Here is a 42643-nt window from a genome sequence, read left to right as displayed (position 1 = left end):
AATCGTTCTAATTTACCTTAAACCTAATAACTAAAAACCTAAATCTATTACTACTAACCTAAACAATCTATTAACCTTTTGACGTTGCAAAGGTATGAGGTTTTGTTTGTTTGCGAAAACAATAATGGCAAGTTTTCACATTTTTATGCGTTTTATTGATATGGAACAAGTGGAGACATGTTTATTATGCGCTTTTTTTTGATTAATTTTGTATTGCAAACTGAAAGCATCGTTGTATGCTACATAAAAAGATGAAAACAGATAACATAATAATCAAATAAATGTATGCTCAGATCTACTTTTCGCAAACATCATAAGTGGTTCGGCATAGTCATGGGATTTTTCCTTATTGTGTTCTGCGTATCAGGCATTTTGCTCAACCATCGTCACGCTATAAGTGGCATAGACGTTAGCAGGGGCATGCTGCCGTCGCGATATGAGATTAAGCAATGGAACAGCGGACTGCTGCGTGGCACTTGCCGAATGGACGACGGAAGGGTGGCGGTGTATGGTTCGGCGGGTGTTTTCCTTACCGATACCGTGGCATCGTCGTTTGTAAGTATGAATGAAGGACTGCCACAAGGGGCTGATATGCGCCAGATGCGTGGCATGGCAGGAGTGAGTTATGGGGCAGGGCAGAAATCCTCGCATGAGTTTTTTGCCGTGTCGCAATATGGTCTTTACCGTACGGACGGGCGTCATCGTTGGCATCACGTGGCGTTGCCGACTGGAGAAGAGGAGCGTCTGACTGACGTTACTTCACGTGGCGACACTCTTGTGGTGCTTAGCCGGTCGTACGTTTACGTGGCTACGGCTCCTTACAGGACGTTCCGGAGGGTGGAGATACCTGCGCCATCGGGCTATGATGGCAAGGTGTCGCTGTTTCGTACGGTGTGGCTGCTTCATAGTGGCGAGTTGTTTGGAACGGTAGGTGTAATAATCGTAGACGTTATCTCCGTTATCCTTATTATAATATGTGTTACGGGTCTGGCGTTCTGGCTGACAGCCAAGATTTCGGTAAGGCAGAGTCTGAAGCGTCTGAAAGGACGGGCGCTGAAGACGCTTCTGTCCTGGCATGACATAATAGGAAGAAAGACCATCGTCCTTACATTGTTAATATGTGTGACAGGATGGATGCTTCGTCCGCCAATGATGATACCGCTTGCGCTCAGCCGTGTGCCAGCCGTACCCGGCACCATACAGCATAGCTGCAATGCCTGGAACGACCGTCTGCGCATGGTGCGCTATGATGAAGCGGCGGGAGACTGGATGGTTTCTACATCAGAAGGATTCTTCTCGCTGGGCAAGGACATACAGCATCCGGTTCCGCAGCGTATCTCCGATGCACCGCCTGTGAGCGTTATGGGGCTGAATGTGTTGCAGAGAGAGAAGGAGGGCGGCAAGTGGTTGTGCGGTTCGTTCAGCGGTATGTTTGTATGGGACCGTCAGACATCTACGTCAACCGATTATTTCACGCATCAGCCTGCACCCAAGTCTGCCGGTGCGCCGTTCGGCAAGACGGCAGTATCGGGATTTACTGACGACATCATTGTCGGAGGTAGGCATGACGGCATTGTCGTGGAATATGATAAGGGTACATCCTTGCTTCAGCAGCCATCGTGGATGAACAGGCTACCGATGTCGTTATGGAATGTGGCATTGGAGGCCCATAGCGGACGACTGTTTATCGGCAACATTGCCACGTATGTCTTCGTGCTCGTGATGGGAATGGCTGCTGTATGGAGTCTGATAACCGGACTCAAAATCAGAAGAAAACCTAACAAGAACAGTAAACGTAAATAATAAAACTTATTTATATAATAATAAATACCTTAAACAATGAATATAATGCAGAAACTGTGTCTGTCCGGTGCTATCGGAATGTCCGTAGCTATGACCGCAATGGCGGACGACAATACTCGTGGCATTGGACGCTATCCGGGAAATCCAGCTGAGAATTTCGCTCCAATGCTGCGTGAGACGGATGTCGTTACGAATCTGGCGTTGCGCCGTCCAGTGCGTGCGTCATCATCGTTCGACTTCTGTCTGACTCCTCAACTCGTTACTGACGGCATTGTCAGCCGTTCTGCCGTGCCGACGCTTTTCGTCAGTACGCCTGACGGACTGTTGCCGCGTCGTGAGCGTGAGTGGGCGATTGACGGAGGAATGTATTCGCGCAATACTGTTTATGGCGCTGATACATATCTTAATTATGAGTGGACGGGTGCTTTGTTCCGAGCCGATAGTGTGCGCGTAAGACTTAACGTGGCTTACGACCCTAAGCTGGCGGACGGCAATTATGCCATTCGTGTATTGGCTTCGGACGGAACTGGCAAGGAGAGAAAGTGGCATGCAGTGGCAACCATGGAAGGTCAGTCGCTGCCCGGCAAGCAATCGCATTATGTGGAGCATTCGGATCCTAATAAGCAGACGGAACGCGAGATGCTTCCCACGCGTGATGTCGTGGTGACTTTGCCGGTGGACGGTGGCTTTAGTTTTAGTGGACTTCGCCTTCAGTTGACGATGAAAGGTGCAGCCCACTGGACGGTGTTCGAGTTTATGCCCTGCCTTGAGGGACGCTCGCTTACCTCGCAACTTCTCACTGCAGCCTGTTTCGGTAGCGCATGGATGAGTGACGGAGGAGGCAATCAATGGGTGGAGGTAGACCTCGGACGTACGCAACCCGTGGAAAGAGTGGAGCTGAACTGGATAGAGAAAGCGTTGGAAGGACGTGTGGAGATGAGCGACGACGGTAAGAACTGGACGGTTGTGGCTGCTCTGCCTGGTGGAAAGAACGCCGTGGACAAGATAAAGACAAAGGGAGCCAATGGACGTTATGTGCGTATAGGTATGACGCGTCCTACGTCTTCTGGCAGATATGTCCTTAGCGAGATCAACGTGATAGGACGTGGCGGATATGAGGTGGTGCCCCATGTGGCTGCAGGAATGGACGGCAACAGGCTGCCGCTTCATGGTGGCGACTGGCTTCTTAAACGTGCCGAAGCAACGGACAAGGGAGAGAATATATCTTCTTCCAAGACGGACGGCAACGGATGGATTACGGCAACAGTACCGGGAACGGCACTTATGAGCTATGTGAACATCGGCGCTTTGCCCGACCCGAATGTGGCTGACAACCTGGAGAACGCCTCTGAATCATTCTTTAACAGCAACTTCTGGTATCGTCGTACGTTCTCCGTGCCCGAAAAGATGAAAGACAAGCATGTCTTCTTGTGTTTTGATGGAATAAACTGGAAGGCTAATGTCTTCCTCAATGGCAAGCGCATTAACCGCATAGAGGGTGCTTTCATGCGATCACGCACCGACATTACGGACATGCTTCGTGAGGGAACCAATGTATTGGCGGTGGAGGTAATCAAGCCGGACAATATCGGAGGAACAAAGGAGAAGACGTATGCCACTACAGATATTAACGGAGGAATGCTTGGTGCAGACAATCCGACGTTCCACGCAAGTATAGGATGGGACTGGATTTCCTCTGTACGTGGTCGTGAAACTGGTATATGGAACGATGTATTTCTTTCTGCTGAGGGACTGGTAACGATTTCGGATCCGCTCGTTTCTACGTCATTGGCTTTGCCCGATACGGCAGCTACCATCACTCCGCGTGTCATTCTTATGAATAATGAGGCGCGTGCTGTATCTGGAAAACTGCGTGGCTGGATTGGCGATATAGCGTTTGAGAAACGTGTGGATATGGCACAGGGCGAGGAAAAGGAAGTGGTGTTCGCTCCTGAAGAATACGCCCAATTGCGTGAACAGCGCATGCGCCTTTGGTGGCCGAACGGTTATGGCGAGCCGTATATGTATGATGCAGGCTATGAGTTTGTGCCTGATGGCGGCGAAAAGGTCAGAACAGATTATCGTGCAGGTATCAGACAGATGACTTATGAGGGCGCTGACAAGAAACTGCAGATGTGGATAAACGGTAAGCGATTCGTGCCGCTTGGAGGCAACTGGGGCTTCAGCGAGCATAATCTTCTCTATCGTAAGCGCGAGTATGACATAACTGTAGGATATCACAGGCAGATGAACTTCAATATGATACGCAACTGGGTGGGTCAGATTGGAGACGAGGAATTTTATGATGCCTGCGACCGTAACGGCATAATGGTATGGCAGGACTTCTGGCTTGCCAATCCTTGCGACGGACCCGATCCTGACGATAACGCCCTGTTTATGCATAATGCGTCAGACTTTACTCGTCGTATGCGTCGCCATCCCAGCATCGCTCTCTACTGTGGACGAAACGAGGGATATCCTCCTGCTGCACTGAATGCGTCGCTGAAGAGTCTTGTGGACGATGCTAATCCTGGCATGCTCTACATCCCAAGTTCTGCTGACGAGGGAGTCAGCGGTCACGGTCCTTATTGGGCTGAACCGGCTAAGACTTACTTCTCCAAGCAGACCGGAAAGCTCCATACCGAGCGTGGCATGCCCAATGTGATGACATACGAGGGATTGGCGCGTACTTTCTCGCCTGAAGCTTTGTGGCCGCAGTCGGAAGAGTGGGGACGACACGACTTCACACAGCGTGGAGCACAGCGTGGTGCTACGTTTAATGCCATGATGGAGCGTGCATTTGGCAAGCCGGCTGATGCACGTGAGTTTGGCAGCTTGGCACAATGGATAAATTACGACGGCTATCGTGCCATGTTCGAGTCAAGCTCGACGTGTCGTCAGGGATTGCTTATCTGGATGAGTCATTCGTGCTGGCCTTCGCAGGTTTGGCAGTGTTACGACTACTGGATGGAGCCAACAGCAGCCTTCTTCGCTTGTCGTAAGGCTTGCGAACCGCTTCATATTCAGTGGAATGCGCTTACGCGTGATGTGGAGGTAGTGAACATTACGGCTGAGGCTCATAAGGAAATGAAGGCTCGTCGTGACATTCTCGATGTCCTTGGACGTGTAGTTTCGTCTGTTGAGGCTTCGCTTTGCTGTGACGCTGACACAACGCTGACGCTTCCTTCGCTCCACGTTGACAGTCTGGCAGGTGGACAGCCGACTGACGTACGCTTCATAAGACTTGTGCTCGATGATGCTGAAGGTCGTCGTGTCTCTGACAATTTCTATGTTATTGGAAACGAGGAGGGCAATCTTATGCAGCTTCGCTCTCTGCCAAAGGTAAGTCTTAAGACTGATGTGGTGCGTGACGGAAACCGTTGTGACGTAACCATCGCCAACGAAACCGACACTCCTGCAATGATGATACGTCTGAATCTTAAGGCGAAAGACGGCGAGCAAGTACTGCCCGTGTCGTACGAGGACAATTATTTCCATCTCATGCCGGGCGAAACGCGCACGGTAAGAGTGGAATGGAGTCCGGCAGACACCCGTTCCTTGCCCACGTATGTGGAAATAACAGGATTTAATGTAAAATGATTGAGAGTTGAAAGTTTAGGGTTGAGAGTTATGATTACCTATATAACATATCATAACTCTCAACCCTAAACTTTCAACTCTCAACTAAAAAACGGCGAGCTGCACTTTTTACGGTGTCACGAAAACAAGAACCATATCAAGATCGAGAACCGCACGCACACCTTTTCAAAAACAAAATCATGCTCAGCCCGTCAAGGCTTCATAGCTGTCTTTTATATGTGCGGTGCCGCGTGCGAAATTTTTTGATTAAATTCTCAGTTTTCTTGAACCCTTATTTATATATATTTCATTTGAGGAGACACCGTGTATGGTGCATACGCCGAAGTTTCCCGACAAGCGTTCAGTCTTCGGTTACCCGCCGCCGTATGTTTGTTAAGGACTGGCTTTATCCTTATTCTTCTTCCTTTCCAAGACCAGCCACAGTCTCGTAAATCTCGCGCAAGTCGTTGGGAATGACAATCTTGAGGCGTGAGATGCGCTTCTGTTCCGTATCTTTATATACGGTGAAGTCTTTCTCAAGCTTCGCCATTTCCACGAGATAGTCGGCGTTCTTTATGTTATACTCACCACGCTTACGCTCCTCGTCTTCACGTAGAGCCTCGTCAATGGAGTGGTTATATCCGTTAAGCTCTGCCTGAGCCTTGCGATATTCGCTTTGCAGAGCGAAGAAACAACCCTCCAAGTCTTTCAGTTCCACGCTTGGTTCATGGCGATAAAGCAAGGTGTCGCGTCCGCTACCGTCTATCTCAGCCTCCTGACACATTATCTTCATATATTCCTTGCGTGCCTCAGAGAGGTGACCGTCAGGATGTATGAACTTGCCGAAAGCAGCTGCCTTGGCTTCCAAAGAGAGGATGCGTGCACGGTCTTTCACGGAAAGCGTAGCTATCTGCTCCTCGCGTGTCATCAGCGTTTCCATAGAAGGCTGTTCCGGCATATCTATTTTCTTCTCCTTGCAGTAGTCTTCCATTTCCATATCATGGAGGTCGGATAGCATCTTTGAGCGAAGTTTTATAGCCTCACGCAGCCATGCTATGAGCGAGTTGGTGAGTGAGATGCTGCGCAGTCTGTCTGCTATACCCTGCATCTGCTCTTTGTCCCATCCGTGCTGCACGCGTTGCTCCTTGTCGGAACCGATGATGGTGAGGTAGCTATTGAAGAACTCCACGTTCTCCAACTCTTGTGTTTGTGCCTGCACATACTCCTTGGCGAGGTTAGCAATGTGATTGGCGGACGTAGATGTCAGTCCGTTAGTGTCGAAAAAAGTCAAATCCTGTTCCATATCGAAAAGTGTATTTGATGTGAATGTTTATCTTTGTTTAGGCTTTCTTTTTCATTCTCTCCTTGTCCAGCTCATGCGCCATAGCACGCTGCACTTCGAAGAATCCGCTAAGCATAGCCGTCATGTAGTTGTCGAGATTTGGAATCTCTGGTGTCAGCAATATCTGTCGCTTCGTATGCACCACCATACGGTTGTTGTCCGTGTCCATAGTGTAGAACAGAGTATGACCGCCGTATTGGAAGTTGATTTCGTTTATTATCTTTCTCAACCGTGACACCTCATCAATGTCGTCCAGTTCTACGCTGCCCCACGAGAAGTCGTAGATGGTGGCAAGCAGGCAATCGTCCGAAACGATGATGCAGAAAGTCTCTCCCTGAAACTTGAATGCCAAGCGGTCGCTGCCTTCCTCCTCATCCTCTTCTGTCTTGCAGTTAAGGTCGTGTAAGATGGCTTTGCATAGCTCACGAGGCTTCATTCCTGCATAAGCTGCTGACGAGTTGTCAGCGTCTGATGTGTCGGTCTTGTTCGTACTATTGGTTATGTTGGCTGTCTTTAGCTTGTTCTTGTGTTGGAGTGAAAAATAGATAATTGCGATAGTTATAAGTACCGCTATTGCTGTTATTGTTATGTTGTATCCCATAGCTTCTGATTCATTAGAATGGTTCTGCTAATATATTGCAAATATAATGCTGATAATGCAAAGATACAAGTAAATATGAATAAGGACAAATATTTTTATGATATTTTAATGTATTGTCTTGATTGTTCAGAAACAAAGTAATAACTTTGCACAAAATAAATATCATGAACATACTACTTATTGACAATTACGACTCATTCACATACAACCTTTCTCAATATCTCGAAGAGGAGGGCGGGGAAGATGTGGAAGTTACTGTTTGGCGAAACGACCAGTTCGATATTGACGACGTGGAGCGTTTCGACAAGATAGTGCTGTCTCCTGGTCCCGGTGTTCCCGATGAGGCTGGGCTTCTCAAAGCTGTCATCCGACGATATGCACCGACGAAGCCAATCCTTGGTGTTTGCTTGGGCGAACAGGCGATAGGTGAAGTGTTTGGAGCAGAAATATATAATCTGAATACAGTTTTCCATGGCATACAGTCGAGCGTCCGAATAGTAGCTTCTGACTATATCTTTGACAATCTGTCAGACAGCATTAAGGTGGGGCGTTACCATTCATGGGTGGTAGGTAAAGAGGGCTTTCCTGCCGAGCTGGAGGTGACAGCTGTTAGCGATGAGGGACAGGTTATGGCACTGAAGCATCGCCGTTATGATGTGCACGGCATACAGTTCCATCCTGAATCGATCCTTACCCCGGAGGGAAGGACCATCATCAGGAATTTCATAAACGGATGTTGCTGAGATTGAACTTATAAGCAGATGTTGTTTATGGCAATCTCTCGCTCACCCAACTCAATCATTGCATTTATCAGACTCACTTTCTCGGCTTTCATGAGTTGCTCCAAAGTTATGTCTGCCTCTTTCAGCTTTCCTTCCCCAAGCAACTGTGCACGTTTGGTGCCCATAAGCAATGGTTGTTTGGGCGTTAACCATACATCGCCGTCGTATACGGCGATGTTGGTGAACGAGGTGTCGGTCACCAGACCGTTCTTCACGATGATTATCTCGTCGCTGTCACCTTTCATACTGACCAGTCGGTTGAGGTCTGTTCGGTCGGTGCTCTTGAATGAATAATCCACCGTGTCGTCCCTTACCACCTTTAATGACTTGATAGTGCGCATTGTGTAAGGAGCGTACTGCACATCCTCTATGCCTCCTTTGCCGTATACCACTCTCGCTTTATAGAAGTGCATATCAGCTGTGGGCGAAAGTATGTCATTGAGGTTCGGGACTGCTTGTCCTTTAAAGAAATGACTGACGGTCCGTTCCATCCTTGCCTGATGACAGGAAAGGTTCATGGCCTTTCCGTCTTTTATCTTTATGGTTTCAACAAATTGCTGCGACATAATATATATATAATGTGTATTGTTGCTATGTAATCGGACATTTATTCCGTAATGGGAAGATAAACCTTCTGCAGCACTTCCTCATACTCCTTTCTGCATTGGCTTTGTGAGGTTATGCCGCCTCCTGCCTTGAATGCCATACCGTCCTTTTCCTGTTCCACGAAGCGTATCATCACGGCGGAATTGAGCGTTCCGTTCTCGTATATTCCCATCACGCCGGTATAGAATCCGCGCTTATAGGTTTCTGCCTCGTCAATAATCTGACATGTCTTCTTCTTTGGAGCTCCCGTAATGCTACCAGCAGGCAGTTGCGCTGCGATGATGTCGCCGATGTGGTGTGTATAGTCGTCTGGCAGTTTGCCGCTAATCTCCGAACTTGTCTGCAGTATGTCGCCCTTATTGGTGTGGAGAACGTCAACATAACGGTATTTGTCCACTCTAACGTTGGACGCCACTCTGCTCAGGTCGTTGCGTATCAGGTCAACGATGGTGGCGTGTTCGGCTGCTTCCTTCTCGTCGTTCATAAGCTTCTTTTCCGCATTTGGCAATGAAGCGTCAATGGTCCCCTTCATCGGATATGAGAATATTCTTCCGTCTCTTATCTGAAGGAATTTCTCTGGAGAGAAACAAACGAAGTTGCCTATATTGTCGGCAAAGTCGTTCATCAGAAGCTTATACTTTCCTTTGGAACGGAGGAATATTTCGTGAAGGGAGAGATTGCAGCGCACGGGCACTCTGCAAGTGAGATTGGCAAGATAACTATTGCCTGCCAACATGTTACGCTTCACTATATCGAAGCTCTTTTCGTATTCCTCATACTGTGGTGCGTCCACCTCCCATGTTATCTTGGACGTAAGCGGAGATGCGGTCTTTTCATTGATGTTAGTCTTGCCGTCGAAATCGTAGAGGCAATCTTCTGGATTTATGTCAGAGAGTTTTCGGACGTACGCCTTCGTGCCGTCATAGCTGATGACGAATAGAAACGGGTCGCCGGTGCTGCCCAACTCGTTGATTTTCTTTATAATATCCTTATCCATACAGTTTGATTTGAAACCAATATCCCCATGGACGCAGACTGCACGCAGCAGCCGTCCATGGGGATTCTTCGGTTTATTGTATTATATAAGTGTGTGAGATGCTTTACTTAGCGATAATCTCAAACACTTCCACGTTTCCTTCTATCTCTGCCTTCACGGCACCCTTTGTGAGAGTAGTGGTGAAGAACGAGTTGTCAATCTCTGTTGAAGAAAGCAGCTTACCCTTCTTGTTATACTGGTTGAACTTCACGCCGCTGTTAGGCTTAACGTCGAGCAACATTGTGTAAGAAGTTTTGCCTGCCTCAACGCCGAACGTCAGCTTGCCCTCGCTCTTGAACGATGTGCACGGGTTCTTGTCAAAACCGAACATGGCTGCCTCTGTGTTTGTGGCGCTGACTGTGAAGGGAAGGCTCTCGGGAGTTGTGGGGTTGACCATAAACTCACGAACGGCTATCCAGCTCTTCTTGTCAGACTGCAACTTACGGATGCGCACATAGCGGGCGTCCACAGGCTCACCCTTCCAGTGGATGATGTATGTCTTCGCCAGTTCTCCGGTCAATGCCTTCCATGTCTTGCCGTCGGCAGAAGCTTCGAGGATGGTGTTGTCGAAGTAGTCTACGTCGTCCACGGAGTTGCGTCCCTGCAGAATCTTCACCTCTCTAACCTTACGCACAGCTCCAAGGTCAGCACCAACCCAGTCGCCTGTCTCCTGGCTTCTTCCATTATGGTAGAAAGTGGTGGAGTCGTTGTCGAACATCAGCTTGTTCTGTGTTGTAGCGAGAGTGGGGTATGAGCCTACACCCTTGTAGAATGCCGGCACCTCACCTGTGAGATTCTTGAAGAATGCTGCTGACATGTCGTCCATGGCGTTCTCATAGAACGGCTGCAGAGCCATAGTGCCCGACTTGTGCTTCTCGTAAGCGGCACGGTCGTCATGGGTCATGCGGTTGCGGATGTATCCGTTCCAGAACTTGGCGTTGTCGCCGCCACGGTATGTCTGCATCAGCTCGAGAGTCTGCTTGCCACGCTTGCCGAGCTTCTCAAACTCAACCAGCCAAGGCTTCAATTCATTAAGCAGCAACTGATTCTTGCAGTCGCGCTCCATTGTTGACTTCGACTTCTCCACTCTGTCGAACTCAGCGTAAAGGTCGTCATAAGCCTTCTGTGAGAAGTCAGCGAGGCGGAATGTCTTTGTCTCCCACGATTCGTCGCGGCGATATCCAGTCTCAGTGTCGCATGAGTGGATGGCGAAGGTGCGGTAAGCGTCATGTGCCTCAGGTGTGAGGTCTACGAGGCCGCGCTCCCAGTTGTCGATGGCATTGTATGCTGCCACGTTCCAGTTATAGTCTGCCACGCCGTAGAGAGCCAGCTTCGATGCCTCTCCGTGCTCCATCGGGTTAGAGAGCACACCGCAAGTCATCTTGTCCGTGATGTCATTCTCCAGTCCGTAGGCAGGACCCTGCATGATGATGTGACGAGCATAGTCAGTAACGGGGAAGTTCCACCAATAGTATGCCGGACGCTTGATGCGTGAGTCAACGAAGTCGAGAGTTTCCTTTGTAAGGTCAGAGCATACCACTGCACCTGTCCAGAAAACGTTGATGGACGGGTCGAGACGCTTGCCGTAGATGGCGAGCTGTCCGTCCTCCTTCGGGTTGGCCCAGAGCTGTGAGTAGTCTGTGGGGCAAACCACGAGAGGCGATACGTCACCCTTAGCTTGCACAAACTCCTTGTTAAGACGATTCAGAAGGTCAACCTGCTTGTTCGAGTCGGTTCCTTCTCCCTCGATGTCGTCAAAGTGGATGGCGAATGAACGTACGCCGAGGTCGTACATATCGTTGAACTTGTTTACGAGGTTCTGATAGTCCTCCTCGTTCCACTTAATGTCCTTGCCCGGATGGATGGCCCATACGAAGTCAACGCGGTTGCGGCGGCATGCCTCCACCAGTTCGTGGATGTTACGTGCCTGGTCGGCAGGGTAGGGCTTGCGCCAGTTGGGTGAGCTGTGGTAAGGATCGTCCTTCGGTCCGTACACGTATTCGTTCAGCTTGTTGCGTCCATAATAGTCGATGAGCGACAGGCGCACCTGATGCGACCATGGTGTACCGTAGAATCCCTCCACTACGCCACGCAGGGGCAGGTCGGGATAGTCGTTGCAGGTGAGGTAAGGCAGGTGCATCTTGCCCTCCGCAGCCGGAGAAGCCAGAATCTGCTTCATGGTCTGGATGGCATAGAAGGCACCACGCTCGTCATAGCCCACGATGTTTATGCCCTTGCCATTGACGGTGAGGAGATAAGCTCCTGACACCAATTTCTTCAAGCCTGCTTTCTTTGCCTGCTTCTCGCCGAAGTCGATGGTAAGGCGAAAGCCCTTGTACTGCTTCAGGAAAGCCAGGTCGTCAGCGAAGCGCTTCTGCTTGTCCTGAATGTTCAGTCCGTTTTCAAAAGAGATCCAGTTCTGGCGGTCGATGTCTAAGTTGTGTGGTGTTGGGTTTACGACGATGCCCTGGTGGTCGAGCTTCTTTCCCGGCACCACGTTCACGTCCTGTTTCTCACCGCGTTGCGATGTCAGGTCGAAAGCCTCTTCCTGTGCCATAGTGGAGGTTCCGCAGGCAACAGTAAACAAGGCTGAAAGCAAATACTTGTTGTTAATCATTCTTATTGTTTTGTTTTAGTAAAAATCGTTTAAGGATTTTGTTGCCGGTCCGGCGCTATGCTGTCCTTCTTAGAACTTCACGTCGAACTCTACGTCTATCATGTTATAGTCGGGCTTGGCGAGGCTGCGGTCGTTGATGCGTGCATATTCTGCACCTATCATTATAGACTTGCCAATCCAGTAGTTGGCGCCAATTTCGTACTGTGTTCTTGACGTACCCCATTCAGCGCGTGGACGATAGAGATCGTAGCGAGCCTTGGCATACAGCTTCTTGCTGATGACCGGGGCTATCATAAGAGCATAGAAACCGTCTGCCTGATCGCCAGCTGCGTAGTTGACGTTACAGTCTGTCTCCTTGCCGCTTGTAAGGCTCTTCGTGAAGCCATAACCCTGGCTGTGTATATATTCAGAGCGTACCGTCCAGTCGTTGGCTGCATACTCCGCACTGAAGGCATAGCGGTTCTTCGAGAGCGATCGCACGCCACTATGTGTCTTCACGCTGCCGTCCTCGTTTTTCACCACGTTGTGGTTGGCGTCGGTCACGTCCCATGTTCCCTTGCGGGCTGCCGAACCTGTCCATCCGAACGCACCGATGCGCAGTCCCTTAACGGGTGACACCCAGATGCCACCGATGACATCCTTGCGCTGGTCAACGTCCTTGTGGTTGGTGCCCTGTCCGTTGAACACGCCCACCTGATAATGCAGAAGGTTGCGTCCGGCTGCGTTTTTGATAAGGTCGCCCTGAATCTGCACGCCTATATCGCGTCCGTTGCTGGCATGCTCGCCTGTGCGGTCGCTGAATCCTGCCAGCTTGCTGACGTTCTGCGAGTAGCCCATAAAGCCCTGTGTGATGGGGTGCATGGGGTTTTCGAAGGTGAACGGGCGCTTAAACTGTCCCGCCTTTATCTTGAAAGCCTCATACTTCTGCCATTCTGCGAAGGCATCCACCATGCGCGGCGACGATCCGAGGTCTGAGGTGTTGCCGTTCACCTGGAGCTGCACCTTCCAGTAGAAGTCTTTCATCAGTCTGCCCTCAAGTGCCATACGCACCATACGTATATTGAAGGAATTGCTTTCCTTTGAGTCTTGGCCGGTGTATTGATACTGCGACATCACGTAACCGCTGAACTTTATGTCGCTAAGGACAGACAGCTTCGGTGTGTTTTCCTGTGCCGACGCACTTGTAAGAGCGAGGGCAGCAAGTGCGAGAGATGCAATTTTTTTCATTATTAGAGTATTTTAATTATTGGTTTGTCATTATGCTCTTTCCTCAAGCAACACTACATTCTCTACGTGTGGTGTATGAGGGAACATGTCCACCGGCTGCACGGCTACCACCTTGTAGTCTGTATCGAGAGCCTGCAGGTCTCTTGCCTGAGTGGCAGGGTTGCAGCTTACGTATACGATGCGCTTCGGGTGGGCACGCAGTATGGTGTCAATAACGTCTGAGTGCATTCCGGCGCGTGGAGGGTCAGTAATGATGACGTCGGGTCTGCCGTGCTCTTTGATAAACTCATCGTTGAGAATGTCCTTCATATCGCCGGCATAGAACTTGGTGTTCTGGATGTTGTTCACCTGCGAGTTCACCTTGGCGTCCTCGATGGCTTCCGGCACATACTCGATGCCTACCACCTGACGAGCCTGACGAGCCACGAAGTTGGCGATGGTTCCGGTTCCGGTATAGAGGTCGTACACGAGTTCGTTGCCTGTCAGCCCTGCAAATTCGCGAGCCACAGAGTAGAGGTGGTAAGCCTGCTCAGTGTTGGTCTGATAGAAGCTCTTCGGACCGACCTTGAAGCGGAGGTTCTCCATTGTCTCGTAAATGTGGTCGTTGCCCTTGAACAGGGACAGGTCGAGGTCGCCGAATGTGTCGTTACACTTCTGGTTGTCCACATACATAAGGGATGTTATCTCAGGGAACTTGTCTGCTATGTGCTGCAACAGGCCGTGTGCACGCTCCTCGTCGCCCTCCTCGTCGTAATGGAACTGGATGAGAACCATCCACTCTCCTGTGTTGGAGTTACGAATCATTATGTCGCGCAGCAGACCGTGCTGCTGTCTGAGGTCGAAGAAGGTCATGCCTGTGGAGAAAGCATAGTCGCGTATGGCGTTGCGAATCTTGTTGTGCAGGTCGTCCATCAGCCAGCACTTCTCAATGGGCAGGATCTTGTCGAAGGCTCCGGTGATGTGAAATCCGATGCCGTTCATGTTGTCGAACGTCGTGCCCTCTGCTATCTGCTCGCGTGTCAGCCAGCGCTTGTTGCAGCAGCCGAACTCCAGCTTGTTGCGGTATTCCTTGGTATGCACAGATCCCATGATGGGGCGAAACTCCGGCAGTTCTATCTTGCCGATGCGTGTCAGCTGGTCGTGCACCTGCTTCTGCTTGGCTTTGAGCTGCTCCTCGTAGGGCAGATTCTGCCACTTGCATCCTCCGCAGACACCGAAATGCTGGCACATCGGTTCTTCGCGTACTTCACTCTTCTTGATGAATCGTATAACCTCCGCCTCGCAGTAGCTGTGCTTCTTCTTGCGCACTTGCAGGTCCACTACGTCGCCCGGCACAGTGAAAGGAACGAAGACCACCATGTCGTTTACATGCGCCAAAGATTTGCCTTCGGCAGCCACAGCCTCAATGGTCACGTTCTCAAGTATAGGTAGGGGTTTCTTTTTTCTTGACATTATAATATGGATATTTTGCTTTGTTTAAAATGCAAAATTAGGCAATTTTATTGAATTGTGACACCCTTTTAATCTAAAACTTTGGTTTTTAGACATGGAGATATGGTTTTTAGACAAGAAGACATGAAGACATGTTTGTCCTATCAATTCAAAATTCCTAATTCGGACGGCGTCCGCCGTCCGCCATGCAAATATCGTACAAAGAGTAAAAACTTGTTACAAAATAAAAATTGATTATAGAGTTCTGAATTGCTGTTTTTACGGTGTTTTGCCGTGCAAACAGCACTCATGCTTAACAATAGTGCCACTATTACAGTCCAATAGTGCCACTATTAGAGTGTAAAAGTGGCGCTATTGCATGATAAAAGTGGCACTATTGTAGTGTAAAAGTGGCGCTATTGCAACCCTATGAGGCTTGTTTAGCTCAGTCATTCATTGCACACTTCTCTTCTTAGTAGCGTAATATACAGAGTGTCAGTATGTTGTCGCTGCACGCTCAAAACTCAAGAATTTCGCACCAAAGATTTTGTTGTGCGCTGAACGAGGAGTATTGAGCATTAGAAATGCAAATATTGTCAGGCAAACTAACCGCCAAACTATATCATGAGTGATGCTGGAGCATCACTGTGCCAACAAAAGGACAAACCATACACTTGTGCCTGTGGTATCGATTTTGATGAAGAACATCATGATCGTGTCCCAAATTGTTTTATTCGTGGTAAAGTGAAAAGAATCAGATCTGTATTTGTAGATCGTTTTGCCGGGACAGGTAGACACATAGACAATCTCTAAAAGAACTGGAATTCCAGTTTTTTTTGTACTTTTGCTATGTCATTTAGGATTTTATTTGTTTTGACTCGCAGCACTAAGACAAGTAAAATTTCTGATATGGTCAAATCTTGGACAACTTTTTGTTGTCTATATGCTGATAAAAATGTTAAATTATAGTGCTGCGGTATTTTGGAAGATTACGTCTATTAGGTATGAAACTATTTGTAATAAGACTATTGTATTCTCTATATTGTGCAGAAAGATGGAGTTATCGCATCCCGATGCGAATACTTTGGCCTTTTGTCAATCGTGTATGCAAACGGCTATATTTTGGAATCCGTTTGGCTATATTCAGAAAAATAATCCAACGTTGGAGCACTATATAAAAAATGTGCATAAAACGATGGAAGTGGTTTTTTATGATATAAAAATAGGAATAGGTATTGCGCGTGCAGAAGGAACATTAGCTTTTATATTTGTTCCGTATGAAATGCTTATTCTGTCAATTTTTAAGAAACTTAGAATATTTCCTATTCAGAATTCCCATTTCCTTATATTTCTTATAATCACTTGTGGTATCTCTATACTGTTTACCCATTACTTGGGTCAAAAAAATGAGGAATATATAGGCTATTTCCATAAATTTGAAAGTCATAAGAATAATGCAGTTTGGCATGTTATTTCTTCTATGTTTTTCATTGGTGCAGTTTGTGCAGGTATAATCAGTATTATGTGGTGGCATGAAAGTTAAAGAAGAATCTGTAACTAATCAGCATATCTTTTTTTATTTTATAAAGTAACTCATGATGAAGAAGGATATAAAAAAAGCCATCTGCATTGGCTTTGGCTATGCAGATGGCTTGATAAAGAATTAAGCAGTATTATTAGTTGTTGTATCCTGGATTCTGTTCCCAGTTGGTATTCTCCTTGAGGATGTCGTCGGGGACGGGCAGGATGCGGCATGTCTTGTCGAAGCGTGCGTCCGGATTGCTGTGTTTGTGGAATCCGTATTCGCTCTCGAACGTGCCGAAGCGTATCATGTCGTTGCGGCGCCAGTTCTCGTCGAAGAATTCGCGACCGCGTTCGTCGAGGATTTCCTGAAGCGAAGGATCGTGGTTGAGCAGGGGAGCATGCACGTAACTGCGAATCTGATTGAAGAGCGACTGTGGGGTGTCGCCGTTGGTGGCGGTGGCTCCGCGCTTTATAGCCTCTGCCTTTGTGAGGATGATGTCGGCGAAGCGGAAGATTGGCACGTCGTTACTCTGATAGCGGTTGTATGCGCTATACTCATTCGGGTTAGGATAGAACTTGATGGAGCGATAGCCCTGACGCCATCCGTCCGGCGTAGCACCACAGTTGAGCGTAGCCAGTCCGCCTTCCTGCAGGGTTATGGTCTTTGTAAGTTCCAGCTGAGTGCCTTTATATATGTAAGGCTTGTCAGTCTCCTCGCCGGTTATGGCGTCGTGTATGAACACTTTTCCTTTGAGTACGGCATCGTTGCGGTCGTCGCCCTCAAGACAGAACAGGTCGGCAAATTCGGGGTTCATGGCACAAATGCCGGCGCACGACTTGCCCATCTTTCCGCCGTAATAGCCCTGTGTGTCGCCGTCGTCAATGCGGCGGAATGCGCGGTAGCGACCGTAGAGCAAGCCCTGTGCGCTTACCTTGTCGTAAGGCATGGCGTAGATGAAGTCCTTTATCTGCGGACCGTTGTCAAACATAAACTTCTTGCGGTACGTGTCGTTCAGATTGAACAGACCGCTACCGATGATGTCGTCGCAATACTTCACGCATTCGTCCAGCTTGCTGTTCTTTGTTGTGGCAACGTCATACTTGGTAACGTCGCCACAGGTATACACTCCCCAGTTTATATACAGCTTGACGAGCAGCGCCTCAGCCATCCATTTGTTCGGCTTGCCGTAGGTGGAAGCGTCGTTCTTGTCCGAGAGGTCTGGCAGGCATTCCTTCACCTCTTTCTCAATAAACTCAGCCACCTCCTTACGCGGGCTGCGCACCACAGCCTCATTGTCAGCGGGCAGATGGTCCAGCACGGGCACGTCGCCGTAGCTGTCCATAAGTATGAAGTGATAGAAGGCGCGCATCAGGCGGGCAGGAGCTGCCACCTTTGGAGTCTCCTTAAATTCTTCTATAATCTTGTTACACTTTGTGATGCCGCTTGCCAGATCGGTCCAATAGTTTGCAGGGTCGTCGCCTGACATGAAGTTATGGATGGAGGGATGGATGTTCTCGCCCTTGTCAAAGTAGTCTGTGCCGAAGGACACGCCCGTAGCTTCGTCAGAAGAGAAGGTCTGCACGCGGTTATAGTTGTTGCCGAGTGCCTGACGGAACGAGTAGTAGACGTCAGACATCTTGCCCTCTATGGCAACCGGATCATTGGGATATTCCGTGTATTTTGATTTCACGTCTACGTCCAGGTCGGTGCAACTGGCTGTAATGCCGAGCACTGCCGCAGCCAATGTCATTTTTATTATATTCTTCATTGCCTTGTTTCGTTAATACCGTTTATATGCTTTTGTCGTTTAGAAGTTCACCTTCATGCCCACCATGAACGTGCGTGTACGGGGATAATAGTTGTTTCGCCATACAATGCCCGGTGTCAGTCCGCCGAGGTTAACTTCAGGGTCGGTGCCCTTAAAGCTTGTCAACGTAAAGACGTTGTTGCATGTAGCATAGACAGAGAGATTGTTCACCCAGTCGCCAATCTTGCCGAATCTGTATGTCAGCGTCATTGATGAGAGGCGCAGGTAACTGCCGTTCTCGATGTAACGGTCTGACGGTTTCTGCGAGTTGACGTCGCCGTAGCGTTGTTCGGTAAGTGCCTCGGCGAAGACGTTCTTGCCCTGGCTCAGCATTGTGATGGCGTTGCCCTGCGCACGCAGTCCGTTGAACACCTTATTGCCGAACACTCCCTGGAAGAACATGTTGAGCGACCAGTTATTGTAGGTCAGCGTGTTGTTCCATCCGAGCGTGAGCTTCGGCTGTGCGCTTCCCACCTTTGTGCGGTCCTTGTCCTGCGGGTCGATGGTGGTCTCGCCGGTGCGCTCGCCTGTATTGGCGTCATGCACGTAGTATTGTGATGTGCCGTTCTCGTCATATCCAGCCCATTCGTAGGTGTAGAACTGACCTATCGGACATCCTTCCATGAGTCGCTGCACGTACACACCGTGGTTGCCGCTGAGCTCAGGTGACGCCTCATCGATGTATTTTACGGAATATGTGGCGTTGGAAAGTTTTTCAACAATATTATTGTTGTGCGAGAGATTGAGAGTGGTGCTCCATTCGAATGCCTTCGTCTTGACGGGAATGGCATTGATGGTTATCTCCACGCCTTTGTTGCTGATGTCGCCCACGTTGGCAGTCATCAGTCCGTAAGGATAGCGGTTGGTCGACACGGGATAGTCGTATATAAGGTCGCTTGTGCGCTTGTCGTAGTATTCGATGGTACCCGAGAGGCGGTTGTTGAGCACACTGAAGTCCAGTCCGACATTGAACATTCCCGTGCGTTCCCACTTAAGGTCGGGGTTGGCGTTGCTGAGTGCTCCCAGCGTGTGCTTCTGAGAGGTCTGACCGTTGGCGTCGGTGTACGAGAACCATCCTGACGTACCGTAAGTACGGATGGCTGTGTAGGCATCGAAGCCCTGCGAATTGCCGCTCACTCCGTAGCCCACGCGAAGCTTGAGGTCGTTGAATACGTTGAGGTTCTTCACGAAGTTCTCCTCGCAAAGGCGCCATGCTGCTGATACAGAAGGGAATGTGCCCCAACGGTTGTTCTTGCCGAAGGCTGACGAACCGTCGCGACGTACTGTGGCTTGAAGGTTATACTTCGAGTTGAAAGAATAGTTAAGTCTGCCGAAGAACGATATCATACGTAGCGTCGATTCTGCTCCGCTCTCCACGGCGTCCATGCCGTCGATGCTGTTGGCGTATGACAGGTTATACCATTTCAGGTTGTCGTTATAGAAGTCTTTTACTGTAAGTCCGAATCCGTCATTGTTGTTGTTCTCCTCCCATGAGTAGCCGAGCATCACTCCCAGTCGGTGCATCTTGGCTATGGTGGTGTCGTAGTTGCCATAAAGCTCGAAGACGCTCTTGTTGTTCTGGTATGTGTTGCGTGTGGCTTGTCCGTTAGTGTTCACTATCTGTGACTTGGTGGAGTGATATTGGCTGTATGTGTTCTGGTCAGCCATGTACGAATAGTTGGCGCTCAGCGTCAGTCCGTCTATGATTCTGAGGTCAGCCTTACCCGTTATCTGCATTCTTTTGTAGACGTTCTTCTGCGTGTCCTCATTGATCATTGATACGGGGTTGAAGTAGTTGGTCACGGACGTAGATCCGAACCAGCTGCCGTCCGCGTTTCTGACCGGCTGCAGCGGCGAGTAATAGACCATGGCGTCCGTTACGCTCATGCCCTTTATGCCGTTCACCACACCCTCTGCTGTGGTCTGGTTGGCGTTAATGCCGAGTGCCAGCGTGAGGTGGTCCTTGAGCACCCTCGACTGTGCCATGGCACGAGCGCCGAAGGTCTTGTTGTCCGTATTGCGTATGATGCCCTGTCGGTCAACGTAGTTGAGGCTGACGTTATAGTTCGATCTGTCGTTGCCTCCGCTCACCGCAAGGTTGTGGCTGTGCGAGATGCCCGTGCGTTCCACCTGCTTCTGCCAGTCTGTATTGGCACCTTCGTCGCTGGGCAGCGTGAAGTTGTTGGCTTTGGCGTAGTTTCGGAGGTCGTCGGCAGTGGCCAGCTTTATGTCCTTAGCCACATTGTCTATAGCCACATATCCGTTGTAGCTGACATGTGCCGAGCCGCGCTTGCCTTTCTTCGTGGTGACGATAATCACGCCGTTGGCTGCCTTCGATCCGTAGATGGCTGTGGCTGTGGCGTCGCGCAGCACGTCAATGCTCTCAATGTCGTCAGCGGCGACGAGTGAGAGGTCAGCGCCCGGAATGCCGTCCACTATATAATAAGGTTGCATGGCATCGCCTTCGCGCAATGTGGATGCACCGCGAAGTATGACCGATGAATTTGGTTCGTTAGGGTTGCTGCTTGTCGTTACCGTAAGACCGGGCACCTTGCCTTGCAGCATCTCGGCAGGTGTGGTGAAGACACCCTTGTTGAGGTCGTCCGAATTGACAGTCGTGATTGATGAGGTTATGTCCTTGCGTTGCATGCGACCGTAGCCTACGACCACCACTTCCTTAAGCTGATGGTCGTCTTGCTTGAGTTCTATGCTGACATCCTTTGCCGCCTTTACGAAGGTGCGCTCGTAGCCGATGTACGATACTGACATCATGGCTCCGCGCCTCACGTTCGGCAAAGTGAAGTTGCCTTCCACGTCGGTAATGGTCTTGAGACTGGTGCCGTCCACGGCTACCGTTGCTCCGATAATGGCGTCGCCTTTCTCGTCCACCACTTTTCCGTTTACTTGCATCAGATCTTTTATTGTTTCCAAGACGTCCGTCTTAGTGGCTGCTGCTGGCAGACAGTTGAGTGTGCCGCCTGTCAGCATTAGCATAAACAGTGCTTGTTTGCTAAAATCCATTCTTAAAACTTTATGGTTATCAATTGTTTCGGATGCAAAGATAGACATTTTTTATTACAATTATGTTACATCATCGTGATATAATGTTTCATTTTTAATGCAAAAGATGGTCTTTTGTTTCACAATACTGCCAAAAAAAAGGTCTGACGGACGACTTTCTGTCGTAGGTCAGACCCTATGAGTGGTTGTTATTGAATGTCTTGTTACTTCACGCCAAGCTCAGCTATTCCTATCTGCTCGCCATCCTTTACCATGCGGTCAGCGCTCAGTTTGAGGAAGCGGGTGGTGGTGGCGGGGAAGGTGACGGTCTGAAGGATGGGGTTGTTCTGGATGTTCGAGAACTCGTCAGACTTCAGCGTCTTTATGACGTTGCCCTTGGCGTCACATGCCGAGATGGTGTAGGAATGGATGAGGCCGCGGTGAGCGTCGCTCTGGTCGGGGAAATAGAGCAATTGTGACACCTCTGTGTTCTTGCCGAGGTCGATGATCAGTTCCTTAGAGGTGGTGAAGAGCACGGTCTGCGGGTCGCGGTCGGTGGCCTTAGTCTGCTCAGCCTCGCTGATGCCTACGAGCGAGAACGGCAGCGATTTGATGGCTTCTGACGTGGGGCTCCATGTCAGCTGTGCGTCGTCGCCTCCGAAGAACACGCCCACGTTGTTGAGGCAGATGGGTCCGCGTGAGTCGAGGATGCGCACACGCACGCCCTTGGTCTCTACGGTGAGGAAGCGGAGGAGGCGCTTGTATCCGATGGTGGTGGTCTCCTCGTTCTGGCTTACCGGCTTCCATTGCTTGCCGTCAAGATATTCCACCACGAACTTCTTTACGCGCTGTCCGAGGGGGATATACTCCTGCAGCATGATGCGGTTGATCTTCTGCGGCTTCTTGAAGGAGAATGTAATGTCAGCTGTGGTCACTCCGTCGGCTGTTGCCCAGTATGTGTCCCACGAATTGTCGGTGAGGGCCTTTGCCGCAAACTCAGCTCCGCGCTCATTGCTTACCTTCGGCTTCATGCCTGCCACGAGGTTATGAGAGAGCTCGCGCTCTATGATCTTGTGGAAACGTACGGCGTTGGCTGAGTCGACGGGATGGATGAGGCCGTCACGGTCAACGGGGAAGTTGAGCAGGAGAGTGGCGTTGTGGCCTACGCTGCGATAGTAGAGGTCGACCAGCTGGTCAGGCGACTTCACCTTTCCGTCTTCCTCGGGATGATAGAACCATCCCGGACGGATGGATACGTCGCACTCTGCCGGTGTCCACTGATTGCCGTCGGCATGTCCGTACTGCAGTTCTTTGTACTTCGGGTATCCGGGATAAACCTCGCCCTTGCGTAGGAAAGCCCAGTTGGTTTCGCCAGCGAATCCCTTCTCGTTGCCAACCCATCTGCATCCGGGTCCGCCGTCGCCGAAGACCACTGCCTGCGGCTGTATGCTGTCCAGAATCTCGAAGATGCGCGGATAGTTATAGTAGTTCTTGCGGTCGATGGTGCGTGAGTCGCAAGCGCCGCCGTAATAGCCGTCGCCACCGTTGGCGCCGTCAAACCATACTTCGAAGACGTCGCCGTAATTGGTGAGCAGGTCGCGGAGCTGAGAGTAGAAGTAGGGCAGGTAGCCTGGTGTGGCATAGTCGGCACGTGAGCGGTCCCATGGCGAGAGATAGACGGCGAACTTCAGTCCGTACTTCTTGCAGGCATCTGAAAGTTCGCGTACGATGTTGCCCTTGCCGTCCTTATAGGGTGATTGGCTTATGTTATAGTCGTTGCCTTCGAACGGCCACAGGCAGAATCCGTCGTGGTGCTTGGCGGTGAGGATTACGCCTTTCATGCCCGAAGCCACGAGGGTGCGTGCCCACTGCTCGCAGTCGAGGCGTGTGGGATTGAATGTCTTGGGGTCTGAGTCGCCATATCCCCATTCGCGGTCGTTGAAGGTGTTGAGACCGAAGTGGATGAAGGCGTATGTCTCCATCTTCTGCCAGTCAATCTGTTTCTGCTCAGGAAGAGGGAGAATGGGAGCTGGCGCAGCCGTCTGTTTCTGTGCATTGGCTGTAAGAGAAGTGGCTGCGGCGATGGCAAATGCTGCAGCAATGATACTGTTTTTTTTGATTTGTGTCATGATTCGTGTTTGTATGTTTGCAAAATTAATCAAAAAATCCCGGCAAAACCAATTTTCTGATTGGTTTTTGCCGGGATTAGCATTGTATATAAGAATAATGTCATGCGTAGCTATGCATGCCGCCAAGGATGTAGTTGACACCGAAGTATGTCATGAGGATGGTGAGGAATGCCAAGAGCATGAACACGTGGAACGTCACGGGACGTCTGAGAGCGGGCAGCGTCTTGGGATGCAGGGCGGCTGCATACACCATGAACGTAATAAGCGCCCATACCTCCTTGGGGTCCCATCCCCAGTATTCGCCCCACGAGACGTTTGCCCAGATGGCTCCGACGAAGATGCCGATGCCGAGTGTGGTGGCGGCAGGATAGAGGAAAAGGAGCGAAAGGCTCTGCAGGGCGGTCATCTGACGGGTTGCGTCGCGGTTTATCAGCTTCACGGTCAGGGCTGTTATGGCATTGATGAACGTCAGGGACAGGAGCGCGAAGCCCATCATGATGATGCTGACGTGTATGCTCAGCAGTGGCGAATTGAGCACAGGCATGACGTGTGTTATCTGCGGGTCCATCTGGCTGATGTGGCTGACGAGCAGGAAGAAGCCCGACATGAGGAAGCCGCATGTGAGCATGATGGGGAAGCGGAAGCTGAGCAGGAGGCTGAGCAGCATGACCGTCCATGCCACGAAGAGCATCGTCTCATAGCCGTTTGCCATAGGTATGGTGCCGCTTATGGTCCAGCGCAGACACTCACAGTAGGTGAGTGAGACGAAGGCTGCTGCCATGACAGTTCGTGAGAAGCGTCTTACGATGATGTCGGAGCGTCTGCATTTTGTGGCGCGTGGGTCGTGGTTGCTCTCGAGGCGGCATTGGCGGCAGATGCGCGTCACGGTGTAGAGGAACGAGAGGACGCCCATCGTGAGGCACAGGACGAAGAGGATGGTGGCGAAGGGAATGCGGTTGTATGTACGCTCCGCCGTGGTCTGCTTCTCTGACGGGATGGAAGCTCCGCCGTTCTTAATCTGCAATGCCTGCATCTTGTCAAGCGTATGGCAGATGCTGTCCTGGCGGTTGGCTTCTGCATAGTCGTAGAGCAGGGTGAAGACGTACTGTATGTAGCTCCGCTCTTTGTAGTCGAGGGACGACGGCAGGTCGGCTGTGGGTGCGTACCAAGCCGTCTTTCCATTGTCAGACTTTATGGGGAATATCTTGAGGAGGGTGCCGCGACGGAGGTCCATTACCAGCTGTATGCGCTCGTCAAGGGCGGACGCCTGAGTATGGAACTTGTCCTTATTGCCCTCGTAATACTCCTTGACGTACGGACCGAGCGTGTATCCGCCCATATCCTTATCGAAGAAGAACCCTGCCGAAACGTAGTCGGGCAGCTGGAGTGTCTGCTTCAGATCGCCACTCTTCACCTTTATTATAGGCTCATTCATCCATTCCTCTCCCCAGAATATCCATCCCGTGAGCACCTGCTCGGCTGTCAGTCCTTTGTAGGATCGTGCTCCGTAGAGTTTCTTGGTGAAATCGATGGCGAAGGTCTGCATGGGGCAGATGCGGTTGTTGTGGAGGATGAACAGCTCGCCGAACTTCTCTGCTGTCTTTTCGGGCAGGGCGTGGGGCGTATGGTCTGCAGCAGAGGCGGTGCTACCGAAGAACGTAGCTACAGCCATGACAGTGAGGAGCGCTCCCTTGCGGAGATGCTCGCTTCGGAGCAGGGCGCGGTAAGCTCCGCGCGGATCGAAGAGCATGAGGATGAGGGAAAGGAAAAGTAGGGCATAGCCGGTGTAGGTGACGGGGATGCCGAAGGGGTCAGAATTGGTGGCGAGTGAGACGCCCCGTTCGTCGCTGTCGTACGAAGCCTGATAGAGGCGCATGTCGCCGCAAGTGAATATACGGTTCATCGATACCTGTCCTTGCACGGTCTGTCCGTCCTTCGTGATGCTGAACTGCGACACGTAGTCCTCCACGGCGTCCGTGCCGGGATGATACTGTATGCTGAACTTATTGAGGCGTATCTGGAACGGCAGGCTCTCGCTGCTTGCGTTCGTGCCGTCAGTAAAGACGGTGTAGCGGTCGGTGGTCTCGCCGAGGCGCAGATGGATGATGCCCCGTTCGGCGCTTATGTGGGTGAGGAACGCTCCTGCGAGAATCACGAGGAACGAGAGATGGAGCGTGATGCCCGTCCATGACTTCGTGCGGTTTCGGAGGAAATAGACGGTGGCAGTGGCAGCTAACAATGCCCATACGAGCGCGAACCACCACGTGCCGTAAATGTGTGCCGATACAAATTCAGAGCCTTGGTATTTCTCTATTACTGTGGCGGCACCCATACACACCACAGCAATGGTATAGAGCGAAAACACAAGTTTTTTTATTGTTCGTGTCATTTTTATATTGTATTTAATGTTTTGTTAGATGTATGCTTAATGCAAAGTTATCCATATTTGTTTGATTTGCCTACATTCTTTACTGCGTTTTTTATGCTATATAGTGTGTTTTACCTAAAATTAGGTATATATATTAATGTGTAAATAGGAGCGAATCAATAAAAATGAAAGTTTTTTGATAAAAGTATGAATTTTTCTTCAAAAACATTTGGCGGAATGATTTATTATGTCTACCTTTGCAACCGCAAATAAGGAACAACACTTTGGTACCTTGGCCGATCGGTTAGGTAACGGTCTGCAAAACCGTGTAGAGCAGTTCGACTCTGCTAGGTACCTCAAAAGAAAAAGCTGAATCTCAGAATTGAGGTTCAGCTTTTTTCGTTATTGGCTATCTTGTATAAAAGTGGCGGAGACCAGAGACCTCCGCCACTTTCTTATATCACTCCTTCCCTACTGGAGGAAGAGGAGTTGATATGGTTATTCAGTTCTGTTATTCTTTTGCTGCTCTTTTTACGTAAACCGGACGAATTGGCAATCGAGAATCTCTATTTGCATCGTCTCGCTTTACAACGATTTTACCAGTTTCATTGCTTCTTTCAAAATACAAACTTTTAGCCTTTCTCGGGTCACTTTCCACTACAGCACTTGTCCATAGCCAGCTATATGATCTTTTTAATGGAGAGTAGTAATGGTAGTATCTGAAGAAGATGTAGTTGTTGTTCTTTTTAGATATAAACATCACACCCAGAACTCGGCTCACCCGATAAACCAGGGGGATTAAGCATATAGCTTTGTAAGTCTGAAAAGAAAGAACTTTATATCCGTTACTCCCCTTAAAGCAGCTCTAAACGCCTTAATTTTAGCATTGAATGACTCTGCAAAAGCATTAGTTGCCCTATTAACAAAGAAGTTCAAGACTTCATCGTAATGCTCGTAAAGCGTGGCGGCAATAACATTGAAACTCTTAAAACCAGAGTCGTCCACTTTGTTATACCAGCGTGCAAGCGAGAGTCTTGCTGCATCTTTGACGGTATTCTTGGAAAATATCATTCTTAATGAATGCGTAAGCGAATAGGCTTCTTTAAGATCAGGATACGTTTCAAAGAGCACCTCAGCTCTTTGTCTCTGACTTTCTGTCCATTTGTCGGCAGATTTGAAAAGTAGATATCTGCTGCGAGCCAACAACTGCTTGTGGGTGTCACCGTTTGCAAGCATAATTGGAGTGTATGCTTCACCCAAACATTTGGCCTCTTCCCTGGCGTCCGTGTCTGCTTGAATGGCATCCCATCTATGCGCGATGCGCATCTCCTGCAAGGCATCACATGCAAGTTTCTGTATATGAAAGCGGTCTATGGTACGCATTGCATTCGGGAAACAGCGTCTGGCTATAAGTCGCATGGAATTCGACATGTCCATTGTTATCTCCTTAACCATCAGTCTCTTGTCCTCTTCTATGCGCATAAGTGCTTCTGTGACAACATCTGCCGCCACACCTTTTACAATAGCAATGATGGTACCTTTACCTCCATGTGAAGTTCTGTTGCTTACTATTGTGTACAGTTCACCGTTACTTGGAGCCGTTTCGTCAATACAGATGCTTTCACCTATGTTTTCGGGAAAGACAAGCCAATCTTCTGCATGCGAGAGTTCGGACCACTCGCGATAGCCGCTGAGCACTTCCTTGTATTGCTTTTCAAACGTATCCCCGTTTATGTGATAATAGCGGTCAAGCGAACGGGAGGTCGTAGGAATCGTCTCCATACACTCCTTTTAAAAAAGCCGCAAACTCCTTGGAGTAGCGAGTTCCTTCAGCCTTCAGCTCATAAGAGTCGGAGAAGTATCGGTTATTCTGCTTGTCGTACCATTTGCGTCTTCTGACGATCAGATCAACACCTTTGTCGCGGATCGGGAAGTCACGTATGGTTACGGCTTCACAGAACCCTTTGGATTCAATCTCAGGGTTCTCCTTATATTCAGCCTTAACCGATTCGTCAAGATAGATGCGGATAAGGGAAGCCTCTTCTTCTACACGTACTACTTCAAAATTTGTAAGTATCTCTGATGGCAGGATTAACTGTGCCAATGCTAATAGTCCTTGATTATTCATGGCACAAAGGTATAAATTTTCTGTAGAATCAAAGATTCTTCCCCCTGGGTTTATCGGGTGAGCCGATTAGAGGGCGAACTTGTAACCAAGAGTAATCTGGAATACGCTGTTCATAGGATCGCCACCGTCCCATACCTTTGTTACGCCGAAGTTATAGCGAGCGTCGAAGACAACATTGCTATACTCATAGCTGAGACCAACGGGGATAGAGAAGTCGAATGACTCAGCGTCAGTATTGTCCTTTGTTATAGAAGTGCTACCACCGCTAACCTTAACCTTGTCGTTAACATTGAATGCAGGCTGGATACCGAGCTTAACGGCAAGACCCTTTGTTACATATACGTTAGCGAGGATAGGAATGTTGATGTAGTCGAGCTTCTGAGTTGAAGTGATACCCTTCTCCTCATACTTGTTACCCTGCATAGAGTAAATCAAGCCAGCGCTGATGCTGAAGATGTCAGTTGCCTGATATTCTGCCTCTACACCTGCTGCGAGACCGATGCGCGGGTCAGCGCCGTCAGACTTTGTGAGGGATGCTACGTTCATACCAATCTTCGGCTGCAATGTGAAAGTGCCGACTGCCTGCTGTGCGTAAGATGCTACAGATGCGAGCATCACTACTGCCATAAGTAAAATCTTCTTCATAATAAAACGAATCTAGTTTGTTAATTGATTTTGATTTAGCTTTATTCGGAATCATTACTGATACCGATTGCAAAGATAGAGCAAAAAGGAATACCATCAAAGCGTTTTTGTTACTTTTCTTACGTTTTTCATCCATAGAATTGGTCGGAATTTCCTTTTGAGGTTTATTTTAATAGAAAACAACCATCAGAACTTGACTTTTAAAGAAAAAAAAGCCATGTAAGCAGACAAGAAAGCAACAAGGGCTGTAGAGCAAATTAATTGAGCCCTATTGCCACTCGTATGAAAATAATTTACTACTTTTGCAAAGTGTATGTGACAATCTCGCAGTATAAGCGAAATCGTACTATACACCATCACCTTGACAATAAACTTTTAAGTATTCTATAAAAGAAAATTATGAATTTACTTGAACACATCGTTGCGCGCGCAAAGAGCGACAAACAGCGCATCGTGCTCCCTGAAGCAACAGAGGAGCGCACACTTAGAGCTGCCGACCGTGTACTGGCCGACGACCTCGCCAACCTTATTCTTATCGGCAACCCCGACGAGCTGAAGAGCCTCGCAGAGAAGTGGGACCTCCACAACATCGACAAGGCCACCATCGTCGATCCGCTGAACAACCCCAAGGCAGAGGAGTATGCCGAACTGCTCGCAGAACTTCGCAAGAAGAAGGGCATGACCATCGAGCAGGCTCGCGAGCTGGTGAAGAACCCGCTCTACCTCGGATGTATGATCATCAAGACTGAAGGTGCAGACGGACAGATCTCTGGCGCTCTCAGCACAACGGGCGACACTCTTCGTCCCGCTCTCCAGATTATCAAGTGTGCACCAGGCGTGACATGTGTTAGTGGAGCCATGCTTATGCTCACACACGAGCATCAGTACGGCGACGACGGCATCATCGTAATGGGCGACGTTGCCGTAACTCCGATGCCTACAGCTGACCAGCTGGCACAGATTGCCGTCTGCACAGCACAGACAGCCCGCTCGGTAGCCGGCATTCAGGATCCGCGCGTTGCTATGCTCAGCTTCTCTACAAAGGGTTCGGCAAAGCACGAGGTTGTGGACAAGGTAGTGGAGGCCACACGCATCGCTCACGAACTCGCTCCTGACCTCAAGCTCGACGGCGAGCTTCAGGCTGACGCAGCCCTCGTTCCTGCTGTAGGCGAGAAGAAGGCTCCCGGCAGCCCCATCGCAGGCCACGCCAACGTCCTCGTTGTTCCCTGCCTCGAGGTGGGCAACATCTCATACAAGCTGGTTCAGCGCCTCGGCGACGCCATCGCCATCGGCCCGATTCTCCAGGGTATCGCCCGTCCGGTGAACGACCTCTCACGCGGTTGCTCAGTGGATGACATCTACTACATGGTAGCAATCACAGCTTGCCAGGCAATGGACGCAAAGAAGTAATGTCGCGTTATTACAAATAAATCAAAAATCAAAACTCATAATATGAAAATCTTAGTGCTTAACTGTGGAAGTTCTTCCATCAAGTACAAGCTTTACAATATGGACGACAACTCCGTGCTGGCTGCAGGCGGTGTTGAGCGTATCGGCCTCGACGAGGCATTCATTAAGGTGACTCTCCCCAACGGCGAGAAGAAGAAGATTATGCACGACATGCCGGACCACAAGGAAGGCGTCAACTTCGTGTTCCAGTGCCTCCTCGATCCTGAGATCGGTGCCATCAAGAGCCTCGACGAGATCGACGCTGTAGGACACCGTATCGTGCAGGGTGGCGACCTCTTCGAGAAGAGCGTCATCGTGGACAAGTCTGTAGAGGACGGCATCGAGAGCCTCTGCGACCTCGCTCCTGTTCACAACGCAGGTCACCTCAAGGGTCTGCGTGCCGTGGACAAGCTCATGCCCAACGTGCCGCAGGTCTGCGTCTTCGACAACGCTTTCCACAGCACAATGCCAGACTACGCTTACCTCTACGCCATTCCTTATGAGCTGTACGAGAAGTATCACGTACGTCGCTACGGCTTCCACGGAACCAGCCACCGCTACGTATCGCAGCGCGTCTGCGAATACCTCGGTCGTGACATCAAGACACAGCGCATCATCACCTGCCACATCGGCAACGGTGCCAGCGTTTCTGCCGTTAAGTTCGGCAAGTGCGTCGACACATCTATGGGTCTGACTCCGCTCGCTGGCGTTATGATGGGTAGCCGTTCTGGCGACATCGACCCGTCTGCCGTAACCTTCCTCATGGAGAAGCTCGGCAAGAAGCCGCAGGAGATGGCTGACTTCCTCAACAAGGAGAGCGGCGTGCTCGGCATCACCGGCATCTCTTCTGACATGCGCGAGATTGAGAACGCTGCTGCTGAGGGCAACGAACGTGCAAAGCTCGCTCTCAAAATGTACAACTACCGCATCAAGAAGTACATCGGTGCTTACGCAGCCGCTATGGGTGGCGTTGACATCATCGTATGGACTGCCGGTGTTGGCGAGAACCAGGTGGGCACACGTCTCGAGGCTTGCTCTGACCTTGAGTTCCTCGGCATCAAGATTGATGAGGAGGCCAACAAGGTTCGCGGCGAAGAGGCCATCATCTCCACTCCCGACTCAAAGGTTACGGTATGCGTAATCCCGACTGACGAGGAGCTGATGATCGCAAAGGACACTATGGCTTTGCTCCAGAAGTAAGAGAAGAAATTCTGCTAAGAAAGAACTTACAATAACACAATCAACAACAAAAGAGGGTATCGAAAATCAAACATAAAGATTTGCGACACCCTCTTTTTGTATAATCACTACCTAAAACTACATTAATATGAAAAAAACTATCTCAACATTGTTCACGCTGCTGCTCGTGCTTGTGCTGGCATCATGCAGCGACTCTTCTAAGGAAATAGAAGGATTCAAGTTTACGGGCAAAGGTATCTTCGGAGAGATTCCTTCAATGTTCGCAGAAAACGCACAGATGACGAAGGAAGGCACAATAGAAGACGACTACTCGAAGTATCAGAAGCTGCTGGATGAACGCGAGAGCTTCGAGGTGGAGTGCGAGGTCATGAAAGGCAAAACCATAACTAAGGGCACCATCAATTTCAAGAAGGACGGCAACTGCTACATCAACGAAAACGGTAGTTCTGCACGCTACGCATCCACGTTGTCTGAAGACGTGAAAGGAGCATTCGACAATGGCGAAAAGATACATGTCTGCGGACTGGACAAGGACGGAGTGCTCATCACCAATTACGGACCTTACAACACCTACACACTCGGAGGCAACTTCTCCGGATCTGGTCTGAAATCTGCTTCACACGGCGAACGCAACTACAAGCGTTACATCAGGAGACTGTATAACATGGACCGCATTGTGAAAATCGTTGTCACCAACGACGAAGGCATGACCACAATATGCGAGAAGAGCGCAGAGGCAAGGATGAAGAATCTCACCGAGGAGGAGAAGACCATCGGCAAGGGCGATCTCGCTTTATTCGAACTAAAGGGCAACGTACAGTCTGCAGTGGTGATAACCGCATACGACAAGGTACGCTACAACTTCGACGAGGAGGGCAAGCTTATCTCCATCAACGGTGTTAAGACCAATGAGTGGTATCAGAACGTTGAGCGCGATGAGCAAGGCCGAATCTCGGCATATACAGAGGGCGAGTACGACATGGTTTCGTCGTTCAAACTGGTATACGGCAAGAACGGTTTCCTGGAAAAGCGTATCACCAATGACATGGGCGAGTGTGTCACCACTTACACATACAATGAGGCAGGCTTCCTGACAAGCGACCACCTGCTCGGTGAATACACGGAGATGGGAGCCGACAAGCCGGAGAAGGTGGATGTGAAGACTACATATAAGTATACGGGCATTGACGACCACGGCAACTGGACCAGACGCGAAACGGTACCTGCGGACGATACGGAAGGACCGGTTTACGAAGCACGCAGCATTATGTATTACGATTAAATCGGTGCTTTGTTGTGGTAGACGTATTAGAAAAGTAAACAGCTGATTTATCATCAAAAAAGTGTAGAGCGTGATAAATTAATATAGATTAGCATAATGTAACCCCCTCAAACATTTGTGGGTCTCAACTTTTATACGTAAATTTGCTTCACATATTATAATGAGGAAATGTGGACATACTACTGCCACTACCAAACTTAACAAGACATGAATATACAGGACTTCAACAATACCAAATGGAGCCGCAACATAATTCTCGTTGACGGCGACTACGTGGACAATGTCGCCTTCAACCTTATCGTCAACTTCGAGAGAATGATAGGCAGACGCATTCAGAAAGCCGATACGGCAAGATGGATTGACTGCATAGCGCTCGACGGAGGAATGCGCGAGGGACGCGACTCGGACGGAGAGACGCAGGTGATATTCATCCACTCGAAGGAGAAGACTGCTCTCGACAACTTCAATCCGGGTTCGTACGAGACTGACCTCAACGCCAAGGCTTTCAAGGATACGCTCGGAGAGTTCATCATCAGCTCTTATCCCGTGGAGGAAGTGGTGAAGCACGACGACTTCTTCCTCGATGTCCTCAAGACGGTGGTCAACCATAAGGACGTACACCGCGTGATGGCTGTGCCCAATGCAGAGCACGCGCCGCTGTGGGAAGAGATAAGACACGCCCTGCGTGACATCGACGACGAGGAGAAACGCATAACGCTCTTCGCCATGCAGCCGCTCTCAGGCGGCAACTTCAAGCAGGAAATACTCGGCTATTCGCTGATGAACGCACTCGGAATAAAGGGTGACGAGATATAAGAATCAGAAATATAACAATAACAATCAAATAAAAAACAACGACGAAATGGGAAAAGTATTAATGATCGGCGCCGGTGGCGTCGCTACCGTTGCAGCGTTCAAGATAGCCCAGAACGCTGATGTCTTCACTGACTTTATGATAGCCAGCCGCACCAAGTCGAAGTGCGACAAGATTGTTGAGGCAATCGGCAACCCCAACATCAAGACCGCGCAGGTGGACGCTGATGACGTGGAACAGCTGAAGGCTCTCTTCAACGACTACAAGCCGGAACTTGTCATCAATCTCGCCCTGCCTTATCAGGACCTCACCATCATGGAGGCTTGTCTGGCATGCGGATGCTCATATCTCGACACTGCCAACTATGAGCCGAAGGATGAGGCTCACTTCGAGTATTCATGGCAGTGGGCTTACAAGAAGCGCTTCGAGGATGCCGGACTGACCGCTATCCTCGGTTGCGGATTCGACCCGGGCGTGACAAGCATCTTCACAGCTTACGCAGCAAAGCACCACTTCAAGGAGATTCAGTATCTTGACATCGTGGACTGCAACGCCGGCAACCATCACAAGGCTTTCGCCACTAACTTCAACCCTGAGATAAACATCCGTGAGATCACTCAGAAGGGTCTCTATTGGGAAGACGGCAAGTGGGTGGAGACTGCTCCGCTCGAAATACACAAGCCGCTCAACTATCCCGAAATCGGTCCGAAGGAGAGCTATCTGCTCCACCACGAGGAGATTGAGAGCCTCGTAAAGAACTATCCCACCATCAAGCGTGCCCGCTTCTGGATGACTTTCGGTCAGCAGTATCTCACATATCTCGACTGCATCCAGAACCTCGGAATGTCTCGCATCGACGAGATCACATACGAGGCTCCGCTCGCTGACAATCCTTCAGAGAAGGTGAAGGTGAAGATTGTACCGCTGCAGTTCCTCAAGGCTGTGCTGCCTAACCCGCAGGACCTCGGCGAGAACTACGACGGACAGACCTCTATCGGTTGCCGCATCCGTGGTATCGACAACGAGGGCAAGGAGCAGACTTACTACGTATATAACAACTGCTCACACGAGGCTGCATACAAGGAGACCGGCATGCAGGGCGTAAGCTACACAACCGGCGTTCCCGCAATGATCGGTGCCATGATGTTCTTCAAGGGACTGTGGCGCAAGCCGGGCGTATGGAACGTAGAGGAGTTCGATCCGGATCCGTTCATGGAGCAGCTCAACAAGCAGGGACTGCCCTGGCACGAAGTGTTCGGCGGCGACCTCGAACTGTAATTAGGAATTCAAAACTCAAAATTCTTTTATGGCAAAGACAGAAGAACAGAATGCTGCTTTGGAGGGCAAGCTGAAAGCTCTCCAGGCAACAATGTCAAAGATAGAAAAAGACTTCGGCAAGGGAGCCATCATGAAGCTCGGCGACGAGCAGGTGGATAATGTCGAAGTGATCCCGACCGGCAGTATCGGTCTGGACGCCGCTCTCGGCGTTGGCGGCTACCCGAAGGGACGTATCATAGAAATCTATGGTCCGGAGTCGTCCGGTAAGACCACGCTCGCCATCCATGCCATCGCAGAGGCACAGAAGAACGGCGGCATCGCTGCCTTCATCGACGCTGAGCATGCCTTCGACCGCTTCTATGCCGCCAAGCTCGGCGTGGACGTTGACAATCTTTGGATATCACAGCCCGACAACGGTGAGCAGGCGCTCGAGATTGCTGACCAGCTGATCCGCTCGTCAGCCATCGACATCATCGTCATCGACTCCGTTGCGGCTCTTACTCCGAAGGCGGAGATTGAGGGCGACATGGGTGACAACAAGGTGGGTCTGCAGGCTCGTCTGATGTCGCAGGCGCTCCGCAAGCTCACCAGCACCATCTCGAAGACCAACACCACATGTATCTTCATCAACCAGTTGCGTGAGAAGATTGGCGTGATGTTCGGCAATCCTGAGACAACAACGGGTGGTAACGCCCTGAAGTTCTATGCTTCAGTACGTCTGGACATCCGCAAAGTGACGGGCATCAAGGACGGCGACCAGATTATCGGCAATCAGGTTCGCGTGAAGGTCATCAAGAACAAGGTGGCTCCTCCGTTCCGCAAGACAGAGTTCGAGATTACCTTCGGCGAAGGCATCTCAAAGGTTGGCGAGATAGTAGACCTCGGCGTGGAGTATGGCATCATCCAGAAGTCAGGCTCATGGTATTCTTACAACGGCTCGAAGCTGGCGCAGGGTCGCGACGCAACAAAGTCGCTCCTCAAGGACAATCCCGAACTCATGGAAGAACTCGAAGGACTTATCAAGCAAGCCATCGCTGATAAGCGCGAGGGATAACAAACACAAATAAAAGAGAACAGCCAGTTAATGTCTGCAAAAGACAATAACTGGCTGTTCTTGTTTTATTATTTTACCGTTTCTATCTTTAACTTATCACCATCTTCTTCCTGATTGTAGACCAGAGAGAAACCTCCTTCTTGTGTCCCCCAAGAAGTGGTGCCGTAGAGTTCTATGAACGAAAATCTGTCAAGGTCTCTCGGCACATTGCGTACGACAACTCTCATGCTGAGTTGCATCTCTCCTGGTATGGTAATTCCGTCAGTACTGATTTCGTTATTGCCCACAGGAACACTGGCGTTTTTGCTTCCGCCTACAAATATGTCTCCGTCGAAATCTGTCTCTCTCAACTGTCCGCAGGTAAAGTCTGAAGTCTTGTACTGGTTGCCATCGGCATCAAGTACGACGATACCTTTACCAGCTATGGAATACAAAATGTTTGGTCTCTTGAATGCAGTTACGTCAGATGAATTTGTATTTACAATATTATATATAATCACAACGTCTGTGCCGTAGCGTTCACATTTTACGAGTTCATAATTTGTGTCGGCAAATGACTGGCAGATGCCAACAAGAAGTGTCAGAAGCAACAGTAATATTTTCTTTTTCATCTTATTTCGTCTTTTATGTTTCTTTGCAGTGTGTGTTTATCTCCTTCTTGCAGCTGTGCGTGTGCGTGGTTTCGTTGATGTCTTAGACTTTGTTGCAGAGGCAGCAGGTGCAGGCTTCACGTCAAGATTGCGAAATATAATTTCCGTATCCGTAGAATGACCGAAGAGTCCCTGTTTGAAATTCCTTACATTCAGCGGAAGACGTATCATCTGTATTGTTTTCGAACTTGTAGAGAAATCATCTATAGTCAGTTGAAATTCTTGTTCCGCGTCTGTCTGCATCTTTACTGTGCTCGTGGAATACATCTTGCTGTTGTATTTTTTTACAGTGCCGAAATTCATGTTGAGACCCAATGTCGGAGCTTTATACACCGTGCCCTCTTCATCGTATGCTTTCCAGTCGTCAAAGCTGAAATAAGTAGGCATTTTCCCATTCTTAAGGCTGAAGGTAAGTACAACCTTTGTTCCATAACGATACAGACTTTTCACGTTGAGTTCAAAATCCGGGTATGTGCATACACATCTTTCTTTGTTTGATTTTGGAAGCGGACGTACTGCACAGCCATAGAAAGCCTTACTTTCGGTTTTCTCATTTATTGGGTCAAACTGGAACGAATAACCGCCATCGTTTGACAATGCGTAATAAGCATTTAGGACTGCCGCGTCCATCACGCTGACAGTATCCTCAAGGTTGTCAAAATAAGCATAACCCTTTACCGAAGCTCCTGCCGGGATGCGCTGGTCTATATGATCTCCTCCAAAGAACAAACCGTTACCACTCATATGGATAGTCTCGGTCGTTCGCGTGTCTTCATTGCCTGAAAATCGAGCTGCAGCACTTGTTATCCTGGCAAGTACAGTTTTATTGCCGCTGTTTGTCATAAGGAAACATACCCTTATGTTTTTCTTTCCGTAATGTACGGCATCTACAGCTTTCACGTTTATCATGTTAGCAGCAGCATTCGTTGACGATTTCTTTGGCTTAGATGACATAACGTTCACTGCTTCTGCTGCAAAAGATGTCTGTATGCAGCAGAACAGCAACAACATGATTAGTTTTGCAAATAATCTTTGTTTTAGAACTTTGTTTTTATTCATGTTTTCTTTGTTGATAATGTTAATGTTGTTTATCTTTCATTTTTAGTGTTTATTACACTTGCGCAAATTTAGTGAAATTCTTAAACACAAGCAATAACAAATAAAAAATTCTTAAACTTTATTCCGATTTTAGTATCTTCATATACTCTTCGTAACTGATAAACTTTCCTCCCATCGACTTCAGATGAGGGGTCTCCAGCTGGCAGTCTATCATCTTTCCGCCGTGTTCACGCATGAAGTCGGCGAGGAAGATTAGGGCGAGCTTGCTGGCGTTGGGCACCAGCGAGAACATGCTCTCGCCGATAAAGCAGCGTCCGATGGTGACGCCGTAGAGTCCTCCGACGAGGCGGTCGCCCTGCCACACCTCCACACTTTGTGCGAGATTCTGACGGTGAAGTTCCTTGTAAGCCTCCATCATCTCCGTGCCGAGCCATGCTCCCTCTTTCTTGTCACGACCCTGCGCCTCCGAGCAACCTTGGATGACGCCGTCGAAACACTCACCGATGGAGACATCATACGTTCCCTTGTTCATCAGCGTACGCATAGAGTGCGACACGTGAATCTCGTCAGGGAATATCACGAAGCGTTGCTGCGGACAATACCACAGCGGCTCGTCGCAGTCGCGGAACGAAAACCAAGGGAAGATGCCGTTGGAGTAAGCGAGGAGCAGGCGGTCGACACTCAGGTCGCCACCCACACATAACAGTCCGTCCGGCTCAACGTTCACCGGCATAGGGAACAGCAGTTCCTTACCTATTCTATATATCATATTTGTCTTTTTATTTCTCCACTTTCCTTAACTCTATTTTTCCTTCCGTCACCACAGCCTCAGCCTTTCCGCCGCCGCGCAACCATCCGAAGAGAATCTCGCGCATCAGGAGGGGCTTCAGCATGTTGCTTACCACGCGGTCCAGCTCTCGTGCTCCGTACTCCGCCGTGAATCCTTTCTTCAGCAACAGCTCACGTGCCTCGTCCGATACCGTCAGCTCCACCTTCTTTGCGGCAAGCTTGTCAGCCAAACGACGCAGCGACTTGTCAAGTATCAGCTCTGCCATGTGGCGGTCCATGTCGTGGAAGACGATGGTGTCCGTAAGGCGATTGAGAAACTCCGGCTTGAAGGTCTTCTTCACCTGCGTCAGCATCGCCTCACCTCTCGACACCGTTCCGCCGAATCCGATGTTAGCCCTTGATGCGTATTGCGCTCCGGCGTTGGACGTCATGATGATGATAACCTCCTGGAAATCGGCACGCTGTCCGCGGTTGTCGGTCAGCGAAGCATAGTCCATCACCTGGAGGAAGATATTATAGATGTCGGGATGCGCTTTCTCTATCTCGTCGAAGAGCAGCACGCAGTTGGGCGTCTTCCTGATGGCATCGGTCAGCAGACCTCCGTCCTCGTAGCCCACATATCCCGCAGGCGAACCGATAAGCTTAGCCACGGCATGCTTCTCCGCGTACTCACTCATGTCGAAGCGTACAAGGCGCACGCCGAGCTGGTTGGCGAGAACCCTTGCCACCTCCGTCTTTCCCACACCCGTAGGACCGACGAAGAGAAGGCTTGCCATGGGCTTCTGCTCCTCGGCAAGACCTGCCTTTGCCATCTGCACAGCCTCCACCACCTTGTCCACGGCGGTGTCCTGACCGTATATCTGACGCTTCATGTCGTCGGCGAGAGTCATGAGTCGGTCGTCGCGACCCTCCTTCAGCACGTCCGCGTCAATCTTGCAAAGCTTCGCCAGCACTTCGCTCAGCAGTTTTCGGTCTACGCTCTGCCTTTTCTGCGTGGTAAGCGGATGGGTCTCGCGGTAAGCTCCAGCCTCGTCCAGCAGGTCCACAGCCTTGTCAGGCAGGAAGCGGTCCTTCATATAGCGCGACGTATAGCGCACGGCATACTCCGCCGCACCCTTGGCATACTTCACGCCATGGAATTTCTCATATCCCGGCAACAGTCCGCTTACGATGCGGATGGCATCGTCAATGGACGGCTCTGCAATGTCTATCTGCTGGAAACGGCGTACCAGCGATTTCTGACGAGCCACATAACGGTTAAATTCGTCGTACGTCGTCGATCCGATAAACCTTATCACGCCGTTCTCTAAGTAAGGCTTGAGGATGTTGGCACCGTCCAGTGAAGAGTCGCCACCCGAACGTCCTGCTCCTACAAGGTTATGTATCTCGTCGATGTAGAGGATGGCGTTGCCCTCGGCTGCCAATCCCTCCATCACCATCTTCATGCGCTTCTCGAAGTCGCCTCGAAACTGTGCGCCAGCCACCATCGTGGCCATGTCCATCATATAGACATGCGCCCCCTTCAGACGTTCTGGCACCTCGCCACGCTCAATCATCGCCGTCAGTCCGTAGACAAGGGCTGTCTTGCCCACGCCCGGTTCGCCGACGTGCAGCGGATTGTTCTTGTCCTTGCGGCAGAGCACGCGAATGGTGCGCTCCAGCTCGTCCTCTCGTCCGATGAGCGGATTGTGCGAAGCGTACGTGTCGTTGAGGCAGGTCACGAGGCTGCGCCATTGCTTGGGCTGCATGTGGTCGCCTTCTTCATCGCCGTCCTCCGACATGTCCATGAAGCTCATGCGCGACATCTCGTAGCAGCTGACGAGGAACGACATAAATCCCGGCTGGTCGTCGCCTACAGCGAGGTGCAGGCAGTAAGCCGCCAACGACTCCTTCAGCTCCATCATGGCTGAGATGATATGCGGGATGTCCAGTTCGTCGCTTTCCGCGAACTGCGCCTGCTTCACGGCATGCGCCATCATCTCGCTGAACTGCTCCGAACCTTCTATGGTGTAAGAGACACCCTCAGGCACCTGCTCCATCTTCGTCAGCTCAGGGCGCAGCTTCTCCTGAATGGCCCGTGCGTCCAGCTCGGCAGTGGAGGCAGCCTCCACGAAAGGTTCTTGCTCGGCGATGGCGTAAAGCACATGCTCAGGCGTGACAAACTCATGTCGCCACTTGTCGCAAAGCGAAATGGCGTACTGAAAAGCTTTTGATGTATCGTTACTGTTGGTCATGTGTCTTTTGTGTGCTTAAAGTGGTTTACATTCGAGGCGCAGCGGGAATCCCTCGTCACGCGCCATAGTCGTGGCTTTCCTTACCTTCGAGCGTGCCACGTCGTAGCTGTATACGCCCACTACGGCGCTGCCCTTGCGGTGGACATCCAGCATGAGAGCCTCAGCCTCGGGCTGGCTCTTGAAGAATACGGACGTCAAGACCTTCACCACGAAGTCCATCGTAGTGAAGTCGTCGTTGAAAATAATAACCTTATAGCGACGCGGCTCCTTAAGGTCGGAGCGAACACGGTCGCGAACGGAAGTCTGTTCATTTGCCATAGTTATGCAAAGATACGTAAAGTAGACGACAAAAGCAATATAAATACCGCGCTTTTTTACGCTTGTCATATTTGCAACCCAAGAATTAGCCTTTTATACTATTTTGTCATTAAAAAGAGATGAAAAACGAATAATATGTTATAAAAAAGGAAGAACTGATAATATAGATATAGGAAATAATGACTATCTTTGCAAAAGAATACTTGAAACACAACAAATTCATCAGACTAACTCTAAAGCATAAAAGATAATTAACACGCATAAGAAGGATAAAAGAATATGGATACAGTGAATAAAGATAAGAAAGAACGAAAGGTAGACTTCAATCTTATCGCTGACAGCGGTGTGGCCGACTATTCTGACGGCGATATCATCGTCATCGACAAGTTGGGAGTGAAGCCTATCAACGAGAACATAAAGCTGGATATGATCCTCATGGTGTTCTGTACGAAGGGACGCATGCAGTGCGACATCAACGAAAAGACCTACATGGCTAATGCCGGAGATGTCATCATCTGCCTTCCCAACTCGTATCTGAGCAACTACCTCATATCCCCCGACTTCGAGTCGCACATCATCGGCTTGTCTTACAGCGCATCGCAGCGAAAGATAAGCCTCACAAGCGACGCGCTCGACATCTTCAGCTACGTGGCACAGAATCCCATCGTACATCTCGACGCCGAGCGTCAGGTGCTCATGTCGAAATATTACTCGATGATTTCGCACAAGATTAACAATCCGCACGGACTCTTCCACAAGGAAATCATGCACGGCATCTTCGAGTGTGCCTTCTACGAGCTTTGCGCCCTTATCTCGCCACACATCCAGTATGAGTTCGGCGGCGGCAACATCAAGCAGGCCAACCTCATCTTCAAGAAGTTCATTGATGAGCTGAGCAAGAATGAGGGACGCATGCGCAGCGTGAAGTTTTACGCCGAGCGTCTCTGCATCACGCCGAAGTATCTCTCGTTCATCTCCAAGTCGGTGAGCCAGAAGACGGCGCTCTATTGGGTGCACGACTATACGATGAAGGCCATCGTGAGGTATCTGAAATACTCCAACATGTCGATAAAGGAGATATCGGAGAAGCTGGAATTCCCCAACCTCTCCTTCTTCGGAAAGTTCACGAAGGGACACCTCGGCGTCTCGCCGACGGAATTCAGAAAGCGTCAAAGCATAAAGAAGGAAGGTCAATAGGGCTGCGCTGACGCAGGATTAGTATGACAATATTTGCATTTCTGATGCTCAATACTGTGAGCTGAGCGCACAACAAAATCTTTGGTGCGAAATTCTTGAGTTTTGAGCGTTTAGAGATAATATGCTTATACACAGTGTATTATACTGTTTTCCGAGCGAAGCGATATGAAATCAGACTCGCAAACGAGTCGTTTTTCTCTGCAATAGTGCCTCTTTTACACTCTGATACAGTCACTGTTGTCATACAATAAAGCCTCTTTTACACTCTGATAGCGGCACTATCGGACTGTAAAAGAGGCTTTATTGTTAAGCATGGGTGCTGTTTGCACGGCTTGACACAGCCGAAAACAGCAAATCAGAACTCTATAATCAATTTTTATTTTGTAACATGTTTTTACTCTTTGTACGATATTTGCATGGCGGACAAGAAGCCATGTGTTTTTGACATGAAGACATGAAGGACATGTTTTGAATTGATAGGGTAAATTGCTGTTTAGCGGTGAGATTGCATATTAGGCAGGGCTTTGACAAAAACCTTTATCCACAATCCGTTTATGGGCGCAAATCCTATCGGATTTAAATAAAAGGCTTTACATTAGGTCTTACGAGAACCAGTTCTCGACAACCTAATGTAAAGCCTTTTATTTGTGCACAGCACGCGCCCATAATCGGAAAAAACAAAGAAAAACACAA

At 49.7% G+C, this 42643-nt stretch carries 30 protein-coding genes and 1 tRNA gene; 12 read left to right on the top strand and 19 right to left on the bottom strand.

All coding sequences use genetic code 11. The annotated features are described in order from the left end of the window. Positions 1-285: 285 nt before the first annotated feature. Entirely contained in the window at positions 286-1803 is a 1518-nt protein-coding gene (locus CHL74_RS08975; RefSeq protein WP_094880827.1) for a PepSY domain-containing protein, read from the top strand. A 45-nt stretch (positions 1804-1848) separates the two neighbouring features. After that, on the top strand, positions 1849-5403 hold the full coding sequence (locus CHL74_RS08970; RefSeq protein ID WP_254923255.1) for a glycosyl hydrolase 2 galactose-binding domain-containing protein: 3555 nt from the start codon (positions 1849-1851) through the stop codon (positions 5401-5403). Positions 5404-5794: 391 nt separating this feature from the next. Here CHL74_RS08970 and CHL74_RS08965 read toward each other — a convergent pair whose 3' ends face one another. Together CHL74_RS08965 and CHL74_RS08960 are read right to left on the bottom strand one after the other, a co-directional pair. Next, the gene (locus tag CHL74_RS08965) at positions 5795-6685 is read right to left on the bottom strand and encodes a hypothetical protein (protein WP_094880825.1); all 891 of its coding nucleotides are present in this window, start codon (positions 6683-6685) and stop codon (positions 5795-5797) included. Between the two features lie 37 nt (positions 6686-6722). After that, entirely contained in the window at positions 6723-7325 is a 603-nt protein-coding gene (locus tag CHL74_RS08960) for a hypothetical protein (protein ID WP_094880824.1), read from the bottom strand. Between the two features lie 164 nt (positions 7326-7489). Here CHL74_RS08960 and CHL74_RS08955 point away from each other — a divergent pair, with 164 nt between their 5' ends. Then, positions 7490-8068: an anthranilate synthase component II gene (locus CHL74_RS08955; RefSeq protein ID WP_094880823.1), complete on the top strand. Its 579-nt coding sequence runs from the start codon at positions 7490-7492 to the stop codon at positions 8066-8068. Positions 8069-8076: 8 nt separating this feature from the next. Here CHL74_RS08955 and CHL74_RS08950 read toward each other — a convergent pair whose 3' ends face one another. The 5 genes from CHL74_RS08950 to rlmD form a co-directional block, all read right to left on the bottom strand. Continuing rightward, on the bottom strand, positions 8077-8673 hold the full coding sequence (locus CHL74_RS08950) for an aminotransferase class IV family protein (RefSeq protein WP_094880822.1): 597 nt from the start codon (positions 8671-8673) through the stop codon (positions 8077-8079). Between the two features lie 41 nt (positions 8674-8714). Further along, positions 8715-9710, bottom strand: a complete 996-nt coding sequence (locus CHL74_RS08945; protein WP_094880821.1) for an aminodeoxychorismate synthase component I — start codon at positions 9708-9710, stop codon at positions 8715-8717. Between the two features lie 103 nt (positions 9711-9813). Then, the gene (locus CHL74_RS08940) at positions 9814-12366 is read right to left on the bottom strand and encodes a beta-N-acetylglucosaminidase domain-containing protein (RefSeq protein ID WP_176452211.1); all 2553 of its coding nucleotides are present in this window, start codon (positions 12364-12366) and stop codon (positions 9814-9816) included. A 69-nt stretch (positions 12367-12435) separates the two neighbouring features. Further along, complete coding sequence (locus tag CHL74_RS08935; RefSeq protein ID WP_094880819.1) at positions 12436-13593, bottom strand: porin; 1158 nt, start codon at positions 13591-13593, stop codon at positions 12436-12438. A gap of 30 nt (positions 13594-13623) precedes the next feature. Then, positions 13624-15045 (bottom strand): 23S rRNA (uracil(1939)-C(5))-methyltransferase RlmD, encoded by a 1422-nt coding sequence (gene rlmD, locus CHL74_RS08930; protein WP_094880818.1) that lies wholly within the window; start codon positions 15043-15045, stop codon positions 13624-13626. A 1033-nt stretch (positions 15046-16078) separates the two neighbouring features. Here rlmD and CHL74_RS08925 point away from each other — a divergent pair. Then, positions 16079-16567, top strand: a complete 489-nt coding sequence (locus tag CHL74_RS08925) for a hypothetical protein (protein ID WP_141241280.1) — start codon at positions 16079-16081, stop codon at positions 16565-16567. A gap of 133 nt (positions 16568-16700) precedes the next feature. Here the strand turns inward: CHL74_RS08925 and CHL74_RS08920 are convergent, their stop codons facing one another. From CHL74_RS08920 to ccsA, 4 genes are all read right to left on the bottom strand, one after another. After that, the gene (locus tag CHL74_RS08920; RefSeq protein ID WP_094880816.1) at positions 16701-18317 is read right to left on the bottom strand and encodes a RagB/SusD family nutrient uptake outer membrane protein; all 1617 of its coding nucleotides are present in this window, start codon (positions 18315-18317) and stop codon (positions 16701-16703) included. Positions 18318-18356: 39 nt separating this feature from the next. Next, positions 18357-21350, bottom strand: a complete 2994-nt coding sequence (locus tag CHL74_RS08915) for a SusC/RagA family TonB-linked outer membrane protein (RefSeq protein WP_254923254.1) — start codon at positions 21348-21350, stop codon at positions 18357-18359. Between the two features lie 230 nt (positions 21351-21580). Beyond that, a complete protein-coding gene (locus tag CHL74_RS08910) occupies positions 21581-23485 on the bottom strand; it encodes an alpha-L-fucosidase (RefSeq protein WP_094880815.1) in 1905 nt (634 codons plus the stop codon). A gap of 100 nt (positions 23486-23585) precedes the next feature. Next, positions 23586-25874, bottom strand: a complete 2289-nt coding sequence (ccsA, locus tag CHL74_RS16535) for a cytochrome c biogenesis protein CcsA (RefSeq protein ID WP_094880814.1) — start codon at positions 25872-25874, stop codon at positions 23586-23588. A gap of 265 nt (positions 25875-26139) precedes the next feature. Between ccsA and CHL74_RS15795 the strand changes: the two genes are divergently transcribed. Beyond that, a tRNA-Cys gene (locus tag CHL74_RS15795) sits at positions 26140-26210 on the top strand. A 441-nt stretch (positions 26211-26651) separates the two neighbouring features. Here the strand turns inward: CHL74_RS15795 and CHL74_RS08900 are convergent. The 3 genes from CHL74_RS08900 to CHL74_RS08890 form a co-directional block, all read right to left on the bottom strand. Then, the gene (locus CHL74_RS08900; RefSeq protein ID WP_094880813.1) at positions 26652-27635 is read right to left on the bottom strand and encodes an ISAon1 family transposase; all 984 of its coding nucleotides are present in this window, start codon (positions 27633-27635) and stop codon (positions 26652-26654) included. Next, a complete protein-coding gene (locus CHL74_RS08895) occupies positions 27601-27957 on the bottom strand; it encodes an ISAon1 family transposase N-terminal region protein (protein WP_367119548.1) in 357 nt (118 codons plus the stop codon). The genes CHL74_RS08900 and CHL74_RS08895 overlap by 35 nt, the downstream gene beginning before the upstream one ends. 90 nt (positions 27958-28047) lie before the next feature. After that, positions 28048-28626 carry a porin family protein gene (locus CHL74_RS08890; RefSeq protein WP_094880812.1) on the bottom strand — a complete coding sequence of 193 codons (579 nt, stop codon included), beginning with the start codon at positions 28624-28626 and terminating at the stop codon, positions 28048-28050. 399 nt (positions 28627-29025) lie between these two features. Between CHL74_RS08890 and pta the strand changes: the two genes are divergently transcribed. The 6 genes from pta to recA all read left to right on the top strand — a co-directional run bounded on the left by pta (position 29026) and on the right by recA (position 35703). Continuing rightward, positions 29026-30036 carry a phosphate acetyltransferase gene (pta, locus tag CHL74_RS08885; RefSeq protein WP_094880811.1) on the top strand — a complete coding sequence of 337 codons (1011 nt, stop codon included), beginning with the start codon at positions 29026-29028 and terminating at the stop codon, positions 30034-30036. A gap of 42 nt (positions 30037-30078) precedes the next feature. Further along, the gene (locus CHL74_RS08880; protein WP_094880810.1) at positions 30079-31275 is read left to right on the top strand and encodes an acetate kinase; all 1197 of its coding nucleotides are present in this window, start codon (positions 30079-30081) and stop codon (positions 31273-31275) included. A gap of 127 nt (positions 31276-31402) precedes the next feature. Beyond that, positions 31403-32557 (top strand): hypothetical protein, encoded by a 1155-nt coding sequence (locus CHL74_RS08875; protein WP_141241279.1) that lies wholly within the window; start codon positions 31403-31405, stop codon positions 32555-32557. 207 nt (positions 32558-32764) lie between these two features. Next, the gene (locus CHL74_RS08870) at positions 32765-33373 is read left to right on the top strand and encodes a DUF6621 family protein (RefSeq protein ID WP_094880808.1); all 609 of its coding nucleotides are present in this window, start codon (positions 32765-32767) and stop codon (positions 33371-33373) included. A 46-nt stretch (positions 33374-33419) separates the two neighbouring features. After that, on the top strand, positions 33420-34649 hold the full coding sequence (locus CHL74_RS08865; RefSeq protein WP_094880828.1) for a saccharopine dehydrogenase family protein: 1230 nt from the start codon (positions 33420-33422) through the stop codon (positions 34647-34649). A 28-nt stretch (positions 34650-34677) separates the two neighbouring features. Then, the gene (gene recA / locus CHL74_RS08860; protein WP_094880807.1) at positions 34678-35703 is read left to right on the top strand and encodes a recombinase RecA; all 1026 of its coding nucleotides are present in this window, start codon (positions 34678-34680) and stop codon (positions 35701-35703) included. Positions 35704-35771: 68 nt separating this feature from the next. On the opposite strand, the gene CHL74_RS08855 is transcribed toward recA, so the two are convergent. From CHL74_RS08855 to CHL74_RS08835, 5 genes are all read right to left on the bottom strand, one after another. After that, positions 35772-36314, bottom strand: a complete 543-nt coding sequence (locus CHL74_RS08855; RefSeq protein WP_094880806.1) for a hypothetical protein — start codon at positions 36312-36314, stop codon at positions 35772-35774. A 36-nt stretch (positions 36315-36350) separates the two neighbouring features. Beyond that, a complete protein-coding gene (locus CHL74_RS08850) occupies positions 36351-37412 on the bottom strand; it encodes a hypothetical protein (protein ID WP_094880805.1) in 1062 nt (353 codons plus the stop codon). A gap of 118 nt (positions 37413-37530) precedes the next feature. Beyond that, complete coding sequence (aat, locus tag CHL74_RS08845; RefSeq protein ID WP_094880804.1) at positions 37531-38181, bottom strand: leucyl/phenylalanyl-tRNA--protein transferase; 651 nt, start codon at positions 38179-38181, stop codon at positions 37531-37533. Between the two features lie 10 nt (positions 38182-38191). Continuing rightward, positions 38192-40435, bottom strand: coding sequence for an AAA family ATPase (locus CHL74_RS08840; RefSeq protein WP_094880803.1), 2244 nt, complete (start codon positions 40433-40435; stop codon positions 38192-38194). A 15-nt stretch (positions 40436-40450) separates the two neighbouring features. Further along, a complete protein-coding gene (locus CHL74_RS08835; protein WP_094880802.1) occupies positions 40451-40753 on the bottom strand; it encodes an ATP-dependent Clp protease adaptor ClpS in 303 nt (100 codons plus the stop codon). 279 nt (positions 40754-41032) lie between these two features. On the opposite strand from CHL74_RS08835, the gene CHL74_RS08830 reads away from it, so the two are divergent. After that, the gene (locus CHL74_RS08830; protein ID WP_094880801.1) at positions 41033-41950 is read left to right on the top strand and encodes a helix-turn-helix domain-containing protein; all 918 of its coding nucleotides are present in this window, start codon (positions 41033-41035) and stop codon (positions 41948-41950) included. Positions 41951-42643: the final 693 nt, after the last annotated feature.

Source organism: Prevotella sp. 885 (genome assembly GCF_002265625.1).
GTDB lineage: Bacteria > Bacteroidota > Bacteroidia > Bacteroidales > Bacteroidaceae > Prevotella.
This window is presented reverse-complemented; position numbering and strand designations above follow the sequence as displayed.

Coding starts and splice junctions, on each gene's coding strand:
- CHL74_RS08975 (WP_094880827.1), top strand. CDS start 286: ATGCTCAGATCTACTTTTCGCAAACATCATAAGTGGTTCGGCATAGTC.
- CHL74_RS08970 (WP_254923255.1), top strand. CDS start 1,849: ATGCAGAAACTGTGTCTGTCCGGTGCTATCGGAATGTCCGTAGCTATG.
- CHL74_RS08965 (WP_094880825.1), bottom strand. CDS start 6,685: ATGGAACAGGATTTGACTTTTTTCGACACTAACGGACTGACATCTACG.
- CHL74_RS08960 (WP_094880824.1), bottom strand. CDS start 7,325: ATGGGATACAACATAACAATAACAGCAATAGCGGTACTTATAACTATC.
- CHL74_RS08955 (WP_094880823.1), top strand. CDS start 7,490: ATGAACATACTACTTATTGACAATTACGACTCATTCACATACAACCTT.
- CHL74_RS08950 (WP_094880822.1), bottom strand. CDS start 8,673: ATGTCGCAGCAATTTGTTGAAACCATAAAGATAAAAGACGGAAAGGCC.
- CHL74_RS08945 (WP_094880821.1), bottom strand. CDS start 9,710: ATGGATAAGGATATTATAAAGAAAATCAACGAGTTGGGCAGCACCGGC.
- CHL74_RS08940 (WP_176452211.1), bottom strand. CDS start 12,366: ATGATTAACAACAAGTATTTGCTTTCAGCCTTGTTTACTGTTGCCTGC.
- CHL74_RS08935 (WP_094880819.1), bottom strand. CDS start 13,593: ATGAAAAAAATTGCATCTCTCGCACTTGCTGCCCTCGCTCTTACAAGT.
- rlmD (WP_094880818.1), bottom strand. CDS start 15,045: ATGTCAAGAAAAAAGAAACCCCTACCTATACTTGAGAACGTGACCATT.
- CHL74_RS08925 (WP_141241280.1), top strand. CDS start 16,079: ATGGAGTTATCGCATCCCGATGCGAATACTTTGGCCTTTTGTCAATCG.
- CHL74_RS08920 (WP_094880816.1), bottom strand. CDS start 18,317: ATGAAGAATATAATAAAAATGACATTGGCTGCGGCAGTGCTCGGCATT.
- CHL74_RS08915 (WP_254923254.1), bottom strand. CDS start 21,350: ATGCTAATGCTGACAGGCGGCACACTCAACTGTCTGCCAGCAGCAGCC.
- CHL74_RS08910 (WP_094880815.1), bottom strand. CDS start 23,485: ATGACACAAATCAAAAAAAACAGTATCATTGCTGCAGCATTTGCCATC.
- ccsA (WP_094880814.1), bottom strand. CDS start 25,874: ATGACACGAACAATAAAAAAACTTGTGTTTTCGCTCTATACCATTGCT.
- CHL74_RS08900 (WP_094880813.1), bottom strand. CDS start 27,635: ATGGAGACGATTCCTACGACCTCCCGTTCGCTTGACCGCTATTATCAC.
- CHL74_RS08890 (WP_094880812.1), bottom strand. CDS start 28,626: ATGAAGAAGATTTTACTTATGGCAGTAGTGATGCTCGCATCTGTAGCA.
- pta (WP_094880811.1), top strand. CDS start 29,026: ATGAATTTACTTGAACACATCGTTGCGCGCGCAAAGAGCGACAAACAG.
- CHL74_RS08880 (WP_094880810.1), top strand. CDS start 30,079: ATGAAAATCTTAGTGCTTAACTGTGGAAGTTCTTCCATCAAGTACAAG.
- CHL74_RS08875 (WP_141241279.1), top strand. CDS start 31,403: ATGAAAAAAACTATCTCAACATTGTTCACGCTGCTGCTCGTGCTTGTG.
- CHL74_RS08870 (WP_094880808.1), top strand. CDS start 32,765: ATGAATATACAGGACTTCAACAATACCAAATGGAGCCGCAACATAATT.
- CHL74_RS08865 (WP_094880828.1), top strand. CDS start 33,420: ATGGGAAAAGTATTAATGATCGGCGCCGGTGGCGTCGCTACCGTTGCA.
- recA (WP_094880807.1), top strand. CDS start 34,678: ATGGCAAAGACAGAAGAACAGAATGCTGCTTTGGAGGGCAAGCTGAAA.
- CHL74_RS08855 (WP_094880806.1), bottom strand. CDS start 36,314: ATGAAAAAGAAAATATTACTGTTGCTTCTGACACTTCTTGTTGGCATC.
- CHL74_RS08850 (WP_094880805.1), bottom strand. CDS start 37,412: ATGAATAAAAACAAAGTTCTAAAACAAAGATTATTTGCAAAACTAATC.
- aat (WP_094880804.1), bottom strand. CDS start 38,181: ATGATATATAGAATAGGTAAGGAACTGCTGTTCCCTATGCCGGTGAAC.
- CHL74_RS08840 (WP_094880803.1), bottom strand. CDS start 40,435: ATGACCAACAGTAACGATACATCAAAAGCTTTTCAGTACGCCATTTCG.
- CHL74_RS08835 (WP_094880802.1), bottom strand. CDS start 40,753: ATGGCAAATGAACAGACTTCCGTTCGCGACCGTGTTCGCTCCGACCTT.
- CHL74_RS08830 (WP_094880801.1), top strand. CDS start 41,033: ATGGATACAGTGAATAAAGATAAGAAAGAACGAAAGGTAGACTTCAAT.